General features: G+C 74.6%; 47 protein-coding genes (1 of these 47 only partly in view). 25 read left to right on the top strand and 22 right to left on the bottom strand.

Going from position 1 to position 57,133, the window contains the following annotated elements:
• Positions 1-103: 103 nt before the first annotated feature.
• Positions 104-1,735, bottom strand: a complete 1,632-nt coding sequence (locus ACZ5OX_RS24430; RefSeq protein ID WP_465632925.1) for a BCCT family transporter — start codon at positions 1,733-1,735, stop codon at positions 104-106.
• A 142-nt stretch (positions 1,736-1,877) separates the two neighbouring features.
• The gene (locus tag ACZ5OX_RS24425) at positions 1,878-2,297 is read right to left on the bottom strand and encodes a MerR family transcriptional regulator (protein WP_465632923.1); all 420 of its coding nucleotides are present in this window, start codon (positions 2,295-2,297) and stop codon (positions 1,878-1,880) included.
• A gap of 458 nt (positions 2,298-2,755) precedes the next feature.
• Here ACZ5OX_RS24425 and ACZ5OX_RS24420 point away from each other — a divergent pair, with 458 nt between their 5' ends.
• Entirely contained in the window at positions 2,756-4,006 is a 1,251-nt protein-coding gene (locus ACZ5OX_RS24420) for a sulfite oxidase (RefSeq protein WP_465633126.1), read from the top strand.
• Positions 4,007-4,088: 82 nt separating this feature from the next.
• Here ACZ5OX_RS24420 and ACZ5OX_RS24415 read toward each other — a convergent pair whose 3' ends face one another.
• On the bottom strand, positions 4,089-4,739 hold the full coding sequence (locus ACZ5OX_RS24415; protein ID WP_449788815.1) for a TetR/AcrR family transcriptional regulator: 651 nt from the start codon (positions 4,737-4,739) through the stop codon (positions 4,089-4,091).
• A gap of 90 nt (positions 4,740-4,829) precedes the next feature.
• A complete protein-coding gene (locus ACZ5OX_RS24410; RefSeq protein WP_465632921.1) occupies positions 4,830-5,738 on the bottom strand; it encodes an acyl-CoA thioesterase in 909 nt (302 codons plus the stop codon).
• A 250-nt stretch (positions 5,739-5,988) separates the two neighbouring features.
• On the opposite strand from ACZ5OX_RS24410, the gene ACZ5OX_RS24405 reads away from it, so the two are divergent.
• From ACZ5OX_RS24405 to ACZ5OX_RS24395, 3 genes are all read left to right on the top strand, one after another.
• Positions 5,989-7,437, top strand: coding sequence for an SWIM zinc finger family protein (locus ACZ5OX_RS24405; protein ID WP_465632919.1), 1,449 nt, complete (start codon positions 5,989-5,991; stop codon positions 7,435-7,437).
• A complete protein-coding gene (locus ACZ5OX_RS24400) occupies positions 7,434-10,193 on the top strand; it encodes a DUF7824 domain-containing protein (protein ID WP_465632917.1) in 2,760 nt (919 codons plus the stop codon). Before ACZ5OX_RS24405 ends, ACZ5OX_RS24400 begins: the two co-directional genes overlap by 4 nt.
• A 166-nt stretch (positions 10,194-10,359) precedes the next feature.
• Positions 10,360-11,304, top strand: coding sequence for a DUF389 domain-containing protein (locus ACZ5OX_RS24395; protein WP_465632915.1), 945 nt, complete (start codon positions 10,360-10,362; stop codon positions 11,302-11,304).
• Positions 11,305-11,324: 20 nt separating this feature from the next.
• On the opposite strand, the gene ACZ5OX_RS24390 is transcribed toward ACZ5OX_RS24395, so the two are convergent.
• The 3 genes from ACZ5OX_RS24390 to ACZ5OX_RS24380 all read right to left on the bottom strand — a co-directional run bounded on the left by ACZ5OX_RS24390 (position 11,325) and on the right by ACZ5OX_RS24380 (position 14,042).
• On the bottom strand, positions 11,325-12,533 hold the full coding sequence (locus ACZ5OX_RS24390) for an MBL fold metallo-hydrolase (RefSeq protein ID WP_465633124.1): 1,209 nt from the start codon (positions 12,531-12,533) through the stop codon (positions 11,325-11,327).
• Between the two features lie 390 nt (positions 12,534-12,923).
• On the bottom strand, positions 12,924-13,376 hold the full coding sequence (locus ACZ5OX_RS24385) for a MaoC family dehydratase (protein WP_465632913.1): 453 nt from the start codon (positions 13,374-13,376) through the stop codon (positions 12,924-12,926).
• Between the two features lie 75 nt (positions 13,377-13,451).
• A complete protein-coding gene (locus tag ACZ5OX_RS24380; protein WP_465632912.1) occupies positions 13,452-14,042 on the bottom strand; it encodes a pyridoxamine 5'-phosphate oxidase family protein in 591 nt (196 codons plus the stop codon).
• Positions 14,043-14,162: 120 nt separating this feature from the next.
• Here ACZ5OX_RS24380 and ACZ5OX_RS24375 point away from each other — a divergent pair, with 120 nt between their 5' ends.
• From ACZ5OX_RS24375 to ACZ5OX_RS24315, 13 genes are all read left to right on the top strand, one after another.
• The gene (locus ACZ5OX_RS24375; RefSeq protein WP_449788809.1) at positions 14,163-15,050 is read left to right on the top strand and encodes a hypothetical protein; all 888 of its coding nucleotides are present in this window, start codon (positions 14,163-14,165) and stop codon (positions 15,048-15,050) included.
• 137 nt (positions 15,051-15,187) lie between these two features.
• Positions 15,188-15,811: a hypothetical protein gene (locus ACZ5OX_RS24370; protein ID WP_465632910.1), complete on the top strand. Its 624-nt coding sequence runs from the start codon at positions 15,188-15,190 to the stop codon at positions 15,809-15,811.
• A complete protein-coding gene (locus ACZ5OX_RS24365) occupies positions 15,805-16,746 on the top strand; it encodes a hypothetical protein (protein WP_465632909.1) in 942 nt (313 codons plus the stop codon). The genes ACZ5OX_RS24370 and ACZ5OX_RS24365 overlap by 7 nt, the downstream gene beginning before the upstream one ends.
• A 169-nt stretch (positions 16,747-16,915) precedes the next feature.
• Positions 16,916-17,833 (top strand): SAF domain-containing protein, encoded by a 918-nt coding sequence (locus ACZ5OX_RS24360; protein WP_465632907.1) that lies wholly within the window; start codon positions 16,916-16,918, stop codon positions 17,831-17,833.
• Positions 17,833-19,455 carry a CpaE-like family protein gene (locus tag ACZ5OX_RS24355; protein WP_465632906.1) on the top strand — a complete coding sequence of 541 codons (1,623 nt, stop codon included), beginning with the start codon at positions 17,833-17,835 and terminating at the stop codon, positions 19,453-19,455. Before ACZ5OX_RS24360 ends, ACZ5OX_RS24355 begins: the two co-directional genes overlap by 1 nt.
• Entirely contained in the window at positions 19,445-21,094 is a 1,650-nt protein-coding gene (locus ACZ5OX_RS24350) for a CpaF family protein (protein WP_465632904.1), read from the top strand. The genes ACZ5OX_RS24355 and ACZ5OX_RS24350 overlap by 11 nt, the downstream gene beginning before the upstream one ends.
• A complete protein-coding gene (locus tag ACZ5OX_RS24345) occupies positions 21,094-22,059 on the top strand; it encodes a type II secretion system F family protein (RefSeq protein ID WP_449788803.1) in 966 nt (321 codons plus the stop codon). Before ACZ5OX_RS24350 ends, ACZ5OX_RS24345 begins: the two co-directional genes overlap by 1 nt.
• Positions 22,056-22,934: a type II secretion system F family protein gene (locus ACZ5OX_RS24340; protein ID WP_449788802.1), complete on the top strand. Its 879-nt coding sequence runs from the start codon at positions 22,056-22,058 to the stop codon at positions 22,932-22,934. The genes ACZ5OX_RS24345 and ACZ5OX_RS24340 overlap by 4 nt, the downstream gene beginning before the upstream one ends.
• A gap of 107 nt (positions 22,935-23,041) precedes the next feature.
• Positions 23,042-23,341 carry a hypothetical protein gene (locus ACZ5OX_RS24335; protein WP_402408384.1) on the top strand — a complete coding sequence of 100 codons (300 nt, stop codon included), beginning with the start codon at positions 23,042-23,044 and terminating at the stop codon, positions 23,339-23,341.
• Positions 23,342-23,379: 38 nt separating this feature from the next.
• Entirely contained in the window at positions 23,380-23,754 is a 375-nt protein-coding gene (locus ACZ5OX_RS24330; RefSeq protein ID WP_449788801.1) for a TadE/TadG family type IV pilus assembly protein, read from the top strand.
• Positions 23,755-23,939: 185 nt separating this feature from the next.
• Entirely contained in the window at positions 23,940-24,308 is a 369-nt protein-coding gene (locus ACZ5OX_RS24325; protein WP_392875439.1) for a pilus assembly protein, read from the top strand.
• A 160-nt stretch (positions 24,309-24,468) separates the two neighbouring features.
• Complete coding sequence (locus ACZ5OX_RS24320) at positions 24,469-24,918, top strand: hypothetical protein (protein WP_449788800.1); 450 nt, start codon at positions 24,469-24,471, stop codon at positions 24,916-24,918.
• On the top strand, positions 24,918-29,039 hold the full coding sequence (locus ACZ5OX_RS24315; protein WP_465632901.1) for a BTAD domain-containing putative transcriptional regulator: 4,122 nt from the start codon (positions 24,918-24,920) through the stop codon (positions 29,037-29,039). Before ACZ5OX_RS24320 ends, ACZ5OX_RS24315 begins: the two co-directional genes overlap by 1 nt.
• Before the next feature lie 202 nt (positions 29,040-29,241).
• On the opposite strand, the gene ACZ5OX_RS24310 is transcribed toward ACZ5OX_RS24315, so the two are convergent.
• Positions 29,242-29,772, bottom strand: a complete 531-nt coding sequence (locus tag ACZ5OX_RS24310; protein WP_465632899.1) for an HAD domain-containing protein — start codon at positions 29,770-29,772, stop codon at positions 29,242-29,244.
• A gap of 172 nt (positions 29,773-29,944) precedes the next feature.
• Between ACZ5OX_RS24310 and ACZ5OX_RS24305 the strand changes: the two genes are divergently transcribed.
• A complete protein-coding gene (locus ACZ5OX_RS24305) occupies positions 29,945-32,362 on the top strand; it encodes a hypothetical protein (protein ID WP_465632897.1) in 2,418 nt (805 codons plus the stop codon).
• Between the two features lie 153 nt (positions 32,363-32,515).
• Here ACZ5OX_RS24305 and ACZ5OX_RS24300 read toward each other — a convergent pair whose 3' ends face one another.
• Together ACZ5OX_RS24300 and ACZ5OX_RS24295 are read right to left on the bottom strand one after the other, a co-directional pair.
• Positions 32,516-33,886, bottom strand: a complete 1,371-nt coding sequence (locus ACZ5OX_RS24300) for a S53 family peptidase (RefSeq protein WP_392875451.1) — start codon at positions 33,884-33,886, stop codon at positions 32,516-32,518.
• A gap of 245 nt (positions 33,887-34,131) precedes the next feature.
• Positions 34,132-35,121: a helix-turn-helix transcriptional regulator gene (locus tag ACZ5OX_RS24295; RefSeq protein WP_465632894.1), complete on the bottom strand. Its 990-nt coding sequence runs from the start codon at positions 35,119-35,121 to the stop codon at positions 34,132-34,134.
• A 104-nt stretch (positions 35,122-35,225) separates the two neighbouring features.
• Between ACZ5OX_RS24295 and ACZ5OX_RS24290 the strand changes: the two genes are divergently transcribed.
• Positions 35,226-35,624 (top strand): VOC family protein, encoded by a 399-nt coding sequence (locus ACZ5OX_RS24290; RefSeq protein ID WP_465632892.1) that lies wholly within the window; start codon positions 35,226-35,228, stop codon positions 35,622-35,624.
• Between the two features lie 183 nt (positions 35,625-35,807).
• Here ACZ5OX_RS24290 and fabG read toward each other — a convergent pair whose 3' ends face one another.
• The 3 genes from fabG to ACZ5OX_RS24275 all read right to left on the bottom strand — a co-directional run bounded on the left by fabG (position 35,808) and on the right by ACZ5OX_RS24275 (position 39,169).
• A complete protein-coding gene (gene fabG / locus ACZ5OX_RS24285) occupies positions 35,808-36,566 on the bottom strand; it encodes a 3-oxoacyl-ACP reductase FabG (RefSeq protein ID WP_465632891.1) in 759 nt (252 codons plus the stop codon).
• A gap of 188 nt (positions 36,567-36,754) precedes the next feature.
• Entirely contained in the window at positions 36,755-37,954 is a 1,200-nt protein-coding gene (locus ACZ5OX_RS24280) for a thiolase family protein (RefSeq protein ID WP_465632889.1), read from the bottom strand.
• Between the two features lie 51 nt (positions 37,955-38,005).
• On the bottom strand, positions 38,006-39,169 hold the full coding sequence (locus ACZ5OX_RS24275; protein ID WP_465632887.1) for an acyl-CoA dehydrogenase family protein: 1,164 nt from the start codon (positions 39,167-39,169) through the stop codon (positions 38,006-38,008).
• Positions 39,170-39,341: 172 nt separating this feature from the next.
• Between ACZ5OX_RS24275 and ACZ5OX_RS24270 the strand changes: the two genes are divergently transcribed.
• Positions 39,342-40,103: a TetR/AcrR family transcriptional regulator gene (locus ACZ5OX_RS24270; protein ID WP_465632886.1), complete on the top strand. Its 762-nt coding sequence runs from the start codon at positions 39,342-39,344 to the stop codon at positions 40,101-40,103.
• A gap of 200 nt (positions 40,104-40,303) precedes the next feature.
• Here ACZ5OX_RS24270 and ACZ5OX_RS24265 read toward each other — a convergent pair whose 3' ends face one another.
• From ACZ5OX_RS24265 to ACZ5OX_RS24235, 7 genes are all read right to left on the bottom strand, one after another.
• Positions 40,304-41,731 carry a sugar porter family MFS transporter gene (locus ACZ5OX_RS24265; protein ID WP_465633123.1) on the bottom strand — a complete coding sequence of 476 codons (1,428 nt, stop codon included), beginning with the start codon at positions 41,729-41,731 and terminating at the stop codon, positions 40,304-40,306.
• Between the two features lie 150 nt (positions 41,732-41,881).
• The gene (egtD, locus tag ACZ5OX_RS24260; RefSeq protein ID WP_465632885.1) at positions 41,882-42,853 is read right to left on the bottom strand and encodes an L-histidine N(alpha)-methyltransferase; all 972 of its coding nucleotides are present in this window, start codon (positions 42,851-42,853) and stop codon (positions 41,882-41,884) included.
• A gap of 51 nt (positions 42,854-42,904) precedes the next feature.
• Positions 42,905-43,654 carry an ergothioneine biosynthesis protein EgtC gene (egtC, locus tag ACZ5OX_RS24255; protein WP_465632883.1) on the bottom strand — a complete coding sequence of 250 codons (750 nt, stop codon included), beginning with the start codon at positions 43,652-43,654 and terminating at the stop codon, positions 42,905-42,907.
• Positions 43,654-45,123 carry an ergothioneine biosynthesis protein EgtB gene (gene egtB / locus ACZ5OX_RS24250; protein ID WP_465632881.1) on the bottom strand — a complete coding sequence of 490 codons (1,470 nt, stop codon included), beginning with the start codon at positions 45,121-45,123 and terminating at the stop codon, positions 43,654-43,656. The genes egtC and egtB overlap by 1 nt, the downstream gene beginning before the upstream one ends.
• Complete coding sequence (egtA, locus tag ACZ5OX_RS24245; protein ID WP_465633122.1) at positions 45,120-46,427, bottom strand: ergothioneine biosynthesis glutamate--cysteine ligase EgtA; 1,308 nt, start codon at positions 46,425-46,427, stop codon at positions 45,120-45,122. The genes egtB and egtA overlap by 4 nt, the downstream gene beginning before the upstream one ends.
• A gap of 265 nt (positions 46,428-46,692) precedes the next feature.
• Positions 46,693-47,997, bottom strand: coding sequence for an aminotransferase class I/II-fold pyridoxal phosphate-dependent enzyme (locus tag ACZ5OX_RS24240; RefSeq protein ID WP_465632879.1), 1,305 nt, complete (start codon positions 47,995-47,997; stop codon positions 46,693-46,695).
• 10 nt (positions 47,998-48,007) lie between these two features.
• Positions 48,008-48,526, bottom strand: a complete 519-nt coding sequence (locus ACZ5OX_RS24235; RefSeq protein ID WP_465632877.1) for an SRPBCC family protein — start codon at positions 48,524-48,526, stop codon at positions 48,008-48,010.
• Positions 48,527-48,771: 245 nt separating this feature from the next.
• On the opposite strand from ACZ5OX_RS24235, the gene ACZ5OX_RS24230 reads away from it, so the two are divergent.
• Both ACZ5OX_RS24230 and ACZ5OX_RS24225 read left to right on the top strand, forming a co-directional pair.
• Positions 48,772-49,578, top strand: a complete 807-nt coding sequence (locus ACZ5OX_RS24230) for an SAM-dependent methyltransferase (protein WP_465632875.1) — start codon at positions 48,772-48,774, stop codon at positions 49,576-49,578.
• Between the two features lie 136 nt (positions 49,579-49,714).
• On the top strand, positions 49,715-51,841 hold the full coding sequence (locus ACZ5OX_RS24225; protein WP_465632873.1) for a putative bifunctional diguanylate cyclase/phosphodiesterase: 2,127 nt from the start codon (positions 49,715-49,717) through the stop codon (positions 51,839-51,841).
• Positions 51,842-51,994: 153 nt separating this feature from the next.
• Here the strand turns inward: ACZ5OX_RS24225 and ACZ5OX_RS24220 are convergent, their stop codons facing one another.
• On the bottom strand, positions 51,995-52,633 hold the full coding sequence (locus ACZ5OX_RS24220) for a GTP cyclohydrolase II (protein WP_465632871.1): 639 nt from the start codon (positions 52,631-52,633) through the stop codon (positions 51,995-51,997).
• Between the two features lie 301 nt (positions 52,634-52,934).
• On the opposite strand from ACZ5OX_RS24220, the gene gdhA reads away from it, so the two are divergent.
• The 3 genes from gdhA (at position 52,935) to ACZ5OX_RS24205 (ending at position 56,415) form a co-directional block, all read left to right on the top strand.
• Positions 52,935-54,326: an NADP-specific glutamate dehydrogenase gene (gene gdhA, locus ACZ5OX_RS24215; RefSeq protein ID WP_465632869.1), complete on the top strand. Its 1,392-nt coding sequence runs from the start codon at positions 52,935-52,937 to the stop codon at positions 54,324-54,326.
• A gap of 145 nt (positions 54,327-54,471) precedes the next feature.
• Positions 54,472-55,347: an AraC family transcriptional regulator gene (locus ACZ5OX_RS24210; RefSeq protein ID WP_465632867.1), complete on the top strand. Its 876-nt coding sequence runs from the start codon at positions 54,472-54,474 to the stop codon at positions 55,345-55,347.
• 303 nt (positions 55,348-55,650) lie between these two features.
• The gene (locus ACZ5OX_RS24205) at positions 55,651-56,415 is read left to right on the top strand and encodes a VOC family protein (protein ID WP_465632865.1); all 765 of its coding nucleotides are present in this window, start codon (positions 55,651-55,653) and stop codon (positions 56,413-56,415) included.
• On the opposite strand, the gene lnt is transcribed toward ACZ5OX_RS24205, so the two are convergent.
• Positions 56,391-57,133 carry the 3' end of an apolipoprotein N-acyltransferase gene (gene lnt / locus ACZ5OX_RS24200; protein ID WP_465632864.1) on the bottom strand. It continues 856 nt past the right edge of the window, so the window shows 743 of its 1,599 coding nt (coding positions 857-1,599); its start codon lies off the right edge, out of view; it ends in the stop codon at positions 56,391-56,393. The two genes, ACZ5OX_RS24205 and lnt, sit on opposite strands and share 25 nt — an antisense overlap.

Here is a 57,133-nt window from a genome sequence, read left to right as displayed (position 1 = left end):
GGCGGTGTGAACGGTCGGTACGCGCGGGTGAAGTCCGGACGGGGGTTGGGCGTCGGTTGGTCGCATATGCCCCACCCGTCGCCGGGCGGGGCATATGTACTGGTCAGCGGCGTGTGCTCGACTCGCCGACGACCTCGCGGACGGCGTCCCGCAGGCCGTGCGGCGGGTGGACGCGGGAGGGGGCGGCGGCCGGGTCCTCGCGGAGCTCCTTCACCAGCGAGACGCACAGCAGCAGCATCACCACCACGAACGGCAGCGCGACCAGGATCGTCGCGTTCTGGAGCGCGGTGAGTCCGCCGGCCAGCAGCAGGGCCGCCGCGACGCCGCCCATCAGCACGCCCCAGACCACCACCAGCCAGGTGCGCGGGTGCAGCGAGCCCCGGCTGGAGAGCGAGCCGAGCACCAGCGAGGCGGAGTCGGCGCTGGTGATGAAGAAGGTCATCACCAGCAGCACCGCGACCACGCTGGTCACCGAGCCGAGCGGCAGCGAGCGCAGCATCTCGAACAGCGAGGCCTCCGGGCCCTGCGGGATGGTCGCGACGAGGTCGGCCGCACCGGTGGTGACCAGCCGGATCGCGGTGCCGCCCATCACGCAGAACCAGATGACCGTCGCCCCGCTGGGCACCAGCAGCACGCCGAGCAGGAACTGCCGGACCGTGCGGCCGCGCGAGATCCGCGCGATGAAGGTGCCGACGAAGGGCGCCCAGGAGAGCCACCAGGCCCAGTAGAAGATCGTCCAGGAGCCGAGCCAGCCCTCGTCGGTGAAGGCGCCGGTCTGGGTGGACATCACGAGCAGGTCGGAGAGGTAGCCGCCGACCGAGGAGGGGATCGCGTCGAGGGCGAACACCGTCGGGCCGAACACGAAGACGAAGAGCATGATCAGCGAGGCCAGGACGACGTTCGCGGTGGATAGCCACTTCACACCCTTGTGCACCCCGGAGAACGCGGAGACCACGAACGCGGCGGTCAGTGAGCCGATGATGACCAGCTGGGCGTTCTGGGTGTTGCGGACGGAGGAGATGTAGCCGAGCCCGTCGGCGACCTGGAGCGCGCCGAGGCCGAGGCTGGTCGCGGAGCCGAAGACGGTCGCGAACACGGCCAGCAGGTCGATCGTCCGCCCGGCCCAGCCGTCCGCGCCGCGCTGTCCGATCAGCGGGACGAAGGCGGCGGAGATCCGGTTGCCCCGGCCCTTGCGGAAGGTGGTGTAGGCGAGGGCCAGGCCGCCGACCGCGTAGATCGCCCACGGGTGCAGGGTCCAGTGGAAGAGCGAGAACTCCAGGGCCTGCTGGGCGGCGGCCGCGCTCTGCGGTTCCAGACCGGAGCCGGGCTGCGGGGTGGCGAAGAGCTGGAGCGGCTCGCCGACGCCGTAGAACATCAGGCCGATGCCCATGCCGGCGCTGAACATCATGGCGATCCAGGCGAGGGTGGAGAACTCGGGCCGGTCGTCGTCGCGGCCGAGCCTGATCCGGCCGAACCGGCTGAACGCGAGCAGCACGCTGAGCACCAGGAAGACGTCGGCGGCCACCACGAACAGCCAGCCGAAGTTGTGCAGCACCCAGCCGAGCGCCGTGTCGGAGGTGCGGCCGAGCGACTCCTCGGCGAAGACGCCCCAGGCGACCACCGCCAGGACCAGGACCGCGCCGATGCCGAACACCGCCCGGTCGGCCGGAAGGGTCGCGGCGGGTTCGTCGGGCTCCTTCGCGGGCTGGTCGGGCGGGGGCGGCTGGCTGCTCATCGGATGGACCTCTCGACATACTCGGCGGGCTCGGCGCGCCCGGAGCGCTCGAAATCAAGCTGTATGTCGCACTATGTCCAGTTCACTCCGCCGGTGGCGGGACGACGCGCCGGGGACGCGCCGGGTCCGGATTCACGTCCCGTCAGGCCGCCCGCCCCTCGCCGTAGCCGTGCCCGGACTCGTGCCCGTAGCCGTGCCCGGACTCGTGCCCGGAGTCGTGTGCGGTGGCGATGTAGTGGGAGAGCGCGCGGCGGTTGCGGGCGAGGTCCTCGATCCGGGAGTCCAGGTCGGCGAGTTCGTCGCGCAAGATGGCGAGCAGCTGCGGGCAGGCCTCCAGGACGGGGACGGGGCCGGTGGCGCAGGGCAGCAGCTCGGCGATGACCCGGGTGCTCAGGCCGGCCGCGAGCAGGCTGCGGATCTGCCACACCCGGACGGTGTCCTCCTCGCCGTACTCGCGGTGGCCGGCCGCCGTCCGGCCCGGCCGGAGCAGGCCCTGCTCCTCGTAGTAGCGGAGCAGGCGGGTGGACACCCCGGTCAGGCGGGCGAGTTCTCCGATGCGCATGACCGGGCGAACACCGCCGCCCGTCGGGGTGTTCCCGCGGCCGCGGCTCGCTGCGAACCCCGCTGCCACGCCCGGCGGTTCGGGAGCGGAATCGGCCATCGACGGGTGTTCGCAGGTGAGTTCGGACGCGGGCCGGGGTTTCCCCGGGGGCCGGAACGGTAGGAGTCCAGACGGTGAGAAGGTCGGGCCGGGGAACGGGGGCCCGTCCAGGACGGCCTTCACGCCCCGGGCGTGGTCGCGCGCGCAGCCGAACCTCCAACGCTGACACGGAAGGAACACCGTTCATGGACAACGAGGTCCGCATTCCGAACGAAGCAACCCCGACACAGGACACCCCGGCACGGGACACCTCGGCACGGGACGCCAGGGCACGGGACACCCGGACACCCGACGTCCCGGGGCGTGCGGCCGGGGACGGTACGCCCGCCGACGGCGTGGAGCGCCGGACGCTGCTGCGGATGGCCACCGCCGCCGGGGTGCTCGCCGCGCCGGTCCCGGCCGTCCCGGCGCTCGCCCAGGGCCGGGCGGCGGCCGCCGAGGAGGGGCCCACGCCCGCCCCCGGCCCCGCGCCCGCGCCCGCCGCCACGTCCTCGTCCGTGCCCGGGATCGTCAAACCACTGCCCGCCGAGTGGTTCGTGCCGCACGGCACCAACGCCGAGACGCGCTGGGACGCCTTCCGCGACGCCGACGGCGACGCCGTCGTCGGCCGCCACGTCCCGGTGGAACGGTTCTTCGTCCGCAACCACACCAGCACCCCGCTGATCGACCCCGACACCTGGCGCCTGCGGGTCTTCGGCAGCGGTCTGCGCGGCGCCCCGACGGCCGAGCACCCGGTCGAGTTCGGCCTCGAGGAGCTGCGGGAGCTGCCCTCCACCCGGATCAGCGCGCTGATCGAATGCGCCGGCAACGGCCGCAGCTACTACGCCGGTCAGCAGGGCCAGCCCGTCCCGGGCACGCCGTGGACGCTGGGCGGCGTCGGCTCGGCGAGCTGGCGGGGCGTCCGGCTGGCCGAGGTGCTGCGGGCCGCCGGGCTGACCGGTGCGGCGGTGGACGTGCTTCCCGTCGGCCTGGACCCGGACTACGTCGTCGGCGGCACCAACTACGGCCCGGTGCGCCGCCCGCTGCCGATCGCCAAGGCACTGGACGACGTGCTGCTCGCGTACGAGATGAACGGCGAGCCGCTGACCCCGGACCACGGCGCGCCGGCCCGGCTGGTGGTGCCCGGCTGGGTGGGCATCGCCTCGATCAAGTGGGTGGGCAGCCTGGAGGTCGCCGACCGTCCGCTGTACTCGCCGTGGAACACCGACTTCTACCGGATGTTCGGCCCGGACTACCCGCCCGGCGGTGGCGAGCCGCTCACCACCCAGGTGGTCAAGAGCGCCTTCGAGCTGGCGGCGGGCGCGCGGCTGGCGGCGGGCCGCCGGCACCGACTGCACGGGCGCTCCTGGTCCGGAGCGGCGGCGGTGCGCCGGGTCGAGGTGAGCGCCGACGGCGGCCGGACGTGGCGGCGCGCCGACCTGCGCGACGAGCCGCGGGCCGACGGCTGGACGCGCTGGAGCATCGACTGGCACCCCGAGCGGCCCGGCCGGTACGAGCTGCGCGCCCGCGCGACGGACCGCCGGGGCAACACCCAGCCCGAGCGGGCGGTGTTCAACCGGGAGGGCTACCTGTTCGGAGCGGTGGTGGCCCACCCCGTGACGGTGGTCTGAGCGCTGCCGGTGCCCTGAGCCGTGTGGCCCTGGGTCGCGCCGGCGCCCTGGGCCGTGCCGGTCGTCCGGGGCCGGCGGGCGCTCAGCCGGTGGACTGGACCTCGTACGGGGCCGGGTAGCGCGTCTCGTACGGGTTCAGCACCAGCCGCACCACGTCCTCCAGGCGCCGCCGGGCGTCCCCGAGGGTGGTGCGGCCGGTCACCCAGGCGGTCAGCTCGCCCTGCCAGGCGTGGGCGACGATGTGCCGCACGAGGTCGCTCGCGGCGGCCGGCACCTCGGCCGTCACGGCCTGCAGGGCGGTGCTGTCGGCCCGGGCCATGCCTTGCAGCGCCTCGCTGGCGAACGGGTCGGTGGAGGCGGCCACGGCCACCCGTAGTCGGGCGAGTTCGGGCTGCCGCTGGTAGGCCCGCATCCCGCCCCGGACGAACCGCACCGCCCGGTCGGTGGCCCCCAGTCCGGCCCTCGGCCCGCGCAGCTCCGCCACCAGGTCGGCCAGCAGCAGGCGATGCCACTCGGCGATCGCCGCTGCCAGGAGGTGGTCCTTGGAGGAGAAGTAGCGGTACGCCGTCCCCAGGGCGACTCCGGACCGCTCGCAGACCTGCTTCATCTGCATCCGCTCGACGCCGATCTCGTTCACCAGGGCGAGCGCGGCCGCGATCAGGCTTTCGCGGCGTTCGAGCTGACGCGGAGACATCGCCTCCACCGGCCGTGGTGACAGGTCAACCTTGGTCACCCGCACCATGATACGGGCCGGGGCCGCTCAGGAGTATGACGCCGTCCGGCCCCCTTCCGTTCGTGCGGTGGTCACCGGGCCGCGAGGGCGTCACGAGGGGTCGCGGATCAGCGCTTCCTGGACGGCGGAGGCGACCAGTCGGCCGTCCAGGTCGTAGAACTCGCCGAGCGCCAGGCCCCGGCCGTCCGAGGAGGACGGGCTGCGCTGGGCGAACAGCAGCCACTCGTCGGCCCGGAACGGGCGGTGGAACCACATGGCGTGGTCCAGCGAGGCCATCACCAGGCGGGGCGGTTCGGTGCGCTGGAAGAAGTTCGGCTGCAGGTTCAGCCCGGCGGTGGAGGCCAGGGTGAGGTCGGACAGGTAGGTGAGGGCGCCGGCGTGCAGCAGCGGGTCGCCGTCCGGCAGCGGGGAGGCGGTGCGCATCCAGACGAAGTGCTGGAGCAGACCGGGAACGGCCGGCGGCAGTCCCGGGGCGTCCGCCGGGACGAACCGCACGTCGAGGTCGCGGAAGCCGCCGTCCGCGGCGAGCGCCCGGCGCACCTCCTCGGGGAGCCGGGCGACGGCGTTCGGCAGCGACTCGGGGTGGGGCAGCGGAGGGACCTCGCGCTGGCGGTCGGGGGCCGGCTCGGGGTGCTTGAAGGACGCCGAGAGGGTGAAGATCTCGTTGCGCCCCTGGAGCGCCGTCACCCGGCGGGTGGTGTACGACACGCCGTCGCGGACCCGCTCGACCAGGTAGTCGATCGGGTGCTCCGGGGAGCCCGGCAGCAGGAAGTAGCCGTGCAGCGAGTGCACCGGGCGCTGCTTGCGGGAGGTGCGCCCGGCGGCGACGAGCGCCTGCGCGGCCACATGGCCGCCGAAGGCCCGCATCGGGGCGCCGGCGTGGCAGTGGCCCCGGAACGTGTTCTCGTCCAGCTGCTCGATCTCCAGCAGCTCGGCGAACGGGGCGGCCGGCCGGGCGTGCCGTTCGGCCCGGACGTGGGGTTCGGTCAGGTCGGTCACGAGGCCATAGTGGCAGAAGCCAACCGTGCCGCGGTGTGACCTGGGTAACGTCGTCGCGACGGCCGTCGGATGACATAGAACACGTTCCAGTTCGATTCTCGGGTCGAGGGCGCGGGAGACCCGTCCGAGGCCGAGGCCGGGGCCGAGGCGGGGCCGGTGCCGGCGGCGGTGCCGGCGGTGGTGCCGGGGTCGGTGCCCGGGTCGGTGCCGTCCCGGCGGATTGTCAGTGTCCTCACCTAGCGTGCTCGGCATGACGCAATCCGCACAGGCGTACGCCTATCTGCGCCCGTCGGCCGTCCTGGACGGCGCCGACGGCCGGTGCCTCGACCTGGCCACCTCCGGCGGCGCCACCCCGCTCGGCGCCGCCGCCAACCCGCGCTTCTTCGCGGGCTTCCTGGCCGATCCGGCGCCGGCCGCCGCGGCCCTGCTCGCGGTCGCGGACGTCGCCGCCGCGCGCTACTACCAGCCGCAGCTGCGCGCCTCGCTCGACCCGGTGGTCACCGCCAACGGGGATCGGCTGCGCTTCGAGTCCTTCTCGGGCTGCTGCGGCGTCTACGCCCGGCTCGACGTGCTCCAGGCCGGGCTCGACGGGGACGAGATCGGCCACGGCACCACCAACGTGGACGTCAACAACCCGCTGCGCGAGGCGCTGACCAGGATCGGCCCCGCCGACCCGCTGCACCTCGCGGTCGGGCCGGACGCGCTGGAGGTCACCACCTTCGACGGCCCGCTGGTCGAGAAGAAGGTCCCGCTGCCGGAGCGCTGGCTGCGCGGCTTCGCCGAGACCCAGGTGGTGGCCGCCGGCTTCGAGCTGCGCGCCGAGCTGCCCGCCGCCGAGGCGGTCCGCTTCCTGCGCTCGCTGCCGCGGGCCGGGCGCGGCGGGCGGGCCGGCGTCGGCTGGGTCGTCCCGGCCGGGACGTCACTGCGGCCGACCACCCGTCCGGTCCCCGGCGCGGTCTGCCTGCCCGGGCCCGAGCGGCTGGTCGCGCTCCAGCGGGTGCTGCGCCACGCGCTCGCCCTGCGGGTGTACGGGCCGGTGCCGGCCGGGGAGCCCACCGCCTCCGCCTGGGAGGCGGTGCTGCCCGGCATGCGGCTGACCCTGACGCTGTCGCCGGACGCGTCCCGGGGCTTCTCCGGCGAGGGCGGCGTGCTCGACTCGCTCGCCACCGCGTCGGCCGAGCGGGACGCCGAGCTGATCGCGGTGCTGCTCGCCTGGGAGCCCCGGATCGAGGTCGGGGACCTCGCCGCCCAGTCCGGGCTGAGCCCCGAGCGGGTCCGCGCCGCGCTCACCCGGCTGGGCACCGCCGGGCAGATCGGCTACGACGCCGCCGAGGCCGCGTACTTCCACCGCCAGCTCCCGTACGACGCCGGGCGGGCCGAGGCGGTCAACCCCCGGCTGCGGGCCGCCCGGGCACTGGTCGTGGCGGGCGCGGTGCGGCTCGAGGAGGGCGGGGCGACGGCCGTCGTCACCGTGGACGACCACATCCAGCGGGTGCGCACGGACACGTCGGGACGGTCGAGCTGCACCTGCCTGTGGTGGGGCAAGTACCGGGGCGGGCGCGGGCCGTGCAAACACGCGCTGGCGGTCGGGATGGTGCGGGACGCGGCCGCCGGGGCCGGGTCGGCCGCCGGGGCCGTGGAGACGGTCGGGACCGTGGAGGCCGCCGGGGCTGCGGGGACGAAGGGGGCCGGAGCGTGAGCACGACCTCGGGCACCGACCGGCAGGGGCCGGTCGACGAGCTGCTCGCCGCCGTCCGGTCCGGTCGGTTGGAGCGGATACCGGAGCTGCTGGCCGCCCTGGACCCGGCCCAGCGGCGGGCCTGCCTGCCCGCCCTCAAGGAGCTGCGCAAGGAACTGCGCCAGGACTGGTCACGGGAGTCGGCCGAGGCCAAGGGCAGGCTGCTGGTGGCCGGAGCCGGCTGCCACGCCGGCCCGGCCGGCGCCGCCACCTGGCTGGCCGGCAGCGACTTCGGCGTCCGGGACTGGGCCCGGAACTCCGTGCTGCACCAGGTCATCGAGGCGCAGCCGGTGGAGTGGCAGGTCGAGGTGGTCACCCGGCTCGCCGCCCGGCCGGTGCGGAGCTGGGGCTGGTCGAGGTACCCGGTGATCGAGGCGGTGGTCCGGCGCACCGGCTGCGAGGTGCCGCGCGGCGAGTCCTTCGTCCGGAGCTGGATGGACCACATCGACGAAACGGGCGGCCCGCGCCCGACGCTGGCCGACACGCTGCGCGAGGACGCCTTCACCCCGGTGCTGCTGCCCGAGCTGTTCGAACTCGCCGATGTCGGCTACACGTTGACCTTCCGGCTCAGCCCGCGCCCCGGCGACATCTGGACGGAGGCGATCGGCGAACTGGCCGCGGCCGGAGTGGTGGACCGCGTCCAGCTGCTCGACCGCTGCCTCGCCCGACTGCTGCGCGGCGGCAAGGCGACCGACCAGCGGGCCTTCCTGGAGGTGTTGCGGGCGCTCGCCCCGACGGCCGAGGAGTACGCGGCCAGGGTGCGCGACCTGGTGGCCCTGCTGGACGGCCTGTCAGTGATCGCCGGGCACGCCCAGGACGTCCTCGCCGGGCTGGACGAGGCCGGCCTGATCGAGCCCGAGGTGCTCACCGAGGCCTCGGCGGTGGTGCTGTTCCGGAACGAGAAGAAGCTGGTCCGCGCCCAGCTGGCCTGGCTGGAGAAGGCCGCCCGGCGTGCGCCCGCGCGTTCGGGAGCGGTGGTGCTGGCCGCGGCCGAGGCCTTCGGACATCCGGACACGGCCCTCCAGGAGCGAGCGCTGAACGTGGTGGCCCGTCACCTGAAGGCGGCGGGGGAGGCGGTGCTGGCGGAGCTGCGCTCCGCCGCCGAGACGCTCAACCCGGCCCACCACCGGCGCGCGGGCGAGCTGTTCGGCGCGCCGGTCGGCGGCGACGGGGACGACCCGGACACCGGGTGGAACGAACTCCTGCCGCCTGCCCCCGAGCCGCGTCCGCTCGGCGCGCCGATCGGCTCGGCGGCCGAACTCGCGGAGGAACTGTCCGCCCTGCTCGCGGCGCGCGAGCCCGGCATGGCGGCCTTCGAGCGGGTGCTGGACGGGCTGGTCCGGCTGAGCCACCGGGACCGGGCGGCGCTGGTCGAGGCGCTGGAGCCGGTCCGCCGGGTGCACCCGTGGCGCGGCACCGGCAGCTGGGGGGACTGCACGCCCCGGGAGATCCTCTTCGTGGTGGCCGCGGTGGCCGGTGAGCTCCCGCCGCGCCGGTTCTGGGACTCCCTCCGCGGAAGGGACGACTCGGCGCTGCGCGGCCCGGGCACCACCGTGCCCGGGGCCGTTCTCGCCGCCCGACTGGAGGAGGCGGCCTGGCAGGTGACGGCCACCCGGCCGCCGTACCTGCTCGCGACCCCGACCGATGCCACCGGCGCGCTGGACCCGGCCGTGCTGGTCGAGCGGATCGCCGGGTACGAGGCGGCGGGTGTCACACCGGGGAAGGCCGACCTGTCCCAGGCCCTGCTGCGGGTCGGGTCGGTGGCGGACGGGCCGGTGGCGGTCGGGTCGGTGGCGGACGGGCCGGTGGCAGAGGAGGCGGCGCTGAAGGCCGCCGAGGCGCTCACCTCCCCGGCCGGGCGCCGGCTGGCGCACTGGCTGCGCACCGGCGGACTGCACGGTCAGCCGTCCGAACGGGTGCTGTTCGCGCCCGGCAAGGGGCTGCGGCGCACCAACGTGTACGGGAACCGCTGGTGGGAGGAGATCGAGCGGATCGCCGTCGCCCAGCCGGGCATCGGCGCCGGGCCGGTGGGGCCGGGCGGCGAGCGGCTCCCCAGCGAGTTCCTGGCCCTGCTGGACGGCACCGAGCCCAGCGTGGCCCGCGCCCGCAAGGTGTACGACTGGAGTCGGCGGCCCGTCGCGCACTGGTTCGCGATGCTCCCCTGGCACCGGGAGGAGCTGGCCGCGCGCTGGCTCGACCCCTTCGCCGAGGGCGCCGACCGGGACGAGCGCGGGGCCGCCGGCCACCTCCCGCTGCTCGCCGAGGCCGGCGGCCCGGCCGGGCTCGCGCTGCACCTGGCGCTGGCGTACGGCCTGGGCGCCCGGCATGCCGAGGACCGGACGGCGGCGGTGGACGCACTGCTGGTGCTCGCCGCGCGCGGCGACCTGGACGGCGCGCTGCTCGGCCGCGAACTCGGGGCCCTGGTGGCCTGCGGCACGGTGACGGCCGGCCGGCTGGGAGCGGCGCTCACCCTGGCGGCGGAGAGCGGCGCCCGGGCGACGGTCTGGTCGGTGCTCGGGGCGGCCCTGCCGGCCCTGCTGGGGGAGGCCGACCCGTCGACGCGCGGGCTGGGTGACCTGATCGCGCTGGCCACCGACTGCGCCCGGCGCACCGGCGCCCGCGGGCCGGTCGCCGAGGTGACGGCGGCGGCCGGGCGCGGCGGCGCGGGCCGGGTGGTCAAGGAGGCCCGGGCGCTACGGGACGTCCTGGCGGGCTGAAGGGCTGAGGGGCCGGGCCGTTGACGGGCCGGGCGGTTGACGGGCCGTGGTGCGGGATCGGGGTGGCGCGGGACCGGTGGCGCGGGCGCGGGGTGGTGCGGGGTCCGGTGCGGGGCGGGCCTAGGGTGGGCGGGACCTTCCGCCTGCCCTGCCCACCGGAGCGCCCGTGCTGCACCTTCGCCTGATCGTCCCGCCCGACCTCCGGACCCGCGTGCTGGACTGCCTGGACGAGGTCGTCGGGGTGACACACGTCGTCCTGCTCCCGGACGCGGCCGTCCGGCCCGCCGGTGACGTGGTGCTCTGCGACGTGGCCCGCGAGGCGGCGGACGAGGTCCTGGGCGCGCTGCGCGCCACGGGGCTGGCCGAGCGCGGCGCGATCGACGTCTCGGCGGTCGAGCTGACCCTCTCGGCGGCGGCCGAGGAGGCCGAGCGGCTGGCCCCCGGGGAGGGGGCGGACGCGCTGGTGTGGGAGTCGGTCTCCGAGATCACGCACGAGGAGTCCACCCTCACGTGGGTGTTCCTGGCCTTCCTCACCACAGCCACCATGCTCGCGGCCTGTGGCGCGGTGCTGGACAGCGCGATCCTGATCGTCGGCGCGATGGCCGTCGGACCGGAGTTCGGGCCGCTGGCCGGGCTCTGCGTGGCGGTCGTCCAGCGACGGCTGCGCCCGGCACTGCGATCGTTGAACGCGCTGGTGACGGGTTTCGTGGTGGCGATGGGGCTGACGGTCTGCTTCGGGATGCTGATGGAAGGCCTCGGGCTGTTCAGCGAGGCGAAGTTCGACGCCGTGCGGCCGAACACCTCGTTCATCTGGCAGCCGGACGCGACGTCCTTCGTGGTCGCCTTCCTGGCGGGCGTCGCGGGGCTGCTCTCGCTCACCTCCTCGAAGGCCGGGGCCCTGGTCGGCGTGGCGATCTCGGTCACGACCGTGCCCGCCGCGGCCAATGCGGCCGTCGCCCTCGGCTACGGCGACGTCAAGCAGTTCTGGGGCTCCAGCGTGCAGTTGCTGCTGAACCTGCTGGGGATCGTGCTGGCCGGGGTGCTGACCCTGTTGGTCCAGCAGGCGGCTTGGGCGGTGATCCGGCGTCGAGGGGTGACGGTGAAGGGCTGACGGGATTCAGCTGACAACTTTCAGCGAACAGATTTTGAAATCTGTTCGCTGAAAGTCGTCGCCTGTTCGCGCGCCCCGCTCCCGCCCGCCGCCACCCCTTCGCCCGGCCGCCGCCCGTCGACCAGCGGCGGGACCTCGCGCGGGGCGGCGGCGACGGCGCGCCACCACAGGCGCAGGGCGGGCGGGCGCGCGGGTTCGAAGGGCTTGCCGGGGCGGGGCACCGCGAGCCGGGCACCGAGCGCCTGGGCCGCGGTGACCACCCGCTCCGCGGGCTCCTCCCAGGGGTGCAGCGCGAGGTTGAAGGTGCACCAGTGGATCGGCAGCAGCAGCGCGCCGCCCAGGTCCAGGTGCGCCCGCACGCCCTCCTCGGGGGTCATGTGCACCTCGGGCCAGAAGTCGCTGTACGCGCCGACCTGCATCATCGTCGCGTCGAACGGGCCGAGCCGGCGGCCGATCTCGGCGAAGCCGGGGAAGTAGCCGGTGTCCCCGCTGTGGAAGATCCGCCGTCCGCCGCCGGCCACCACCCAGGACGCCCACAGGAACAGCGAGCTGGTGCGCGGCCCGCGGCTGCAGTAGTGCCGGGCCGGTGTGGCGGTCAGGGTCAGCCCGGCGACCTCGGCCGACTCCCACCAGTCCAGTTCGACGATCCGCTCGGCCGGTACGCCCCAGTGCTCCAGGTGCGCCCCGACCCCGAGCGGCACGGCGAACACCGCGTCCGTCCCGATCAGAGCCCGGACGGTGTCCATGTCGAGGTGGTCGTAGTGGTCGTGGGAGATCACGACCACGTCCACCGGCCCGAGTTCGGACAGCGGCAGTGGCACCGGGTGCAGCCGCTTGGGCCCGGTCCAGGAGAAGGGGGAGCAGCGCTCGCCCCAGACCGGGTCGAGCAACACCCGCCGCCCGCCGATCTCGGCCAGCACGGAGGCGTGCCCCAGCCAGGTCAGCCGTAGTCCGGACTCCGGCGGCGCGGCCAGGTCGACCGGGAGCAGCCGGTGCAGCGGAATGGCGGCGGTCGGCCTCCGGCGGGCCTTGTCCCCGGTCAGCTGGGCGTGGGTGATCTCCAGCGGGCTGCGCTCGTACACCAGGCGGCGGGTGGGCACCGGGTTGCGGAAGGCGCCGTCGGCGAACTGCGGGGAGCGGCGGATGCGGGCCAGTCGCTCACCCCTGGGTTCGGCGCCGAAGGGGTCGGTCCTGACCCGGTGCCAGGCGGCCCGGGGCAGTCCGGCCAGACCGGGGACGGCGCGCTCGGCGGCGGGGCCGGTGACCGGCGGGGCGAGCTGCGAGGACAGACCGGCGAGGCGGGAGAACCACGGGGCTGGGCGGGGCACGGCTCCTCCAGGGACGGTCACGGCTACCGGGCGGGCCGGGGCGCTCAGCGCAGCGCCAGATGGGGCTGCTGCGATACGACAACCATCTCGTCGGAGGTTACTCGTCGTGGGCCGTCCGGACCTGGTGGAGAGCCCGGCGCGGTCCAATCGGGGGACCCGGGAGGAACGGGCCGCACGCCGTCGCCCGGGCCCGCCCGCTCCGCTCCGCCCGGCCCCGCACGCCTGCCGGCACGCGCGCCCTCGGCCCGGGCCCGCGCGCCCTCGGTCCGGGCCCGGGTGGGCGCGCTCCCGTCAGGCGTAGAAGCGGGTGATCGTCTCCGCGACGCAGTGCGGCTTGGTACTCCCCTCGCTGACCACGGTGAACCGCACCACCGCCTGGACGCCGCCCGGCACCTCGGTGGCCGAGAGCAGCTCGGCGGTGGCCCGGATCGCGGTGCCCACCGGCACCGGGGCCGGGAAGCGCACCTTGTCGGAGCCGTAGTTCAACGCCATCCGCACGCCCTCGACGGCGTAGCACTCCTTCGCCAGCACCGGGATCATCGACTGGGTCAGGTAGCCGTGCGCGATGGTCGAGCCGAACTGGCTGTCCTTGGCCCGCTCCGGGTCCACGTGGATCCACTGGTGGTCGCCGGTCGCCTCGGCGAACAGGTCGATCTGCCGCTGCTCGATGGTGTGCCACTGGCTGGTGCCCAGCTCGGTGCCGACGGCGGCGGTCAGCTCGGCGAGGGAGGTGAAGGTCGTCACGGTGAGCTCCTGGTGGGGATGGGCCCGGGGGAGGGGTCAGGACGCCGGAAGCGTATGCCTACCCACCGGTATCTGTCAGGAGCCGAACGGAAAACCGGTGTTCACGGGCCCGGCGTCCGCGCTCCCCAGGCCCACTTGCCCGGCACCCATCCGCCCGGCACCCATCCGTCCGGCGTCCATCCGCCCCGCACTCATCCGTCCGGCGTCCATCCGCCCGGCCTCCGAAGGCCGCCGCGTCTGGCGGGCCAGGGCGCCCGGCCCGGTCGGGAACAGTCGGCGGCCGCTCACCAGCTCCGGCACCAGCGCGACGAACAGCGGCTCCGGATCGCCCACCCAGGGCCGCAGGCCTGAGCGCAGCACCCGCCGGATCTGCTCGGGGTCGGTCATCACGTCGGCCCGCCCGTGCACCAGGACGCTCCACCCGGTGCGGGTGGCCGGGTCCAGCAGATCCGCCTGGAAGGCCACCACCGTGCCGTCAAGCCCGCGCGCGGTGGCACTTCCACGGCGCACGGCGAGCACCAGCCGCCCGTCCAGGACCTCGAAGGAGACCGGCAGGACGGCCGGCAGCGCGTGCTCGGTGTACACCACGCGCCCGACGGGCACGGTGCTGAGCAGCCGCAGGCACTCGGCCTCGCTCAGGGTCTCCACACGGTCCTCACGCTCCATGCGTCCGATCGTCCTCGGTCGGCGCGCGTACCGATAGGGCCCATGGTCCCTGAGCGGACGGGCCGGGAGCCCCGTCGGAGGCCGTCGGGGGCGGTAGCCTGCCCGGCGGGTGGAGAAACGGTGGAGGAGGGGGACGGCCGGATGGCGGGCGGGGTCGATCTGGTGGTGATCGGGGCGGACGGCGGCCCCGACCGGGCCTTCGGGGGTGCGGCGCTCGCACCGGACGGCGCCCGGCTGCTCGCCGAGGTGCTGCCCGGGATGTGCTTCGACACCGGAGCGGCCGGCTGCAGGGTCACCACGGTGCCGCCGGACGCGGACGCCAACGCCATGCTCACCGCCGTCCGGGACGCCGCCCAGCACCCCGGCCGCTGGCTGCTGGTCTGCCTGGTCGGCCAGTTGGTGGCCGACCCGCGCGGGCGCCGGCTCGCCCTGGTCACCGCCGGCAGCACCGCTGACAACGCCTACCGCCGGGGCCTGGCCTGGGACTGGGTGGTCAGCGCGATGGTGCACGGCGACCAGGAGGAGGCCCTGCTGCTGGTCGACGCGGTGGCCGACCGGGACACCTGGGCGGCGGTGGAGAACGGCGAGGACGGCGCCGGTGAACTGCTGAGCTACTCCAGGGTCCCGCTGTGGGGCCGGATCGGCCGCTACGCCCCGGGGAACCGTTACGCCCCGGGCAGACGCGGCCGGGACGCCGTACTGCCGGGCGGGGAGGGCTCGTTCAGCCGGGCTCTGACCACCGTCCTGCGCCAGGGCGTCCCGGGTGCCCCCGCGGCCGTCGCCCCGCTCGATCTCCAGCCGGCCGTGGCCGCACTGACGGGCGGTGGAGAACCGGTCGGTAGTTCGGGTGCGCCTGGCGCGCGCCTGCTCGTTCCGCCGCACGCCGGGCGGCTTCTGATGCGCAATCGGGCCGCAGTTCGGGGCGCATTGGCCGGATTGTCGCTTTCCGAGGAACTGTTGGCCGTTCTGTGGCGGGAAAGTGCCCCGACGGAACCGCCTTCCGCGTAAGGTCAGGGGGCCTGAGGTGTTGCCGTGATGGGGTGGGTTGGCGAAGAATCGATCCCCAGCGGAAACACCGGTGGGACGGCGGAATTCTCCTGGCGGCCGTGGATCACGGATCAGGTCGGTCGCAATGAGGTGGGGCCATGCGGCAGCGCGGAAATGTGTTGCGCCCTGGGGCGGTTGGGGTCGGTGGGGCGGTACTGGTGTTGCTGCTCGGCGCCTGTGCGAGCGGTGGCGCGGGTGGTTCCGTCGATCGCCTCGGGTCGGCTGCGCCCACCGTCGCGGGAGTGGATCCGCTAACTCCTTCGAGTGGTTCGGTAAACGGCTCGATCGCGCCGACCAGCGGCCCGGAAGGGGCCATGGGGCGGCTTGCCCTGAAGGCGTATCAGGATTGGTGGCAGGCCCAGGCGGACGTCTTCGGGCGTGCGGATTCGGACGGCTACGGACTGGAGCAGTACTCCTCCGGCCGGGCGCTGTCCGACAGTCTGGTAAGCCTCCGTCAACTGCGCGAATCCAAAGCGGTGATGACCGGAACACCGCGCAATTCCGCGGTGGTCAAGGCCATCGACCTGAAAGCCGATCCGCAGACCGCCGTGATCGAGGACTGTGTCGACCTGTCGGACTGGCACCGCGTCGATGCCGTGACCGGGGCCGCCAAGGATCCCGGATCCCGCCTGAACCGGTACGTCGCCACCGCGTCCCTGCGCTGGTTCCAAGCACATTGGTTGATCAACGACTTCAAGCGGGAGGTGGACCGGACATGCTGAACGCGCGGAAACCGGCCCGGCGGATCGCGATCGCCGTGTCGATGTCGGCCGGACTGCTGCTGTCCTCGGCGGTGAACGCGTCCGCGGACGAACCACCGGGCGGCGGGGCCGAACAGTGCTACCCGACCGTGATCTGCGTGGACGTCCACTCCGGTGGAACGACCCCCGGGCCCGGCGGATCCCAGCCCGGCGGCGGCGGTTCGGACACCGGGCCGCAGCTGTGCGACTACCACCAGGTCACGTGGGCCTGCCACGACCCCGAGCTGGGCTGGTTCAGCAGCAGCAAGGGCTGCTACTTCCGCCCGCTGGACAACCCGCCGGCCGCGGGCGACCCGGCGTGGGGCGGCCACGACCCGAAGGACGGCGCGCTCTACACGAAGGTCTGCCCGCAGACCGACGGGGGCATGGGCGGCGCCGAGATCGTCTTCGAGGCCACCACGCCGGGGCAGGACGTCACCACGGAGGCCAGGGTCATCGAGCGGGCCACCGACCAGGTCCACTTCACGCCGCCGGTGGGCCGGGCCGCACCCCAGAACACCGCGGTGGTCAACGCCCCGGTCTGGCTCTGGGCGGACGGCGCCGCGCTGCCGGGCGTCGGCCACGCGGAGCTCGCGGGCATCGCGGTCACCGTCACGCCCCGGCTGGTGAAGGCGGACTGGAGCTTCGGCGGCAACCTCCAGACCTCCTGCGCCACGACCGGCACGCCGTACGACCCCAAGTACGGCGACGCGAAGTCCCCGGACTGCGGCTACGAGTTCAGGACCAGCTCGGCCGGCGAGAAGAACGGCGTCTTCAACGCCACGGTGACGATGCAGTGGGAGGCCACCGTGGTGGTCACCGGAGGGCCGAACCCGCGGACGTTCAAGCTCCGGGGCATCAGGCGGAGCAGCACTCCCTTCCAGCTCAAGGTCGCCGAGATGCAGGTGCTCAACTGAGCGCGCCCGAACGGGAGCGGCCGGTCGGCCGCTCCCGGGTGGTGGCGCCGGTACGGCGATTCACACACTGACCAGCCAGATCAGCCAGATCAGCGAGACCAGCGAGACCAGCCACACCAGCCTGACCGGCCAGACGAGCCGGAGACGAACGAGGGAAGGGCGGAACCCGGTGGAGAACCGTACGTTCGCGACGCCGGGATCCGGCACCTCCGCGGGCGCGGCGGCGTCCGTGCCGCTCCCGGAGCAGCCGGAGCAGGGCGGCCGGGGCAAGGGCCGGGGGCGGGCCGTGCCGCACGCGCCCGGGCGGACCATGCGGGCGCGGCGGCGGCGCCCGGCGGTGCTGGCGATGGCGGTCGCGCTGATCGCGGCCGGCGGGCTGGGCGGGGCCGTCCTCTACAACAGCACCGGCCAGCGGGTCGCGGTGCTGGCACTGGCCCGGGATGTGCCGTGGGGACAGGTGATCACCGAGGACGACCTGGTGGTCGCCCGGATCGCGGGGGACCCGGCGCTGCACCCGGTGTCGGCCCAGGACCGGACGAAGGCGGTCGGCATGCGGGCTGCCACCGACCTCAAGCGCGGCGCGATGCTCACCGGCTCCGACCTCGCCCAGGGCCTGTCGCTGCAGCCCGGGCAGATCGTCGTCGGCGTGTCGGCCAAGCGCAGTCAGCTGCCCGCCAGCCGGCTGCAGCCCGGCGTCCAGCTGGTCATCGTCTTCACCCCCGACAACGGCCGGGCCGACTCGCTGCCCGCCACGGTGATCACCGTCGGCCGGGTGGACACCGACGGCAGCCAGGTGATCGACGTGGCGGTCGGCACCGCGGACGGGCCCCGGCTGGCGCAGTGGGTGGCGAGCGGGCGGATCCAGGTACTGCTCGCGCCCCGCGGCGCGGCGGCCGGAGCCCCCGCGGCCGGTGCCCCCGCCGGCGGTGCCGCGCCGGCCCCGGCGGCGAGCGGCGCGCCCTCGGCCGCCGCCGGCACCCAGGGCGCCCCCGCACCGGGCGCCCCCGCACCCGGGGCCGGCACCCCGGGCGCCGCCACCTCCGGCGGTGCCTCGCCCGGAGCGCCGGCCGCGACGGGCGGTGCCTGATGGCCGTGATCGCGGTGGTCGGCGGCCCGGGCGCACCGGGAGCGACCACCACCGCCCTGGCGCTGCTGCTGTCCTGGCCGCTGCAGCCCGGCCGGCGGATCCTGCTGGTCGAGGCCGACCCGGACGGCGGCGCGGTGCTCGCCGGCGCCCTGGAGGGCCGGGTCGAGGCGGTGTACGGGCTGCGCAACCTGGCCGTCGCCGACCGCCGCGGGCTGCTCGCGCAGACCATCTGGGAACAGCTGATCGACCTCTCGCCCGAGGGCGGCGCCGAGCGGCTGCTGCTGCCCGGGCTGACCGACCCCACCCAGGCGCCCGGCCTCGCCTACACCTGGGAGCCGCTCGCCGAACTGCTGCGCGGCGTGGAACAGCAGGGCTACGACGTCATCGTGGACCTCGGCCGCTCCGGCGCCACCGGCCACAGCGCGGTGCTGGCCCGCCGCGCCGACGTGGTGGTGGCGACCGTGCGCACCACGCTGCGCGGGCTGAGTTCGGTCCGGCCCCGGCTCGCCGCCCTGGCCGAGGACCTGGCCTCGGCCGGCACCGGGGCGGACGCGCTCGGGCTGCTGCTGGTCGCCGAGGGGCCGTACACGCGGGCGGAGGTGTCCCGAGAGCTCGGGCTGCCGGTGCTCGGGGTGCTGCCGCACGCCCTCCGGACGGCGAAGGTGCTCTCCGACGGCGGGGACACCACCGACCGGCGGTTCATCCGCTCGGAGCTGATGCGGACGGCGCGGTCGGCGGCGGACGAGGTGCAGCTGCTGATCCGCCGTCGGCGCCAGCGGCTCGCGCCGGGCGTCGCGCAGGACGCGGCGCCGGCCCAGCTGACGGCGGGCGGTGCGGCGGGTGGTCCGGCGGCCCCGGTCGTGGCGGCGGTGCCGACGCCCCCCGCCCCGACCACCTCCGTCCCGGCGTCCCCCGCCCCGACGGCTCCGATGCCGGCCCCGCCGATACCGACCCCGCCCGTGCCGATGGCGCCGCAGCAGCCGATGCCGTCGCAGCCCTCGCAGCCCTCGCAGCCCTCGCAGCCGTCGATGCCCGTGCCCTCGGCCGGGCCCGCGCCCTCGCCCGCGCCGGGCCCGTACGGGCAGTCGGCGTACGGGCAGTCGGCGTACGGGCAGTCGGCGTACGGGCAGGGCGGCCGGCCGGGGTACGCGCAGCCGGGGTACGACCAAGCCGGGTACGTCTCGGGTGGTGGGTACGGGCAGGGCGGCCACGGCCAGACCCCGTACGCCTCGGGTGGATACGGCGCGGCGGCCCACGGCCACTCCGCGCAGGGGCAGTCTGCGCAGGGCCAGTCCAGTCAGGGCCAGTACGCACAAGGGCAGTTCACACAGGGCCAGTTCACGCACGGCCGGTCCGGCTACGGGACGGCCGAGGGCGAGCAGCCCTCGTACAGCCCGCCGCAGCCCGTCCCGCCGGTGATCACCACAGGACCGGTGGCGCCGCTGGCCGGGCTCGCCCCGCAGCCGGCCGCGCCGGCGCCGTTCCCGGCCCACGTCCAGTCCGCCCCGTACGGCGAGCCGGACGACCGGTACCCGCTCCAGCAGCCGAGTGTGACGGACCGTAGGGACGATCCCGACGGCCCGTACCCGCCGAACCCCGGGGAGGTGCTCCGTGCGCGGTAGCCCCCTGCACCAGCGTCCCGCCTCCGATCCGGCCGCGCTGCCCTGGAGCACGCCGGTGCCCACACCGGTGCCCACACCGGCGCCGGCGCCCGGCCCGGTCGCCCCGCCGCACGGGTACCAGCCCGGCCCGGTCGCGCCCCAGCCGGCCGCCGCCCAGCCCGTCGCGCCGCAGCCCGTCCCGCCCGGCACGGCCGGGCCCACCGCCGTGCCCTCCCAGCTGCCCTCGCTGGACCTGCGCGGCGCCGCCACCCGGCCCGCCGTCGACCCGCAGGTCGCCCGTGAACTCAAGCGCCAGGTCGCGGCCGAACTGCACCAGCAGATCACCCGGTTGACCGCTGCCTCCGGCTCCGATCCGGACCGCGCCACCCGCCGCCAGCGCGGCCGGGCGCTGATCGAGGAGGCTGTCGCCCGGTGGTCAGACGCGTACGCCCAGACCCACGGCATCCCGCCCACCCGGGAGCAGGACCGCGCCCTCGCCGAGGCCGTCTTCGACCTGCTGTTCCGGGCCGGCCGGCTCCAGCCCTACCTGGACGACCCGGAGATCGAGAACATCCTGATCAACGGCTGTGACGACGTCTGGGTCTCCAAGGTGCACCAACCCCTGCGCCAGGTACCGCCGGTGGCCGACAGCGACGCCGAACTCGTCGAGCTGCTCCAGGACCTGGCCCGCCAGCACGGCGGCGGCGAGCGCAGCCTGTCCACCGCCAGCCCGACCCTCGCCCTGCGCCTGGAGGGCGGCATGCGCCTCCAGGCGCTCACCGAGGTGACGCCCCGCCCGTACGTGGCGATCCGACGCCACCGGGTGGCCTCCGCGACCCTGCCCGAGATGGTCGAACTCGGCACCCTGGACGCCACCTTGGCGGCCTTCCTGGCCGCCGCGATCCGGGCCAGGAAGAACGTCATGATCACCGGCACCCAGGGCGTCGGCAAGACCAGTCTGCTGCGCGCGATGGCCGCCGAGATCCCGCCGGACGAGCGGATCGGCACCCTGGAGTCGGAGTTCGAACTCTGGCTGCACACCCTCGGCCACCTGCGCCAGGTCGTCCCGATGGAGGCCAGGGAGGGCAACGGCGAACGCGTCGAAGGGCGCCTGGCCGGGGAGTTGAGCATCGGCGACCTCATCCCGGCCGCGCTGCGCATGACGCTCTCCCGGATCATCGTCGGGGAGGTCCGCTCCGGCGAGGTCGTCCCGATGCTGCGGGTGATGACCAACGGCGAGGGCGGCTCGATGTGCACCCTGCACGCCCGCGGCCCGCACATGGTCGTCGACCGCATCGCCGAACTCTGCCTGGAATACGGCTCGCACATGACCGACTCACTCGCCTACCGGCTCACCGCCAACGCCCTGGACCTCATCGTGCACGTCACCATGGTCGACGAGACCGCCGTCGGCGGCCGCCGGCACCGCTTCGTGTCCCACGTCCTGGAGGTCACCGGCCTCGGGGAGAGCGGCCGGCCCGCGCTGAACACCGTCTTCGGCCCCCGGCCGGACCTCGGCGAGCCGCGGGCCGTCCCGCACACCCCGCCGCAGTGCCTGGACGACCTGCGCCGGGCCGGCTTCGACGCCTCGCTGCTCGGCTCCCGGTACGGGAGTTGGTCCACCCCGCTGCAGCTGCGGATCGGCGGTGGCGCGCGGTGATGCTGCTCTTCGCCCTGTGCGGGCTGGCGCTCGCGGGCGGCCTGGTCGCCCTGGTGGTCTGGGCCCGCGGCAGCGAGCCCGGCGACGAGGACGGGGCCGAACCGGCGGTCAACCCGCTGGCCGGCCGCCTCCACGTGTTCTGGTACGGCGCCCCCGGGACGGCCGCGAACCGGATGGTGCGGCTGCGCCGCGTCCAACTGCCGCTCGCGCTCGCCGGGGCGCCGCTGGCCTGGCTGTTCACCGGCATCCCGCTGACCGCGCTGCTGGTGCCGCTGGCCGTCTTCGGCCTGCCCTGGCTGTTCGACACCACCCGCCCGGACACCCACCGGATCGAGCGGCTGGAGGCGCTCTCCGAGTGGACCCAGCGGATCGCCGACGTGCTGCTGCTCGGCGTCGGCCTCAACCAGGCCATCGTCACCAGCCGCCGCACCGCCCCGGCCGCCCTGGAGGACGAGATCGGCGAACTGGCCGCCCGGCTGCAGGCCCGCTGGCGGCCCGAGGAGGCGCTGCGCGCCTTCGCCGACAGCCTCGCCGACGCCACCGCCGACAAGGTCCTCGCCGCGCTCGTGCTGCGGGCCGGGGACAGCGGCCCCGGACTCGCCCGCACCCTCTCCGACATGGCCGACTCGGTGCGCGAGGAGGTCCGCCAGCGCCGCGCCATCGAGGCCGACCGGGCCAAGCACCGGACCACCATCCGCTGGCTGGTCGGCATCATCGTGCTGGTCGTCACGGTCGGCTCCTTCAACACCGAGTACACCCGGCCGTACGGGACCTTCCTCGGCCAGGTGGTGCTCGCCGTCGTCGCCGCCCTGTTCGTGGCGATCATCGCCTGGATGCGGGCGCTGGCCTCCCACCCGCCGGTGCCCCGGCTGCTGACACCGGACCGGCGCAGCAGGAGCGGGCGGCGCTCCGCCGCACCGGCGACCGAGCCGCAGCCGGCCGAACTGCTCGGGGAGGTCCGGTGATCTCCCCCTGGTCCGTGCTGGCCGGCGCCGCCGCGGCCGGCGGCCTCGCCCTCCTGGTCGCCGAACTGCGCCCTGCGCCCCCGGACCTGCGCCAGGCGCTGGACCGGCTGCACGCCACCCCCGCCGACCGCGAGCAGCACCCGGACGAGCGGCCCCGCTGGTACGACCGGATCGGCGAACGGTCCGTCCACCTGCGCGGGGTCTCCGTCCCGCGCCGCGAACTCGCCCTGATCGGCCGCACCCCGGCCCGGTTCATGGTGCACAAGCTGCTGTTCGCCGCGCTCGGCCTGATGCTCCCCGCCTACCTGGGCGCGATGGCCGTGCTGATGGACGTCGGCCTGCCGTTCGCGCTGCCGCTGGTCATCGGCCCGCTGCTGGCCGGACTGCTCTGGTTCGTCCCGGACGCCATCGTGCGCGGCGAGGCCAAGGAGGCGCGCACCGAGTACCTGCACGGCATCGCCGCCTACCTGGAACTCGTCGCGATGGAGCGGGCCGCCGACTGCGGCCCCGCCGAGGCGCTGCGCCGGGCCGCCTCGGTCGGGCAGGGCGCGGTGTTCCGGCGGATCCGCGACGCCCTGGAACGCGCGGCCACCGACCGGCTCCCGCCGTGGGCCGGACTCGACGCGCTCGCCGAGGAGTTGGGGCTGAGCCCGCTCCAGGACGTGGCCGACATCATGCGGCTGTCCGGCAACGACGGCGCCGCCGTGTACGACACCCTGCGGGCCCGCGCCAAGGGCCTGCGCGGGGAACTGCTCGCCGAGGACCTCGCCCGCGCGAACGCCGACAGCGAACGGATGGTCGCGCCCGGGGCCGCGCTGACCCTGCTGATGACCGTCCTGATCGTCTTCCCCGCCCTGCACCAGATGCTCAACTGACCGCGCCCATTGCCTCGTTCACGTCCTTCCGGGCCCCATCGGCCCGGTCGGAGCAGCCGGCACCACCCGCCACACCACACCACACGGCCACACTCCCGGAGATCCCGATGACCGTACGACTCGTCCAGCTGGCAGATCGGGTGCTGCGCCCCGTCCTGCTACCGGTCCAGTTCGCGCTGCTGCTGTTCACCTTCCGGCTCGGCCGGCTGCGGGCCGCCCGCGCGCGCGGCGACCGCGGTGCGATCAGCATCGAACTCGCCCTGGCCATCATCGCGTTGGTGTTCGTCGCGGGCGCCGTGGCGACCGCGCTCTACCTGCTGAAGGACAAGGTCGTCAAGAAGGTCGAGCAGGACCCGAACATGCCGGGCGGCGGCGCGGGCGCGGGTGCGGGCGGCGCCACCCAGTGACGCGTCCTGCTCTCCGCCGCAGGGGCGACCGGGGGGCGATGAGCCTGAGCCTGGCCATCGTCTTCCCGGTCGTCCTGCTGCTCCTGCTGCTCGTCGTCCAGGCCGCGCTGATCTGGTACGACCGGCAGGTCGCGCTCACCGCCGCCCGCGAGGGCGTGGACGCCGGCCGGGTGCAGGGCAGTGCGACGGACGGCGAGAAGAACGAGGCGGCCCAGCGGCAGGCCCGCGACTTCCTCGACCGGCAGGGCGTGCACGGGTACACGGTGCGCACCGACGGCAGCACGGCGCAGACCATCAGGGTCACCGTGCGGTTGAACCCGCCGCTGCTGATTCCGGGGCTCAGGGCGCCCGCCGTCACCCAGTTCGCCGAGGCGCCGCGAGAGCGCTTCGTGGCGCCGGTGGTGACGCCGTGACGGGCATGACGGGCGTGACGGGCATGGCGGGGGCACCGGGCGTACCGGCGGCACAGGGGGCGTCGGGCGGCGGTCGCCGGCCGCGGTCCCGTCTGCGTTCCCGTCTGCGGCTCCGGTCACGTCCGCGTCCGCGCAGGCGGGACCGGGGCGGGATCGCGATCGAGGCGGCGATCGTCGTGCCGGGCGTGGTCGGACTCGTCCTGGTGGCCATCGCCGCCGGGCGGGTGCAGTCCACGGCCGGCACCGTGGAGGCCGCCGCCCGGGCCGCGGCCAGGACCGCCTCCCTGCAGCGCAGCGTGGACGGCATGGACCAGCCGGCCAGGGACTCCGCCCTCGCGACGCTGCGCCAGCAGGGCGTGTCCTGCCGCAACGGTGACGTGCGGGTCGGCAGGGGGGAACTGAACCTGCCGGGCGGACCGGTCACCACCGTCACCGTCACGGTGGTCTGCGACGTGGAACTGGCCGACCTGCTCGGCGGACCGTCGGGGGTACCCGTGACGAAGCACCTCGTCGGCGAGTTCACCTCGGTGGTGGACCGTTACCGGGGCACATGACGGCGCGCGGCGCCGTCACCCGGAAGACGGGGGATTGGAGACGGCCCGTGCGGGGGAGACGCAAGCGGAGAGCGCCCGGGGGATGACACAACGGTACCGAGCGGCGCCCGGTGGGGGCCGGTGGGGAGAGCATCGTGCGGAGTGGGGGGAGGGGACGGGAGTGGTGAGCCGTCTGCGGCGACGGCTGTCGGCGCGCCGGTCCGACCGGGGCGCGGTGGCCCTCTTCGTGGCGATCTGCGCGGCGTACGTCGTGCTCGTCATCGCCCTGGTGATCGACGCCGGCGGCCGGCTGCGGGTCGCCGAGCGGACCGACGCCTACGCCCTGGAGGCCGCGCGGGTCGGCGGCCAGCAGCTCGACCGGGCGGCCGTCCTGCAGGGCAAGGGCTTCAAGGTCCAGGAGAAGTACGTCCGGGACGCCGCCGATGCCTACCTCGCCCTGTACGGCCTGCGGGCGGGCGAGGTCGAGTTCTCCGGCGACGGCAAGGTCGTCACCGTCACCGTGCGGGCCGACTACCGCCCCGTCCTGCTGGGCGCCCTCGGGGAACGGAAGGTAACGGGCAAGGGCAGTGCGACCCTCGTCCACGGAGTCGAGAAAGCGGAGACCGACTGATGGCCGCGCCACGTGCCAAGGACCAGGCCCGTACCGCCCAGGCCCGTACCGGCCGGGCCGGGACGTCCCATCGCGCCGGCGGCGCCCGAGGGCCCGCCGCCCCCGCCGCCCCGGTGCCCCGACCATCCCGCGGGCGCGGCCGTGCCGTGATCACCGCGCTCGGCGCGCTGGTCACCCTGCTCGCCCTGCTGTTCGGCGTCCCCGCGCTGCTGCTGTACGGCACGGAGGCGGTCGCCGGGATGGGCGAGGTCGCCTCGGGCGGGGTGGGCGAGGCGCTCACCAGTCCGGACGACGGAAGCCTGTTCCTGTGGGCGCTGGTGGTCGTCGGCTGGATCGCCTGGGCCTGCTTCGCGCTCTCCGTCCTGCTGGAGATCCCCGCCCAGCTGCGCGGCCGGATCGCCCACCGCATCCCCGCCTTCGGCTGGAGCCAGCGGCTCGCGGCCGGGCTGGTCGGCTCGGTGCTCGCGCTGGTGCCGGTGGCCGGTTCGGCCTTCGCGGCCGTTCCCGAGCCGGCCCACGGGTCCGTCGCCCAGGCCCAGTTGGCGCCGGGCGGCGCGCAGCGTGCCGCACTGCCCGCCGCGCAGGCCGCGCCGGCCCTGACGCCGGCCGCCGAGCAGCAGGCCACCTACACGGTGCGGGACGCCCGCCCGGCCGACAGTCTCTGGTCCATCGCCGAGCGCCAACTGGGCTCGGGGGAACGGTGGGTGGAGATCGCCAAGCTCAACGACGGCCGGGTGATGGGCGATTCGGGCATCCGCTTCGACGCCGAGCGGCCGATCCAGCCCGGCTGGGAGCTGCTGATGCCGGCGGACGCCAAGCCTGACGAGGCGAGGACACCGGCGCCGGCTCCCGCCCCGGCTCCCTCGGGGGACGCCGCGCAGGGCACGCCGCAGAGCGCGCCGCAGGGGGCCCCGCAGGCCGGGACGGAGGCGGGGACGGAGGCCGGCGGCCCCGGTGGTGCGGGCGGTTCCGGTGGGCAGCACACCATCACCGTCCAGGTCGGGGAGAGCCTGTCGACCATCGCCCAGCGGGAGCTGGGGGACGGGGAGCAGTGGCCGAAGCTGTTCGAGGCGAACAAGGGGGCGCAGGCCCCGGACGGCGAGCAGCTGACGGATCCGGACGTGGTGGTGCCGGGGATGGTGCTCACGGTGCCGGGGGCGGGGGCCGCCACTCCGGCGCCTGCTCCCGCTCCCGCTCCCGTGGACCAGGCGCCCGCTCCCGCTCCCGCTCCGGCGCCCGCTCCGGCTGCCGGGGACCAGGCCGCGGCGCAGACCCCGGCGCCGGGCGCTCCCGCGCAGGGCGCGCCGCAGTCGGCCCCGGTGCCCGCGCCCACGCACACGCCGGCGCACGCGCCCGCCGCGCACGCCGACCCGGCCGCCGACGACGACTACGGCGTCGCCCTCTCGGCCTCCACCGTCGGCGTCCTGCTCGCCGCCATCATGGTCGGCACCGTCGCCCACAAGCGCGGCACCCAGCAGCGCGCCCGCCGCCCCCGGCACCGCATCGCGATGCCCGAGGCCGAGGCCGCCGCCTTCGAGAACGAACTGATGGCCCGCCAGGACCAGGCCGGACTGGAACTGCTGGACCGCGCCCTGCGCACCCTGGCCCGCAACACCGTGCGCGGCGGCAAGCGGCTGCCCGCCATCGTCGCCGCCCGGATCACCCAGGGCCAGACCGTCGAACTGCACCTGTCCGGCCCGGCCACCCCGATCGCGCCGTTCCGCGCCGCCCACGCCGCCAACGTGTGGTGGTGCAGCGCCGACTCGGGCGACCTGCTCAGCCCCGGCCAGGCCCGGAAGACCCCCGCGCCGTACCCCGCGCTCGTCACCCTCGGCACCTCGCCGGACGGCTCGGTCGTCCTCGCCGACCTGGAGGCCGTCCGGCTGCTCCACCTGTCCGGCCACCCGGACGACGCCCGGGACGTGCTGCGCACCCTCGCCATCGAACTGGCCCACAGCCCGCTCGCCGACCGGCTCCACCTGCACCTGGTGGACCTCGCCGAGGAGGTGCCGATCAGCGGCCCGGCCGCCGAACGCGTGCACCGCCACCCCACCCTGGAGGCCGCGCTCGCCGCCCTCGGCCCGCGCACCGCCAAGGCCCGCGCCACCCTGGTCGCCGCCGAGGCCACCAGCCCGCGCGAGGCCCGCAGCCGCGGCCAGGCCGACGAGTCCTGGACGCCCGAGATCGTGCTCTGCGCCCACCAGCCCGGCGGGGACGTCCCCGCCGAGCTCGGGCGCCTGCTCGACGCCCGCCCGCGCACCTGCGTCGCCGTCATCACCCGCGCCCCCGAGCGCGGCACCGGCCCGGTCGCCCGCTGGACCCTGCCGACCTCCGGCCAGGCCGCGATCCCCGGCCTGCACCTCACGGTCGAGCTGCAGCGTCTCGACGTACGGCAGTACGACCAGGTCGCCGAGCTGCTCCGGGTCGCCGACGACACCACCCAGCACCCGGCCCCGGCCTGGACCCTGGACGGACCGGAGGACGACACCGACACCACCGAACTGCCCGCCGCCGTACCGGTGCTGGCCGCCGTCGGGGCCTCGGTCGCCTCGGCGGTCTCGGCGGTCGGTGGGGCGTCGGCTGGTGGCGGCCCGGGCGGAGGTGCTTCGGGCGGGGGCGCCCCGGGCGGAGGTGCCGCTCGTGGCGGGGCCGTGGCGGGCGGGACGGACGAGGGCGCGGACGCGGCTGCCGGTCCCCGGCTGCTCGCCCGGGTCATCGGCACCGGGGCCAGCCCGTTCGCGGGCACCGATCCGGTGGCGCCGGCTCCGGCGACTGCCGCCCTGCCGCCCGCGGCTCCGGCCGCGACTCCGGCTCCGGTTCCCGGGCCGGCTCCGGTGCCGGCCGGCCCGGCGCGCTTCGTCGTCAACGGGCAGGGACGGCAGGCGGCCACCGACGAGACCACCCGCGACCTGCGGCGGCCTGACCCGACGGAGGGCGACGGGGCGGACGAGCCGGGGGACTCCGCTTCGGAGTCCACGGCGACGGTCGTGCTCGCCGTCCAGCCCGTCGTGCCGCAGCCGGTCGCGCCGCGGCCGGTGGCGGGGGATCCGGTGGCGGCGGAGCCGACCGGCTCGACGACCGTCGAGGAGTCGGCGCCGCGGGCCGACCACGCTCCGGAGTCCACTTCGGAGGCGGCTTCGGAGGCGACTGAGGAGTCCGCCGCCGAGTCCGCCGCCGGGACCGGGCCCGCCGGGTTCGCGGATGCCGTCGAAACCGCGGACACGGTCGGTACGGAGGAACCGGCGCCCGCCGTCGAGCCCGGCCCCGCCGCCGTCGCCCAGGTCGCCCGGACGACGCCCGGTCGCAGCGACAGCGACGACCTGCTCGCCATCCTCCGCTCCCCGGAGGCGCACGCCCCGCGCAACGCCCCCCGGATCCGGTTGCTCGGCCCGGTGGACGTCGCGGGAGCCCTCGGCGCCGCCGCACCCGGCGCGCTGCCCCGGCTCACCGAGCTCGCCGTCTACCTGGCGCTGCGGCCGGGTTCCGAACTCCACGTACTCGACCACGACCTGCACCCCGGGGCGGCGCACCTCGACCCGCACCCCACCGCGGGCGACGCCAGGAGCCCGCTGCCGGCCAAACTCTCCGACCTGGCCGACTGGTTCGGCACCTCGCCGGAGGGCCGCGCCTTCCTGCCCACCGAGGGCACCGAGGGCTACGCCTTCGCCCCGGCGGTCACCTGCGACTGGGACGAGTTCCGCGGCCTCTACCGGCGCGGCATGCGCAGCACCAGTGCCACCGCCGACGCGGCCCTCGCCCACGCCCTGGCCCTGGTCCGCGGCGCACCGTTCGCCGAGGCCCCGCCGGCCTCGTACGGCTGGGCGGAGGCCGAGCGGCAGGACATGATCGCGGCGATCGTCGACACGGCCCACGAACTGGCCGCCCGCCGCCTGCAGTACGGCGACCACCGCAGCGCCGAGGCCGCCGTCTTCCGCGGCCTCGCCGTCGCCCCGGACGTCGAACTGCTGCACCGGGACCTCTTCTACGCCTACGCCTCGGCCGGCGCCCGGGACCAACTCCTGCGCGCCGTCAACCGGTTGGACGCGCTCAGTCGCCGCACTGGCCGGGACCTGGACGCCGACACCGTCGCCCTGCTGCGGGACCTGCTCGCGGGGTCCTGAAGCGGACCGCCGACTGCCCGGTCACTCCCCACGGGGGTGGCCGGGCAGTCGAGTTGACGGGCCGGTGGCCGATGTGGCGGCCCTGTGGACGTCTCGCACGGATGTGGCCGGCGGATCGGGCGGCCGACTGCCCGGCGGCCGGCGGCCCGTGGGCTGGGAGGGTGCGCCGGCGGCCCGTGGGCGGGGAGGCTGCGCCGGCCGGTCAGACCGTCCGCAGCCAGGTATCCAGGGCCGTGAAGTCCGCTTCGGTGAGCCCTCGTCGGGGGTCCACCCGGTGCAGCATGGCGCGGGCGGGGGAGTGCGCGGCGACCCAGCGGCCGTCGGCCTCGGTGATCTCGTCGTCCACCCAGGCGAACGGCCGTCCGCCCGCCCATTCGACCAGCGCACGGGTCTTCCAGTGCAGGCCGTCCGGTCCGTCGGGCCAGTCCGGGGTGTCCGTGTCGTCCACCGGCCAGTCCACGACGGGCAGTCGGGGCAGACCGAGCCAGGGCGCGAGGCACTCGTTGGCGTCCTCCAGCCAGGTCGTGGCCCAGACCGGCTCGGCCGGCAGGCGCAGCAGCCGCGGCCCCAACTCCGGGTCCACGCGGGCGATCAGCAGGTTCCCGGCCGGGGCCGTGCCGGACGGGACGTACGGGCTGCGGTAGGTGGGGTAGCCGCCCGGGGGCGGGTCACCGAAGGGGATCAGCGGGCCGTCCACGTCGAGGAACAGCAGGGGGCGATCGGGATCGATCATGACGGCACCATAGCGGGACGGGGCGGGGGGTGGGCGCGCCGATCGGCCACCCGGCCTGGAACGGGTGAGCCGGGATCTCGTAGGGTGGCGCGCACGGAGTGTGGTGGCAGGCACCACGCAGGCGAGGGCATCAGACGCCGCGGGAGCGGCGGGGCGGGGCGGTGACCAGGAGATGGCGGAGACGACAGCGGTTTCCGGAGGTCCCGACCCTGCACCGGAATCGGGTCCCTGGGACGCCGTACCGCCGCCCCCGCGCCTCCCGGCCGAGGACCACCCGCCCGGTCCCGCCGCGCTGTACGAGCCGCCGCCGGCGCCTCCGGCCGCCCCCGCTCCCGTCCCGGCGCCCGCTCCGGTCACCGCCTCCGCGCCGGGTGCCGCGCAACCGGTCGGGCAGGCGCCCGCGCCGCCGCCCGCGCCCCCGACGGCACCGCCCGTTCCGCCCACCGGATGGACCCTCACCGGGCTGCCCGCCGCCGGGGCCCTGTCCTCGGCGACCCCGCCGCCGTTCCCGGTCCAGAGCGCGGCGCCGGTCGCCGCCGTCGGTACGGGTGGTGCCGGCAGCGCCGGTGCTACCGGCGGGCTCGGTGCCGCGCCGCGCGGGCGGATCCTGGTGATCGAGGGCGGGTACGGCACCTCCGGCCGCCGCACCTGGGGCCGTGGCGGGCCGACCCAGGCGCCGGTGCTCTCGGCGATGCTCGCCGCCGTCTCGCCGCAGGTGCTCCTCGCAGCGGACGCGGTGGACGCCGTCCACCTCCCCGGTGCCGGCGACCCGCACACCGTCCTCGCCCACCTGCGCGCCGCCTCCCGCCACCCCGGACCGCTGCTGATCCACCTGGGCGGCCACGTCGTCGCCGACAAGCGCGGCGGACAGCTCCAACTGACCCTGCGCGACGCCAAGCAGGACGGCCTCCCCTGGCCAGCCATCGCCGCCGAGCTGAGCCACCGTCCGGCCGAGTGGCAGACCCTCGTCATCGCCGATCTGAGCGCCGACCAGAACGCCTGGCCGTACCTCCAGGGCACCGTCTCGCCGCTCAGCGAGGGCATCCCGCTGTGGGCGGTGGTCAGTCCGGACCCGGAGCAGATCGGCACCTTCACCCGCGCACTGATCGAGGCGCTGCACGGCGGTCGGCCGGGTGCGGGCGAGGTGCTCGCGCCGGAGCAGCTGCGGCAGCAGGTGTACTCGGTGCTGCGTCCGGACGTGGTCATCCTGGCCACGCACGCCCCGGACCGGCCGTTCTTCCGCAATACGGCTCGTCGCGGCGAGGGCCTGCCGGCCGAGGTTCCGCCGATGCCGGCGGCGTCGGCGGTGTCGATGTCGGCGGTGTCGGCGGTTCAGGCGGCCGGTGTGGTGCCCTCCGACATGTCGTCGCCCCCGGCGCCGCCGCTACCGCGTCCGGGGGAGCCGCGGGACGCGGTCCCCGAGTGGCCGGTGCCGGCTCCGGCCGCGGTGCCCGCGCCGCCGACCGGGGCCCCGGCGGCCGCGGGCGGTCCGGTCAGCCTGGTCAAGCCGGGTGTTCCGCCCACTGCGCCGCGACCGGCCCGTCCGGTCAGCCTGCTGAAGGCGGGCGAGACAGCGGCGGCCCCGGGCGTGAGCCTGCTCAAGCCCGCCCCGGCCGACGCCGTGCCCGAGGACAGCACGCCTCCGGCGGGTGTCACGCTCCTCAAGTCCCGGCCGGAACCGACGGGCGAGGCCGTCGCCGAGCCCGAACTCCCGCAGGAGGAGGCCGTGGCGGCCTCCGAGATCGCGGTCGGGGAGGCCGTCGCGGAGGCCGTCGCGGAGGCGCGCGAGGCTGTCGAGGAGCCCGAGGTCGAGGTCGAGGCGGCGTCTGAGGTCGACGTCGAGGTCGAGGCGGCGTCCGAGTCTGAGGCCGTCCCGGTGGAGCCCGCGCCGACGGACGAGGTGCCCGTCGAGGGGGAGCCCGTCGACGTCGTTCCGGCCGAGGACGCGACTGCTGACGAGCTGTCGGCCGACGCCGCGCCGCAGGACGAGGTGCCGCAGGACGAGGTGCCGGTCGACGAGGTGCCGCGGGACGAGGTGCCGGTCGGCGAGGCCACCGCCGACGCGCCGTCGGCCGACGAGGCTCCGGCTCCTGCTCCGGCTCCGGGCGACGCCACTGCCGAAGCCCCGGCCGACGAGGACGGCGCGGCCGGTCCGCCCCGCGCGGACTACCGCGAGGTGATCGGACGGATCGTCCGGAGCGCCGACGCCGGGGACCACGCCGCCGCCACCGATCTGGCCTTCGCCCTCGAACTGGAGGCGATCGCCGAGCACGGCGCCGTCTCCGAGCCGGTGCTGCAGGTCCGGCAGGTCCGGGCGCACGTCTGCCGGCTCGCGGGCCGGACGGCCGAGGCCGCGGACATCTACCGCGAGGTGGCCCTGACGCTGCTCCGCTCGCAGGGCCCGGACCACCCGGAGACCCAGCGGGCGGCCACCAACGCCGAGGCCTGCTGGCGGGCCATCACCGACCGTGCGGAGGCCATCCGGATCGCCCCGGAGATCATCGAACTGCGCGCCTACCTCCCGGGTGCCGACGGTCGCAAGCTCCGCGCCGCCGAGCGCTACCTCGCCCAGCTCGCCGCCACCGGCTGACCGACCGCCGACGGGTAACAGCGGACGGACAACAGCGGACGGAAAACAGCGAACAGCTGACAGATTTCAAAATCTGTCAGCTGTTCGCTGTCGTCTGTTATCTGTTACCTGTCACCCATCGCCCGCGTCACCTGCCACGGGCGACCCGCCCGCTCACCGACCGGCGATCGCGTGCACGAACTGCGTTCCGTCGATGGTGCCCAGGCCGCTGGCGAGGTCGTAGCCCTCGGTGGCGTTGTAGCCGGTGACGCCGTCCCAGCCGTTGTCGCCCTGCTTCACGTCCACGATGCCGCTCCACTTGCTCGGCAGCAGGTTCATGCCGTACAGGCGCCAGTTGAGCTGCCCGAGGCGGTGCCCGGCGAGCTGGTCGGCGAGTGCGACGACGCCCGAGAACAGCGGGGTGGCCTCGCTGGTGCCGCCGGTGAGGTGCCAGCCGACGGAGGTCGGGTCGTAGGACTCGTAGGTCCAGGCGGCGCCGTCCACGGCCGCGCTCATGCTGATGTCCGGGGTGCCGCGGTGGTTGCCGGTGACGCCGGCGACACCCGCCTGGTACCACGGGCGCTCGAAGATGCCCGAGACGCCACCGCCACCGGCGCCGGACTTGTCGTGCCACACCTTGTCGGGCGCGGTGCGGTTGCCGGAGTCGTCCAGGGTGAGCTGGGTGCCGCCGATGGAGGTGACCAGCGGGTCCGAGGACGGCCAGGAGTTGACCTTGTACGGGTACAGGTCGGTGCCGTTCTCCTTGGCGTCGGTGGCACCGTTGTCGCCGGAGGCGGCCAGCACGGTCACGTTGTGGTCGGCGGCGGCCTGGAAGGCGTAGCGCAGGTCGGTGAGCGACTTGAAGTCGCCCTTGTCGTACCCCGGGAAGGTGTTCTCGGTGGCGCCGAAGCTCTGCGAGATGACGTCGGCGCGGCCGGCCTTGATGAGGGCCTTCTCGGCGTCCATCATCTCGGGCAGGCCGGTGGTGCCCTCGGTCTCGGCGACGCCGGTCTCGACCAGGATGATGTGCGCGTCGGGGGCGATCGCGTGGGCGTACTCGACGTCCAGGGTGGTCTCGCCCGCCCAGCCGGTGTGGTCGGGGTTCTTCGGGTCCCAGGTGGGGACGTTGCCCCACTTGACCACCTCGACGTTGGTGTCCGGGATGCCCCACTGCTTGTCGAAGACCTCCAGGTCGTGCTGGATGGTCGGCGAGCCGAAGGAGTCGACGATGACGATCGTGCGGCCCTTGCCGGTGATGCCCTCCTGGTACAGCGGGTTCAGGTTGTAGGCGGCCCGGTACTGCAGCGGCGAGTAGCAGTGGATGCCGACCTGGCTGACGCACTGGGTGGTGCTCAGCGGGGCGGGGCGGCCCTGGGCGCTGTGCTGCCCGAAGGAGGCGGGGCGCACGTGGACGCCCGTGAGGTCGTGGGCGGGGGCGGCGATCGCGGTGCCGGCGGCCGGAACGGCGACGGTGCCGGCCGTGAGGGCGGTGGCCCCCACGGCGAGCAGGGCCAGGGCGCGGCGGAGGGTGGCGGGGCTGCCCATGGGGCTCCTTGGGGCGCAGGGCCCGACCTGGTTCGGTCGGGTCGGTCCGGCCATCCCATCGAGAGCTGCATGATCATGCCATAGTCATTTGGTGGGGTCGCACGATCGAGGCCATGGTCACGCTCGGCCACGCGAAAAGGTAAAGGTCATCCCAGGGGAAAGTAACCTCCCACCTGGGGCCGTCAGGTGATGACGCGTCAGAAATCCGCCCGACCGTGCCGTCTTCTGGCATCGGTGCCTCGCCGTCAGACTTGGCGGGCGCAGGACGTGAGGCGATCGGCGAGCGCGATGACGAGGTCGCGCAGCGCGTCGGGGCGCTCGATGACAAACGGCCGGTCGAGCGAGGCGAGGACCCGGGGCAGCCAGTCGAGCTCCTGCGCCCGCAGCTCGACGCGCAGCCAGTGCCCGGCCGCCGGGTCCTGGCCGGCCGCGGGCTCGTGCTCCTCCAGAATCGCGACGCTCGCGGGCAGGTGCGCGCGGATCTGCTCGACCGTCCCGTGGATCCGCAAGGTCACCTCGTGCCGGTACTCGGCCGTGGCGAACCCCGACAACACGCGCTCGGCCGGAGCGGGACCCGCGGGCGCTTCGAACGAGCCGGGCAGGGCCCTCGCGGCCGCGATGCGATCGAGCCGGAAGGTCCGGTCCTCGCCGACCCGGGCGTCCTCGCCCGTCACGTACCACCGGCCCGCATGGGCGACGATCCCGTACGCGTGCAGTGTGCGTTCGCTGCGCCGTCCGTCGCGGTCGGTGTAGCGGATCGAGACCGGCCGGCGGTGGCGCACCGCATCGGCGATGGTGAGCAGGAGCCCGGCGTCCGGCTGGTCCAACTCGCCGGGCTGATCCGTGAAGGCGAGGGCTTCCAGGAGGGCGTCGAGCCGGTGGGCGATGTGCTTGGGCAGCACCCGCCGGATCTTCGCCGAGGCCGTCTCGTTCGCCGTGCGCTCCGCCGTCGTCAGCCCTGCCCGGCGGCCGGCGACCAGGCCGAGCAGCACGGCCAGCGCCTCGTCGTCGCTGAGCATGAGCGGAGGCAGGCGGTACCCGGGGGACAGCCGGTACCCGCCGTAGCGGCCGCGCACCGACTCCACGGGCACGTCCAGGTCGATCAGCTGGTCCACGTACCGCCGCACGGTGCGCCCTTCGACGCCGAGACGGTCGGCGAGTTCGGCCACGGTCCGGGTGCCGCCCGACTGCAGCAGCTCCAGGAGCGTCAGCACGCGGCCGGTGGGTCGGGACATGTCCGCAGCCTAATGCGAATAGAGGACCGATTCTGTCCACTAATCCTCCTAGCCTGCGACGTGCACGCCTCGTGCACGCCTCCAGCACGGCCAAGGAGATTCCCATGGACTTCGTCTCGATCCGCATCATCACCGGCGACGTCGCACGCCTCGTCGAGTTCTACGAGCGGGCGACGGGGATCCGGGCGGTACGGGTCACCGAGGACTTCGCCGAACTCAGGACCGCGGGCGCGACCCTCGCGATCGCCAGTACCCGCACCGTCCCGCTGTTCGCCCCGGGTTCCGCCCGCCCGGCGGACAACCACAGCGTGATCACCGAGTTCCTCGTCGACGACGTGGACCGCGTTCACCGGAACCTGACCGGCTTCGTCGCCGACTTCGTCAACGAACCCACCACGATGCCCTGGGGCAACCGGTCGCTGTTGTTCCGCGACCCCGACGGCAACCTCGTCAACTTCTTCACCCCCGTCACCCCGGAGGCCATCGAGAAGTTCGCACGCTGACGCCACGCACGGCCGCTCACCGGGAGCCCCGAGATCCTGGGGCCCCGGTGAGCGGCCGCCGAGTCCAGGAGCCGCCACCGGCGGGGGCGGCGGACCGCGCCGCCGGCCCCCGGAAGACGTCCGCGCTCCCGCGGCGGCTCGCCGTCGAGGGCGCCACGGAACCGGCGTCCCGAGACAACACGCCTAGCGCGCACCGCCGTTGACGTACAGCGTCTGTCCGCTGACGTAGGAGGCCTCCTCGCTGGCCAGGAAGGCGACGACCGAGGCGATCTCCTCCGGCTGCCCGACCCGGCGCAGCGGCGTCCGGGCGGCGACCTCGGCCTGGTGGTCCTCGGCGCTGCTGCCGACCCGCTCGGCGGTGGCGGCGGTCATCGCGGTGGCGATGTACCCGGGCGCGACGGCGTTGACGTTGACGTTGAACGGCCCGAGCTCGATCGCCAGGGTCGCGGTGAGGCCCTGGATGCCGGCCTTGGCGGCCGCGTAGTTGGCCTGGCCCCGGTTGCCGAGGGCGGAGCGCGAACTGAGCGAGACGATCTTCCCGTACTTCTGCGCCACCATGTACTTCTGCGCGACGTGGCTGCAGTTGTACGCGCTGGTCAGGTTGACCGTCAGCACCGCGTCCCAGTCGGACTTCGGCATCTTGAAGAACAGGTTGTCCCGGGTGATCCCGGCGTTGTTGACGAGGATGTGCACCCCGCCGAGGTCCGCCGCGACCTGGGCGAACACCGCCTCCACGGCGTCGTAGTCGGCCACGTCGCAGCCGTACGCCCGGGCGGTGCCGCCCTTGGCGGTGATCTCGGCGACCGTCCCGGCCGCCCGCTCGGCGGTGAGGTCGACGACGGCGACCGCCGCGCCCTCCTCCGCCAGCCGGCGGGCGGTGGCCGCCCCGATGCCCTGCGCCGCTCCGGTCACCACGGCGACCTTCCCCGCGAACCGCGTCATGTGAACTCCTTGGAAGTTGGATCAACAGGCGACGAGCGACGAGTGGCAGGTGACGGCTGACATCGGACGGCGAACAGATGACAGATGACAGATGACAGATGACAGAAAACAGATTTCGTCATCTGTCACCCGCCACCCGTCATCTGTTCGCCGCCACCCGTCAGCCGCCTCCCCGCCGCCGCCGGTCGTCAGACGTTCTCGACCAGCACGGCCGTACCCTGCCCGACACCCACGCACATGGTGGCCAGGCCGCGCCTGGCGCCGGTGCGGCGCATCCGGTGCAGCAGGGTGGTGAGGATGCGGGCGCCGGAGCCGCCCAGGGGGTGGCCGAGCGCGATCGCGCCGCCGCTGGGGTTGACCACCTCCTCGGCCCGCTCCGGGCTGAACCCGATGCCGTCGGCCGAGGCGAGCGCCTGGGCGGCGAAGGCCTCGTTCAGTTCGGCGGTGTCCAGGTCGGCGAGCGACCAGCCGGCCCGCGCGAGCACCTTCGCCGTGGCCGGCACCGGCCCGATGCCCATGACGTCCGGCTGCACCCCGGCCGAGGCCCCGGCCACGTACCGGCCGAGCGGCTGGAGCCCGAGGTCGCGCAGCGCCTCCTCACCGACCAGGAGCAGCCCGGCCGCCCCGTCGTTCATCGGCGAGGCGTTCCCGGCGGTGACGGTGCCCCCCGGCCGGAACACCGGCTTGAGCCCGGAGAGCTTCGCCAGGCTGGTGTCCTCGCGGATGCTCTCGTCCCGGCTCACCGTCACCCCGTCCGGCCGCTCGACCGGGACGAGTTCGGCGTCGAAGTGCCCGTCCTTGCGAGCGGCTCCGGCCCGCTGGTGGCTGCGCAGCGCGAAGGCGTCCTGGCGTTCCCGGCCGATGCCGTACCGGGTGGCCACCTCCTCGGCGGTCTCGCCCATGCTGAGCACGCCGTGCAGTTCGGCCATCCGTGGGTTGGTGAGCCGCCAGCCGAGCCGGGTGTCGAAGGTCTCCATCCGGTGCGGCAGCGCCTCGTCCGGGCGGGGGAGGACGAAGGGGGCGCGGGTCATCGACTCGCAGCCGCCGGCCAGCACCACGTCCGCCTCGCCGGAGCCGATGGCCCGGGCGGCGAGGGTGACGGCCTCCAGCCCGGAGGCGCAGAGCCGGTTGACGGTGGCACCGGGGACGGTCTCCGGCAGGCCGGCCAGCAGGACGGCCATCCGGGCGGCGTTGCGGTTGTCCTCGCCGGCCTGGTTGGCGGCGCCCCAGTAGACGTCGTCGATCCGGGCCGGGTCGAGCGCGGGCGCGTCGGCGAGCAGGGCGCGCAGCACGGTGGCCGAGAGGTCGTCCGGGCGGACCGTGGCGAGCGCACCGCGCAGCCGGCCGATGGGTGTGCGGCGGGCGGCGGCGAAGTAGACGGGACGCACGTCGTCGGGCTCCTTGTCGGGTGGCGGGGGCGGGTGGCGGGGCGGAACGGGTCAGAAGGCGTTGACGCCGGTGAGGGCGCGTCCGATGAGCAGCTGGTGGATCTGGCTGGTGCCCTCGTAGAGGGTCATCACCCGCGCGTCGCGCAGGTACTTGCCGACCGGGTACTCGTCGATGAACCCGTACCCGCCGAAGACCTGGAGCGCGTTGTTGGCGGCCCGGACGGCGGCCTCGCTGGCGTACAGCTTGGCGACGGAGGACTCGGTGGCGAACGGCAGGCCGCGCTCGATGTGGTCGGCGACCTTCCAGGTGAGCAGCCGGGCGGCCTCGACGTCCACGGCGATGCCGGCCAGCAGCTCCTGGACGAGCTGGTGGGAGGCGATCGGCCTGCCGAACTGCTCGCGCTCGCCCGCGTAGCGGACGGCGGCCTCCAGGCAGGCCCGGGCGATGCCGACGCAGCCGGCCGCCACCGACATCCGGCCCTTGGCCAGTGCCGCCATGGCCACCGAGAACCCCTTGGCGACCTCGCCGAGCCGGGCGCTGTCCGGCACCCGGACGTCCTCGAAGGTGAGCCCGGCGGTGGCCTGGCCGCGCAGGCCGAGCTTGCCGTGGATCTCGGTGCGGGTGAAGCCGGGCAGGTCGGTGGGGACCAGGAAGGCCGTGATGCCCCGGTGGCCCCGCTGTTCGGGCGCGTCGCCGCCGGTGCGGGCGAAGACCAGGGCGACGTCGGCCCAGGTGCCGTTGGTGATGAACGTCTTGGCGCCGCTGATCAGCCAGTCCTCGCCGTCCCGGACGGCCCGGGTGGTGAGGTTGGCGGCGTCCGACCCGGTGCCCGGCTCGGTGAGCGCGAAGCAGGCGAGCGCCTCGCCCGAGGTGAGCCGGGGCAGCCAGTGCCGCTTCTGCTCCTCGGTTCCGAAGGCGTTGACGGACTTGCCGACGAGGCCGAGCGAGACCGAGACGATCCCGCGCACGGCGGAGTCGCCGCGCCCGAGCTCCTCCAGCACGAGGCAGTACGCGAGGTGGTCGCCGCCGCTGCCGCCGTACTCCTCCGGGATGGTCAGCCCCAGGAAGCCCACCTTCGCCAGCTTGCCGACGATCGCGCGGTCGACGGACTCGGCGCGGTCCCACTCGGCGGCGTACGGCACGATCTCGCGGTCGGTGAAGGAGGCGGCGAGGTCCCGGACGGCGGCCTGCTCCTCGGACAACTCCAGGTTCACGGAGGCTCCCGAATGCGGTGTCCAGGGCCCGGCGCGGGGCCCTGGCCCATTAAACTAGCGCTGCAAGTTTTATGGGGGCGACTGTAGCCCCGCCCGGCCCGCGCTGGGAAGAGGCACCTGCCAGAATCGGTCCCCACGCACCCGACCGGACGAACCGGAGGAACCCGTCGCGATGGCCCGTCCACGCACCCCGCTGCTCAGCCGAGAGCGCATCGTCGCCGCCGCGCTGCGGCTGATCGACGACGAGGGGCTGGACGCCCTCTCCACCCGCCGACTCGCCACCGAGCTGTCGGTCAGCGGGCCGTCGCTCTACAACCACTTCGCCACCAAGGACGACCTGCTGGACGCGGTGGTGGACAGCGTCATCGGCGAGGTCGACCTGTCGATGTTCGGGACCGCGGAAACCACCGGGACCGCCGCAGCCGACGAAGCCGCAGGGGCGGCCGGAGCCGACGGAACCGCAGGGACGGCCGGAACCGCCGGCGCCCCCGCCACTGCCGGTGCCCCCGCCACCCCCGCCACCCCCTGGGCCGAGGCGCTGCGCGACTGGGCCCGCTCCTACCGCGCCGCGCTGGCCGCCCACCCCAACATCGTCCCGGTGCTCGCCCAGGGCCCCCGGCGGCGGCCGAACGCGCTGCGGCTGGCCGACGCGGTCTTCGGCCACCTGGTCGAGTCCGGATGGCCGCGCGGCCAGGCCACCAGGATCGGCGCGCTGATGCGCTACTTCGTCACCGGCTCGGCCCTCGCCTCCTTCGCGGCCGGCTTCCCGGCGGACGCCGACGTCTACGACGCGGCCGACTACCCGCACCTCGGCGAGGCGCACCGGCTGGCCGGGCACCGCGGGACGGTGGACGAGGGCGCCTTCGAGACCGGGCTGGAGGCGCTGCTCGACGGCCTCACCCTGCGCTACGCCCGGCTCGCCGAGCGGACCTGAGCCGTCGGACCCCCGCCTCGCCCGAGCCTCGCGCCCGCGCCCCGCCGCCTCCGCCCGCACCCCCGCCTCGCGCCCCGGGGTCCCCGTCCCGCGCCCCGCGACCCTCCGCAGGGCGATCCCGGCCCCGCGGAAACGATTCGGCCCCCGCACCCCCGCGCTGATCGCGCCGGGGTGCGGGGGCCGAGAGTCCGACGGGCGGATCAGCCCATGTCCTCCAGTCGGACGCCCTTGGTCTCCTTCATGAACTTCGCCACGAAGAGGATGGACAGCGCCGCGAAGGCGGCGTAGATCAGGTAGGTCGACGACAGGTTCCAGCGCGACATGGACGGGAACGAGAGGGTGATCGCCCAGTTCGCGATCCACTGCGCGGAGGCGGCGACGGAGAGCGCGGCGGCGCGGATCCGGTTCGGGAACATCTCGCCGAGCATCACCCAGACGACCACGCCCCAGGACATCGCGAAGAACAGCACGAAGGCGTTGGCGGCGACCAGCGCCACGGTGCCCTGGAGGTCCGGCAGGGTGAGGTTGTCCCCGCTGCCGGTGGCCGAGGAGAAGGCCCAGCCGGCCGTGCCGAGCGCGACCGCCATGCCGGCCGAGCCGATCAGGGCGAGCGGCTTGCGGCCGATCCGGTCGACCAGCACGATCGCGATCACGGTGCCGAGGATGTTGATCACCGAGCCGACGAAGCTGATCAGCAGCGAGTTGCTCTGGTCGATGCCGACCGACTGCCACAGGATCGACGAGTAGTAGAAGATCACGTTGATGCCGACCAGCTGCTGGAAGACCGACAGGCCGATGCCGACCCAGACGATCGGGAGCAGGCCGAACCGGCCGCCGAGCAGGTCGCGGAAGCGCGGGCGGTGGTCGGAGGCGATCAGCGTCCGGATCTCGGTGATCCGGGCGTCGGGGTCGACGCCCTCGCCCTCGACGTCGGCGAGCACCTTGCGGGCCTCGTCCAGACGCTCGGCCTGGATCAGGTAGCGCGGGGACTCGGGGATGACCGAGGCGAGCACGAAGTAGACCGCGGCCGGGACGACGCAGATGCCGAGCATCCACTGCCAGGCCTCCAGGCCGAGCAGGTGGCCGCGGGTGTCGCCGCCGGCGGCCTGCGCGAGCACCCAGTTGACCAGCTGGGATATCGCGATGCCGAGCACGATCGCGGCCTGCTGGAAGGAGGCCAGCCGGCCGCGGTACCTGGTCGGAGCGACCTCGGCGATGTACGTCGGGGCGATCACCGAGGCGATGCCGATGGCCGCGCCGCCGAGGACGCGCCACAGGGCGAGGTCCCACGCGGAGAACGGCAGCATCGAACCGACCGCGCTGACCGCGAACAGCAGCGCGCCCGCCTTCATGACCTTGATGCGGCCGTACCGGTCGGCGAACCGTCCGGCGAGCGCCGCGCCGATCGCCGAGCCCAGCAGCGCCGAGGAGACGATCAGTCCGGTCACGCCGCTGCCGACGCCGAACTTCTCCTGGATGCCGGAGACGGCGCCGTTGATCACGGAGCTGTCGTAGCCGAACAGGAAGCCGCCGAGGGCCGCTGCCGCGGTGATGAAGACGACGAAGCCGAGGCGGCCGGGCACGGGGGCCTCGACCGCCCCGGAGGGCTTCTGGGTGACGCTCACGATCTGACTCCTGGTACTCAACGCTGAGCTCGGTAGCCGAGATCGTAACCCCTATTCGTTTAAGTCTTGTACACCAGGACCCTCAAGTTTTGCTCTGAGAATTCGTAAGGTGAACAAGCAAATTGGCCGCCACGGGAGCCCGGGCCGCGCCGGTCAGACCGGCGAGGAGAGCGAGAGCCCGAACCGGCCCTGCGGGTCGGTCCACCAGTGGGTCAGCCGCAGCCCCGCCGCCGCCAGCTCCCCGGCCACCCGCTCCCGGCGGAACTTGGCCGACACCTCCGTGCGCAGCTCCTCGCCCCGGGCGAAGTGCACCGGCAGGTCCAGGGTCGGGATCTTCACGGTCTGCGCGCGCAGCGAGCGCAGCCGCATCTCGATCCACTCCTGCTCCGCGTCCCAGAGCGCGACGTGCTCGAAGGCGTCCGGGTCGAAGTCGGCGCCCAGCTCGCGGTTGAGCACGTTGAGCACGTTCCGGTTGAACTCGGCCGTCACCCCGGCGGAGTCGTCGTAGGCGGCGACCAGCACCGCCGGGTCCTTGACCAGGTCGGTGCCGAGCAGCAGGAAGTCGCCCGGCTCCAGGGCTGCGCGCAGGCGGTGCAGGAAGGCCGCGCGCTCCAGGGGCAGCAGGTTGCCGAGGGTGCCGCCGAGGAAGGCGACCAGGCGCGGGCCGCCCTCCGGGGGCAGGCCGAGCCGGGCGGTGAAGTCGGCGAGCACGCCGTGCACCGCGAGCCCGGGGTACTCGGCGGCGAGCGCGGCGCCGGCCGCGGTCAGCGCGCTCTCGCTGACGTCCACCGGGACGTACGTCTCCAGGGTGTCGAGCGCGCGCAGGGCGTCCAGCAGCAGCCGGGTCTTCTCGGAGGAGCCGGAGCCCAGTTCGACCAGGGTGCGGGCCCCGGTGGCGGCGGCGATCTCGCCGGCCCGGGCGGCCAGGATGGCCCGCTCCGCGCGGGTCGGGTAGTACTCGGGCAGTCGGGTGATCTCCTCGAACAGCTCGCTGCCCCGGGCGTCGTAGAACCACTTCGGCGGCAGCCACTTGGGCTGGGAGGTCAGCCCGTGCTGCACGTCGTGGCGCAGCGCGGTGCTGAAGTGGTCGGCGGGCAGCAGTCGGGTGAGATCGAAGGTGTCCATGACAGGGTGGTTCCTCTGTTCAGAAAGTGAAGGGAGAGTGTGGAGTGGGGGTCAGTTGCGGCCGGGGAGGCGGCTCACGGTGACGTCGCGCGGGTCGGCCAGCAGCAGCGAGCCGTCCGGGACGGGCGTCCAGCCCGGCGCGTCGTCGTACGGTTCGGAGGCCACCACCGTGCCGAGGCCCGGCAGCGCGCGGTGGTACAGGGAGTCGCCCCAGGTGGTCGCGGCGATCACGGTGCCGTCGGTGAGCAGCAGGTTGAGTCGCCCGGTGGTGTGCGCGGCGACGTCGGCGACGGTGCCCGCCAGCGCCTCGCCAGGCCCGGCGCCGGCCCGCAGCCGGTGCAAGGTCAGTGCCCACAGCAGCGCCGAGTCGGTGCGCGCCTCGAGGTCCAGCAGCTCGGCCGGGGGCAGCAGGGCGGCCAGCGCGTCCAGCTTGCCCGGCCAGCCGGCCACCGCGCCGTTGTGGCTGAACAGCCAGCGCTCGGCGGCGAACGGCGCGGCCGCGCCCTCGCCCGGCGCGCAGCCCTCGGTGGCGGAGCGGACGGCGGCCAGCAGTGCCCGGGTGCGGACCACCCGGGCGAGGTCGGCGAAGGTCTCGTCCGCCCAGATCGGCCCGGTCCGGCGGTAGCGCGCGGGCACCTCGTCCCCGTCCGCGTACCAGCCGAGGCCGAAGCCGTCCGCGTTGACCGTGCCGTACTGCTGGACCCGGGGTGCCCAGGACTGGCGGTACAGCCCGAACGGCGGGTGCACCAACAGCTCCCGGGGCGCCACCGGCTCGCCCACATAGGCGATGTGACGACACATCAGGCCGCCTCCAGGTCGCGCGCGGTGCGGAACCCGGCGAAGATCTGCCGACGGATCGGGTAGTCCCAGTTGCGGAACGTGCCCCGGCAGGCGACCGGCGCCACCGCGAAGCAGCCGCCGCGCAGCACCTTGTACTCGGGGCCGAAGAAGACCTCCGAGTACTCCCTGTACGGCCAGGCCCGGAAGCCGGGGTAGGGGCGGAAGTCGCTGGCCGTCCACTCCCACACGTCACCGATCAACTGCCGGACGCCGTACGGGGACTGGCCCTGCGGGTAGCTGCCCGCCGCGGCCGGGCGCAGGTGGCGCTGGCCGAGGTTGGCGTGCTCGGGGCCGGGCGGGCCGTCGCCCCAGGGGTAGCGGCGGGAGCGGCCGGTGGCCGGGTCGTGGCGGGCCGCCTTCTCCCACTCCGCCTCGGTCGGCAGCCGCCGTCCTGCCCACCGGGCGTACGCATCCGCCTCGTACCAACTGACGTGCAGCACCGGCTCGTTCGGTTCGACCGGCGCCACCGTGCCGAAGCGCCGGCGGAGCCACTGGCCGTCCTGGTGGCGCCAGAAGAGCGGGGCGGTCAGGTCGGCGTGCCGACGGTGCTCCCAGCCCTCCGGCGTCCACCAGCGCGGGTCGTCGTAGCCGCCGTCCGCGATGAAGCGCTGGTAGGCGGCGTTGGTGACCGGGGTGGTGTCCAGCAGGAAGGCCGGCAGGTCGACGGTGTGCGCCGGGCGCTCGTTGTCCAGGGCCCACGGTTCGGTGTCCGTGCCCATGGTGAACGGGCCCGCGGGGATGAGGACTTCGGCGGGCAGGGTGGCCGCGTCGGCGGGTGCGGGCGGCGGCGGGGGAGCGGCCAGGGCCGGCTCGCCCCGGCGGAGCTGGTGGGTGATCAGCATCGTCTCGTCGTGCTGCTGCTCGTGCTGGGCGATCATCCCGAACGCGAACCCGGCCTCCAGCAGCGGCGCGCCCTCCAGCGGGCTGGCGGCCAGCAGGTCCAGCACCCGGCCGCGTACGTCGTGGGCGTAGGCGCGGGCCTCGGCGGGCGGCAGCAGCGGCAGGCCGGGGCGCTCGGCGCGGGGGTGCTGGAAGGCGTCGTACAGCGGATCGATCTCGGGGTGCATCGGGTCGCGGCCGCCGACGTTGCGCAGCAGCCAGAGCTCCTCCTGGTTGCCGATGTGCGCGAGGTCCCAGACCAGCGGCGACATCAGCGGGGAGTGCTGGGCGGTGAGATCGCCGTCCTCGACGCAGTCGGTCAGCGCGGCGGTGCGGGCGCGGGCGGCCAGCAGCTCGGTGGCGATGCTCTCGCGCAGCGCCTCGGTGCCGATGGTGCCGATGCTGCCGGTGGTGTCGATACCACCGGTGGCGCCGGTGGTGGTGGCATCGGTGGCGGGGGCATCGGTGGCGGGGGCGCCGGCAGGGGTGGTGGCGTCGGTGCGGTCCGTGCGGCCTGCCCCGGTGCCCCCGTGGGGTCGGACGTCGGTCATGGTGCGGCCTCCTCCGGGGGAGTGCGTAGGGCGCCGGAGCGCAGGGCGTCCAGCTGGTCGTCGGCCGGGCAGCGGCCGCGCGCGGGGTAGCGCTCGGCGAACTCGGCGACGGTGGCGCGCAGCCGTCCGGCACCGGGCAGGCGGCCCAGCGCGGCGTCGGCGGCGGCGAAGCAGGCGAGGGCGGCCCGGCGGAGTTCGGGGTCGGCCATGGCCAGGGTGGCGGCGCGGCGCCAGACCTCGTTGCGCGGCGCGCGCGGACCGTCCGCCCCCGTCGGCGGCTCCAGCGGCTCCAGCGGCTCCACCGCGGCCAGCGCGGCGTCGGCGGCCACCGGGTCGTCCAGCAGCGCGGTGACCAGTGCGGTGACCACCACCCAGCCGTCCCCGGGCTGGGCGTCTACCATCCGCAGCTCGAGGTGGCCGCGCGGGCGTACCGGCGGGAAGAGGGTGGTGCGGTGGTATTCCAAGTCGTCGAGCGTGGGCGGGCGTTCGCCCGCACCGCGGATCCAGTCGCGGAAGGTCAGTCCGGCCGGGGCCGTCCACGGCAGACCCTCGGGCCTTCGCACGCACAGCACCCGGGCATCCAGCACGTACTGCGCCCAGGCCTCGCGAGGGTCCCCGTGGTCCGGCTCAGGGGCGAGCGTGCGGGTCGGGTCCATCCGCGACCAGACGATCTGTCGGGTGGACCGGTGGCCCGTCGGACTGCCGTCCAGGACAGGGGAGTTGGCGAAGGCGGCGACCAGTACCGGGCCCAGCCGGTGGGCCAGGCTCCAGCGGCGCTCGACCGCGTGCGGGCCGTCCGCCTCGCCGGCGTCCAGGCACACCTGCACCGACGCGGTACCCGTCATCATGATCCGGCCCCAGGGCCCGGCGGAGTTGAAGAAACGCTCCATCGCGAGGTAGCGGGGGTGGTCCAGCACCATCCGTCGGGGGCGGGCCAGGGAGTCCGTCCCGGTGCCGGTGAGTCGCAGGCCCTGCGTCGCGAAGGCGGCCCGCAGGGCGGTCAGATCGCGTCGGGTGTCCTCGACGCAGGCCAGGAGGCCGGTGGCGGGCGGGGAGCTGAGCTCGACCTGTCCGCCGGGTTCGAGCGTGACGCGCGAACCGGAGGGGAGCGAGGTGCCGTCCGAGCCGCCGAGGGGCAGCGACTCCAGTGCGGCGTGGAGCAGTTCGGGCCGTACGGGCCGGGAGGGACATCGTTCGTCATGGACGAACCACTCGACCTCCACCCCCACCAGCCGGGGCGGTCCGATCTTGAAGCAGACGCCCGACACGTGGCTGCGCGCCCCCGATTCGGTCAACGGGGTCACCCCGGGCGGGGGCGGTGGCGTGCTCTGCCGGTCGGGCGGAGTGGTGCGGGATACCGGTATCACCGGACTCACCATCCTCGGGATCACGATTGCGGCCCGGTCTACCCTGCCCAGTCTGCTACGGAGCATGCGGGGGCGCCCTGCAAAATTCGCATGAACATACGTTTCCGCAGGTCAGAATTGTGGCAAACGGGTGATGCCGGGGCTTTTCCGGCGGGTCGGCGGGCCGCGTTCCGAAGGCGGGCGAGCGAGGCATGTGCCGGGGTCACAGGCGCTCCAACCGCTCCAGGACGGTCGCCAGCACCGGGCCTGGCAGGGCGTAGTTCAGACGCAGCGAACCCCGGCCGCCGGGGCCGAACTCGGCGCCGTCGGAGGCCTCCAGGCCGCAGCGCTCCAACAGTGCCCGGCGGGCGCTCGCGGGCGGCAGACCGAGTGCGGCCGCGTCCAGCCAGAGCAGGTAGGAGGCCCGCGGGGTGGAGCGGACGGCGGGCCCGAGGCGGTCGGTCAGCAGGGTGCGGGCGGCGGCCAGGTGGGCGAGCAGCGCGTCCAGCCAAGGGCCGCCCTCGCGCAGTGCCGCCTGCTGCACCGTCTGCTCCAGCAGGCCGCCCTCCCAGAGGCCGTAGCCGGCCAGCGCCTCGGCGAACCGGGTGCGCAGGGCGGAGTCGGGAACGAGGGCGAAACTGCTGGGGATCCCGGAGCAGTTGAAGGTCTTGCCCACGGAGTTGAGGGTGACGACGAGGTGCCGGTGCGCCGGGTCGGCGACGGTGACGGCGACGGGGTGGGCGGGGCCGGTACGGGTGGCGTCGGGGCGGGTTGCGCCGGGCTGGGCGGCGTCGGGGTGGGTGGCGTCCGGCGGGGCGGCGTCGGGGTGGGTGAGGTCGCCGTGCACCTCGTCCGAGACCAGCAGCGCGCCGCCTTCGGCCGCCGAGGCGGCGAGACCGCGAACCGCCTCGGCCGGCCAGACCGTGCCGGAGGGGTTGTGCGGGTTGCTCAGCAGCACCGCTGCGGCGGGGCGGGGGAGTGGGCCGGGAGGCAGCCGGTAGCCGCCCGGGCCCCGGAGGAGCGGCAACTCGCGGTACGGGAGGCCGGCGGCGCGGCAGAGCTGGGCGAAGCCGCCCCACTCGGGGGTGGGGAAGAGCACCGGGGCCTGCGGCCGTACGGTCTCCAGCAGGACACGCAGGGCGGTGCGCGGGCCGCAGGGCAGCAGCAGCACCCAGTCCGGGTCGACCTCGGCGCCGTGCCGGGCGCGGTACCAGTCGGCCACCAGCGTGCGGCCGGCCGGGTCGCACACCGTGTAGCCGTACGCGCGGTGGCGGGCGCGCCGCTCCAGCGCCGCGGCGACGGCGGGCGGGCCGGGCAGGTCCATGTCCGCGAGGCCCATCGGGATCACCCCGGGGGCGTCGGCGCGGGCCCACTTGCTGCTGCCGGTCCCGGCGCGGTCGAAGGGGGTTTCGAATCCGAAGTCGGGGCCGGGGTCGGGGCCGAAGTCCGGGCCGGGGTCGGAGGTGCCGCGGACAGATGACAGATTTCGAAATCTGTCATCTGTCCGCTGAAATCCGTCGTCTGTCATCTGTTCGCCGTCACCCACCCTCCGTCACCGTCCTCCGGCACTCGCGTCCCGCCGCGACCGCCGTCCGACGCCCGTCATCGGCCACCCGCCCCGCCAGGTGCGCCGCCAGCCCGCGGCGCCCCCGGCGCATCATCACCGCATGGTTGGCCCGGAACAGCGGGTGCAGCGGCAGGGCGAGCCGTCGCAGCAGGGCCTTGCCGGGCCGGGCGTCCTCCTCGAACAGCACCCGGCTGCCCGAGCCGTCGGCCGTCACCGTGAACCGGGACCACCCGGTCAGGTCGCCGCTCATGGCCACCTCCAGCACGCCTGCGACCGGGTCGCGCCGGCTCGCCGCCAGGCCGATCACCAGCCGGTACGGCAGCAGCGCCCGCACCACCACGTCCCCGGAGTCCTCTCCGGTCGGCCGGACCTCGCGGATCTCCGGCCACCACAGCGGGTAGCCGCGCACGTCCTCCAGTGCCGCGTACACAAGGGGTGCCGGGGCCGCGAGCCGCCAGACGCCCCGGAATCGGTAGTGGTTGGGGTCCACGGCCCCACCCTAGATCCGGCCCGGCCGGCCCGGAGGGCGAATGCGGTCGGAGCGTTGCCGAGCCGGTCCGCGGTGGGTCGGACCGGAGGTGAACGCGCCACAAGCGCCCGCCCGTAGGGAAGGGTGCACTCCGCTTGCACCCGTTCGAGGTGCGGGGGAGGATCTTCCGTGCTTGTAGTCTCATCAGTCACGGCAGCATCCCCAGGGCGCTGCATCCCCAGAACCGGAGTGAAGGAGTCACAGGCATGCGGCGACCGAGCTGGGTCCCGGAGGGCACGGACCTGGACAAACCGAACGCCGCGCGGGTCTACGACTACTACCTGGGGGGCTCGCACAACTTCGAGGTCGACCGGGAGATGGCCCGCAAGGCGATCGCCCTGTGGCCGGAGCTGCCGCAGATCATGCGCTCCAACCGCGCCTTCCTGCGCCGCGCCGTGACCTTCCTCGCCGAGCAGGGCATCAGCCGCTTCCTGGACATCGGCTCCGGCATCCCGACCTTCGGCGCGGTGCACGACATCGCCCGGGCGGTCCGCCCCGAGGCCGAGGTCGTCTACGTCGACCGCGACCCGGTCGCCGTCGCACACAGCCGCCTGCTGCTCGAGGACGACCACGGCAGCGACGCCGTCCAGGCCGACCTGCGCGACGTCGCCGACCTGCTGGCCCGCCCCGAGGTCACCGGACTGCTCGCGGCCGGCGAGCCGGTGGCCGTGCTGCTGGTCGCCGTCGCCCACTTCGTCACCGACGAAGAGGACCCGTGGAAGCTGATCGGCGTGATCCGCGACGCCCTCCCGCCCGGCAGCGCGCTGGTGCTCTCGCACGCCTCCCTCGAAGGCCGCCCCGACCAGGCCGAGGACCACCAGAAGCTCTACCAGCGGACGCCGACCCCGCTGACCATGCGCACCCACGAGCAGATCACCGCGATGTTCTCCGGCTTCGAGCTGGTCGAGCCGGGCGTGGTCCACCTGCCGCTGTGGCGCCCGGACCAGCCCGGCACGGTCGGCGAGCACCCCGAGCGGATAGCCGGGGTGGCGGGCGTGGGATTCCGCCCTTGATCGGACGCGACGGACGACGCACCGGCGGCCGCACGCCCCGCGCGGCGGCTGCCGGGAGCGCTGCGCCGGGTACGGGCGGCAGCGGGACACGCACCGCCCGAACCGGCGTGCACCACAGAGGAACCAGGTTCAGCAGATGAGTACCACCCCGGTGCGCGGCAACGCGGAGCGGTTCCACGAGGACTGGGCCCGACTGCTCTCCGCCGACCACGGCATCGCCGTCCACCCCGGCCTGCTCGGCCGGCTGGTCGCGCGCACCGCCGCGCTGCTGCACCGCGCCCAGGAGGACGACCCGTTCGAGCCGCGACTGGCCGCGCTGGCCGGCGCCGAACTGGTCGACGCGCACTTCACCGACCCGGTGCTGCTGGCCAGGGCGGTCGAACTGCTCCAGGCCCAGCCCGTCCCCGACGACCGCGGCCCGGCCCTGACCGGCGCCTTCGCGGCCGGCTGGGCGGGGGCCCTGCGCGAGCGCACGCTGACCGAGCAGGAGGCGATCCGCACCGCCGCCGACTCCGCCCGCAAGGAGGCCGAGCGGGCGCTGCGCGCCTCCGAGGCGCGGTTCCGGGCGCTGTTCGAGAGCGCCGCGATCGGCATCGGCATCGGCGACACGGACGGCAACATCCTGGCGGTCAACAAGGCGCTCCAGGAGCTGTTCGGCGCCGGCCCGGAGGACATGATCGGCCGCCGGGTCGGCGACCTCGTCCACCCCGAGGACACCCCGGGCGTGTGGGAGGCGTACGAGGAGCTGATCAGCGGCAAGCGGGACTACTTCCAGTTCGACAAGCCGTACTACCGCCAGGACGGCGAGATCATCTGGACCCACCTGACCGTCTCGCTGATCCGCGACGACGACGGCACGCCGCAGTACCAGGTCGCGATGCTGGAGGACGTCACCGACCGCTACCGACTCCAGGAACGGCTGCGCCACCAGGCCACCCACGACCCGCTCACCGGCCTGCCCAACCGCGCGGCCTTCTTCGAGCGACTGGAGAAGCTGTTCGAGGAGCCCGAGCCCGGCGCCCGCTTCGGCCTCTGCTACGTCGACCTCGACGGCTTCAAGGTGGTCAACGACAGCCTCGGCCACGACATGGGCGACCAACTGCTGGCCGCCGTCGCCGCCCGGCTGAAGGCCGCCCTCAGCCCGCTCGGCCACCTGGTGGCCCGGCTCGGCGGCGACGAGTTCGTCGTCCTGCTGGAGAAGTGCCGGGGCGAGCAGGAGGCGGTGGCCGCCGCGAAGACCGTGCTCAGGGCGCTGGCCGGGCCGGTGCTGATCGGTGACCACAAGCTCGCCGTCGGCGCCAGCGTCGGCGTGCTGGAGCGGCGGGTGTCCACCACCACCCCCGGCGCCGCCGTCCGGGCCGCCGACCTCACGCTCTACCGCGCCAAGGAGGCCGGCCGCGGCCGCTGGACGCTGTTCGACCCCAAGGAGAACGCCCGGGCGGTCAGCCGCTACGCGGTCTCGGTGCGGATGCCCGCGGCCCTCGACCGCGGCGAGTTCTTCATCGACTACCAGCCGCTCTACCGCCTCGCGGACGGCCGGCTGGCCGCCGTGGAGGCACTGGTGCGCTGGCGTCACCCCCAGCTCGGCGTGCTCGGCCCGGACGAGTTCGTCACCACCGCCGAGGAGACCGGGCTGATCATGCCGCTCGGCCGCTGGGTGCTGGAGCAGGCCTGCGGCCAGGCCGCGGACTGGATCAAGCGGTACGGCGACGCCGCCCCGCAGCTCAACGTCAACCTGGCGGTCCGGCAGGCCCGCAGCGCCGCCCTGGTCACCGACCTCGGCCGGATCCTCGACAGCACCGGACTGGACCCGGCCCGGCTGCAGCTGGAGATCACTGAGTCGACCGTGGTCGGCCCCGAGGACGAGGCGCTGCGCACCCTGCACGGGCTGGTCGACCTCGGGGTGTCGCTGGCCGTGGACGACTTCGGCACCGGCTGGTCCAACCTCGCCTACCTGCGCGACCTGCCGGTCTCCGGGCTGAAGATCGCCGGCTCCTTCGTCGGCGACCTGCACGAACCGGGGAAGGACGAGTCCACCGGGTGGCGGATCGTCAGCGGACTGGTCTCGATGGCGCACGCGCTCGGGCTGAACGTCACCGCCGAGGGCGTGGAGACCCACCGGGACGCCGAGCGGCTGCGGACCCTGGGCTGCGACTGGGCGCAGGGCTGGCACTTCGGGCGCCCGGTGCGGCCGGACGAGATCGCCCGTCGAATCGTGGAGGAGCCGTTGGGGCGCCCGGTTGAGGAGCTGAGGCAGGCCTGACGCTCGGGCCCCGATCGGGGCCGGCTCGGGTTCCGCGGCGAACGGCGAACAACTGACCGCCAACTGATGACGGATGACAGCTGACAGATTTTGAAATCTGTCAGCTGTCAGCTGTCGTCCGTCGGCCGTCGTTCCGTCCCCGCGCGCGGCTCCTCAGCCGACCAGTCGGGAGAGCTCGATCGAGTGGCCCGTCCGCTCCGCCTTCGCCCGCAGGTAGCGGACGTTGCTCGCCGACAGGTGCACCCCGGTCGGTACCCGGCGCCGTACGGCGATCCCCAGCCCGGCCAGCTGCGCCGCTTTGTCCGGGTTGTTGCTCAACAGGTCGATGCCGGTCGCGCCGGTGGTGCCGAGCGCGCCGAGCATCTGGGCGGCCGCGGTGTAGTCCCGGCCGTCCTCGGGCAGGCCGAGCGCGGTGTTGGCGTCGTACGTGTCCAGGCCGGAGTCCTGGAGGGCGTAGGCGTCCAGTTTGTTGTAGAGCCCGATGCCCCGGCCCTCCTGCCGCAGGTAGAGCAGGTACCCGCCGGCCTCGCTGATCAGCTCCACCGACTCGCGCAGCTGCGGACCGCAGTCGCAGCGGTCCGAGCCGAAGACGTCGCCGGTCAGGCACTCGGAGTGCAGGCGAACCAGCGGCGTCCCGCCCTCGGGGACCGTGCCGAGCGCGAGCGCCAGGTGCTCGGCGCCGTCGGCGAGGCCGTGGAAGGTGAAGGCCTCCGCCTCGGTGCGGTAGCCGTCGGGGAAGGTCAGCGGGATGCGCACGCGCGAGCGCACCGTGGCGGAGCCGGGCTGCGGCATGGGCGGGTCTCCGTGGATCAGGGGTGGATCGGAGGGTGGAACGAGGGTGGATCGGAGGTCGACCGTACTAGGTAGTTCCAATTTGAACAACTAGCGGCCGGATGATGCCGGGCCCGACCACGGAGGCGCCCGGTGCCCCGGGCGGCCCCGACCGCCGCCCCACCACGGCTTCCAGCATGTGGATGGTGCGGGACCCGCGGTGTGGACACTGCGAGACTGGCCGCGTTTCCTGGGCACGTCCCTCAGGCCCGCCGGGACAACCGCGCCATGCCCATCGACGACACGGAAGGGTCCTGACCAGATGCCGACGACCCCCGCCACCCGCAACTCCTCCCCCTCCTCGTTCGACGCGGAGCAGCGCGCGATCGAGGCGCTCTACGCGGACGTGGTCCGCCGCAACCGGGGTGAGGACGAGTTCCACCAGGCCGTCCACGAGGTGCTGGAGACCCTGGCGCCGGTGCTTGCCCACCGCCCCGAACTCCTGGACGCTCGGATCATCGAGCGGATCTGCGAGCCCGAGCGGCAGCTCATGTTCCGGGTGCCGTGGACGGACGACTCCGGCGACATCCACGTCAACCGCGGCTTCCGGGTGGAGTTCAGCAGCGCCCTCGGCCCGTACAAGGGCGGACTGCGCTTCCACCCCTCGGTGAACCTCGGCATCGTCAAGTTCCTCGGCTTCGAGCAGATCTTCAAGAACGCGCTCACCGGCCTGCCCATCGGCGGCGGCAAGGGCGGCTCCGACTTCGACCCCAAGGGCCGCTCGAACGCCGAGATCATGCGGTTCTGCCAGTCCTTCATGACCGAGCTGTACCGTCACCTCGGCGAGTACACCGACGTGCCGGCCGGGGACATCGGCGTCGGCGGCAGGGAGATCGGCTACCTCTTCGGTCAGTACAAGCGGATCACCAACCGGTACGAGAGCGGCGTGCTCACCGGGAAGGGCCTCGGCTGGGGCGGCGCGCAGGTCCGTACCGAGGCCACCGGCTACGGCTGCGTCATGTTCACCTCCGAGATGCTGCACAGCCGCGGCGAGAGCCTGGACGGGCGCCGGGTGGTCGTCTCCGGATCCGGCAACGTCGCGGTCTACGCGATCGAGAAGGCGCAGCAGCTCGGCGCGACCGTGCTCACCTGCTCCGACTCCTCCGGCTACGTGGTGGACGAGAAGGGCATCGACCTCGACCTGCTCAAGGAGGTCAAGGAGGTCCGGCGGGGCCGGGTGTCCGACTACGCCCGACTGCGCGGCGGTCACGTCCGGTTCGTCGACGGCCCGAGCGTGTGGAGCGTGCCCTGCGACGTCGCGCTGCCCTGCGCCACCCAGAACGAGCTGTCCGAGGCCGACGCGCTGGCCCTGGTGCGCAACGGGGTGCTCGCCGTCGCCGAGGGCGCGAACATGCCCACCACCCCGGCGGCGGTGCGGGTGTTCCAGGAGGCCGGGGTGGCCTTCGGCCCGGGCAAGGCGGCGAACGCGGGCGGCGTCGCGACCAGCGCGCTGGAGATGCAGCAGAACGCCTCGCGGGACTCCTGGACCTTCGAGCACACCGAGGAGCGGCTGGCCGGGATCATGAAGCACATTCACGACTCCTGCTTCACCACCGCCGAGCGCTACGGTCACCCGGGCAACTACGTGGTCGGCGCGAACATCGCCGGCTTCGAGCTGGTCGCGGACGCGATGCTGGCCCAGGGCCTGATCTGACCCGTCGTGTCACGGCCGCCGGCCCCGAGCCGCCGACGGCCGTCGCCCGGCGATCGGTACCCGACCCGAGCGGGCACCGATTGTCGGGTGCGGCAGGGTGGGTCCTTCCTACGGTGGACGCAGTAAGGGAAGGACGGGGGTCGGCGTGCTGGAGCACCTGAACCAGGCGATGGACCGGATCGAACGGGACCTGGACCGCGAGGTCGACGTGGCCGAGCTGGCGCGGATCGCGATGACGTCGGAGTACCACTTCCGGCGGCTGTTCTCGATGCTCGCCGGAATGCCGCTGTCGGAGTACGTCAGGCGTCGACGGCTCACCGTCGCCGGGGCCGAAGTGCTGGACGGCGAACGGACGTTGCTCGACGTCGCGGTCCGGTACGGGTACTCCTCGGGGGAGGCGTTCGCCCGGGCGTTCCGGGCCATGCACGGAGTCGGGCCGGGCGAGGCCCGGCGCGGTGGTGCGGTGCTCGTCTCCCAGCCCCGGATGTCCTTCCGACTCGTCGTGGAAGGAAGCAGCAGCATGGAATACCGGATCGTCGAGAGGCCGGACTTCCGGATCGTCGGCCGGAAGGCCCGGGTCACCCTGATCTACGTGGGGATCAACCCGGGGATCGCCGAGTTCATCAAGGGGCTCGGCAAGGAGACGGTCGAACGGATCGCCGCCCTGTCCGGGGACGACCCGGCCGGGATCGTCTCGGTGAGCGACGGCTTCTCGCCGAACCGCGAGGAGGGGTCCGAACTCGACTACTGGCACGCGGTGGTGGCGCGCGAGGGGGTCGCCGTCCCGGCGGACCTGGACGTGCTGGACGTACCGGCGGGCACCTGGGCGGTGTTCACCAACACCGGGCCGTTCCCGCAGGCCTTGCAGGAGATGTGGGGGGACGTGGCCGCCCAGTGGTTCCCGTCCAACCCGTACGAGGCGCGGCCGGGCCCGGAGATCCTCCGGACCCGCCCCGTCCCGGGGACGGCCGACGCCGAGGCGGAGCTGTGGATCCCGGTGGCGCGGGCCGTGCGCGGCTGACAGGTGGCAGCCGACGGATAGCCGAAAACGGATAACCGAAAACGGATGACAGATGACAGCTGACAGATTTTGAAATCTGTCAGCTGTCATCTGTTCGTCCGCCCCCTGGCCACGCCCCACCCGCTCCGACGGCCACGCCCCACCCGCCCCGCCCGCCCCGTCCGCGCCCCGCCCACCCCGTTCGGCCCACCACCGCCCGCCAAGCTCCGCCCCCGCCCCGCATGCTGGGGCAGGAGGTGCGGGGGCCGAGGCGCCGAAGACCCGGGGGGCCCGAGCAACGACCAAGCTGCGAGGACAGACGTCATGAAGCAGACCTCCGTGACCACCAACGCCCCCTGCTGGACGGAGCTGGGCACCTCAGACCCGCCCGCCGCCCGGGCCTTCTACACCGAGCTCTTCGGCTGGCAGGAGGACCACAGCGCCCGCCCAGGGGACGGCGACTACACCCAGATGCTGGTCGGGGGCGCCCCGGCCGCCGCCATCACCCCGCGCTACGCCCCGCAGCAGCCGATCGCCTGGACGGTCTGCATCGCGGTCGCCGACGCCGACGCGACCGCCGCGAGGATCAAGGAGTCCGGCGGCCGGATCCTGAAGGACCCCGCCGACGCGTTCGACTTCGGCCGCTTCTCGGTGGCCGCCGACCCGTCCGGCGCGGTGTTCATCCTCTGGCAGGGCCGCTCCTTCAAGGGCGCCGGCGTGTTCAACGAGCCCGGTTCGCTCGGCTGGGCGGAACTGCGCACCCGCGACCCGGCCGGCTCGCTCGCCTTCTACCCCGCGGTCTTCGGCTGGGACGTCGCCCCGTCCGAGAGCTACCCCCAGTGGCGGCTGGACGGCCGGGACTTCGGCGGCGTGCTGACGATGGACGACCGCTTCCCACCGCAGGTGGCCCCGCACTGGCTGCCGTACTTCGCGGCCGCCGACGTCGACAACACCGTCAGCCGGGCGGCGGCGCTCGGCGGGGACGTGCTGATGCCCGCCACCGGCACGCCGGGCGGCCGGCGGATCGCCGTGCTGCGCGACCCCCAGGGCGCGGCGTTCGGCGTCTACACCGCCGGCGCCGAGGGCTGACCGGCACGCCGCAGGGCGCGCGAGCGACGCCACCCGGCCACCGCCACCCCGGCCGCCCCCGCCGTGACGGCCAGCGCGCCCAGCGGCACCACGTCGCCGACCCGGTCGTACCAGGTCAGCGTCCCGGGCGCGGTGAGCGGCAGCCGGACGGTCAGCGCCCCGGTGCCGTCGGTGCCGAGCCGGGCGAGCTCCCGGCCCTGGGCGTCGAAGGCGGCCGAGACCCCGGTCAGCGAGGCCTGCACGGCCGGCCGGCCGGTCTCGGCGGCCCTGATCGCCGCCAGCGAGACGTGCTGCTCGGGCGCCCAGGTGTGCTGGAAGGTCGAGGTCGAGGACTGGTAGACCAGCACCCGGGCGCCGTCCCGGGCGGCGGTGCGGCCCATGTCGGGGAAGGCCGACTCGAAGCAGATCAGCGCCCCGACGGGCAGTGGCGCACCCGCCCGGTCGGTGGCGGCCAGGAGGTGGAAGGACGTGCCGGGTGCCCGGTTCTCGCCCGCGGCCCGGCTGACCCCGGCGATCCAGCCGAGCATCGGCCGCAGCGGGATGTACTCGCCGAACGGCACCAGCCGGATCTTGCGGTAGCGGTCCACCACGCCGGTGGGGGAGACCAGCACCGCGTCCTTGGAGATCGGCCCGTCGGCCTTGCGGGCGTCCTCCCCGGCGACGACCTCGGCGCCGGTGGCCGCGGCGAGCCGGCGCAGCGCGTCCAGCGCGGCCGGGT

The organism is Kitasatospora sp. NPDC032121, from assembly GCF_055580145.1.
The sequence above is the reverse complement of the archived record's forward strand: the minus strand, read 5'-3'. Positions and strand labels throughout refer to the sequence as shown.

Bases quoted from the DNA above. Each gene is read 5' to 3' on its own strand.
- ACZ5OX_RS24430 (WP_465632925.1), bottom strand. From the start codon at position 1,735: ATGAGCAGCCAGCCGCCCCCGCCCGACCAGCCCGCGAAGGAGCCCGAC.
- ACZ5OX_RS24425 (WP_465632923.1), bottom strand. From the start codon at position 2,297: ATGCGCATCGGAGAACTCGCCCGCCTGACCGGGGTGTCCACCCGCCTG.
- ACZ5OX_RS24420 (WP_465633126.1), top strand. From the start codon at position 2,756: ATGGCCACCGCCGCCGGGGTGCTCGCCGCGCCGGTCCCGGCCGTCCCG.
- ACZ5OX_RS24405 (WP_465632919.1), top strand. From the start codon at position 5,989: ATGACGCAATCCGCACAGGCGTACGCCTATCTGCGCCCGTCGGCCGTC.
- ACZ5OX_RS24380 (WP_465632912.1), bottom strand. From the start codon at position 14,042: ATGGAGCGTGAGGACCGTGTGGAGACCCTGAGCGAGGCCGAGTGCCTG.
- ACZ5OX_RS24370 (WP_465632910.1), top strand. From the start codon at position 15,188: ATGCGGCAGCGCGGAAATGTGTTGCGCCCTGGGGCGGTTGGGGTCGGT.
- ACZ5OX_RS24365 (WP_465632909.1), top strand. From the start codon at position 15,805: ATGCTGAACGCGCGGAAACCGGCCCGGCGGATCGCGATCGCCGTGTCG.
- ACZ5OX_RS24355 (WP_465632906.1), top strand. From the start codon at position 17,833: ATGGCCGTGATCGCGGTGGTCGGCGGCCCGGGCGCACCGGGAGCGACC.
- ACZ5OX_RS24345 (WP_449788803.1), top strand. From the start codon at position 21,094: ATGCTGCTCTTCGCCCTGTGCGGGCTGGCGCTCGCGGGCGGCCTGGTC.
- ACZ5OX_RS24335 (WP_402408384.1), top strand. From the start codon at position 23,042: ATGACCGTACGACTCGTCCAGCTGGCAGATCGGGTGCTGCGCCCCGTC.
- ACZ5OX_RS24330 (WP_449788801.1), top strand. From the start codon at position 23,380: ATGAGCCTGAGCCTGGCCATCGTCTTCCCGGTCGTCCTGCTGCTCCTG.
- ACZ5OX_RS24315 (WP_465632901.1), top strand. From the start codon at position 24,918: ATGGCCGCGCCACGTGCCAAGGACCAGGCCCGTACCGCCCAGGCCCGT.
- ACZ5OX_RS24310 (WP_465632899.1), bottom strand. From the start codon at position 29,772: ATGATCGATCCCGATCGCCCCCTGCTGTTCCTCGACGTGGACGGCCCG.
- ACZ5OX_RS24305 (WP_465632897.1), top strand. From the start codon at position 29,945: ATGGCGGAGACGACAGCGGTTTCCGGAGGTCCCGACCCTGCACCGGAA.
- ACZ5OX_RS24300 (WP_392875451.1), bottom strand. From the start codon at position 33,886: ATGGGCAGCCCCGCCACCCTCCGCCGCGCCCTGGCCCTGCTCGCCGTG.
- ACZ5OX_RS24295 (WP_465632894.1), bottom strand. From the start codon at position 35,121: ATGTCCCGACCCACCGGCCGCGTGCTGACGCTCCTGGAGCTGCTGCAG.
- ACZ5OX_RS24290 (WP_465632892.1), top strand. From the start codon at position 35,226: ATGGACTTCGTCTCGATCCGCATCATCACCGGCGACGTCGCACGCCTC.
- fabG (WP_465632891.1), bottom strand. From the start codon at position 36,566: ATGACGCGGTTCGCGGGGAAGGTCGCCGTGGTGACCGGAGCGGCGCAG.
- ACZ5OX_RS24270 (WP_465632886.1), top strand. From the start codon at position 39,342: ATGGCCCGTCCACGCACCCCGCTGCTCAGCCGAGAGCGCATCGTCGCC.
- egtD (WP_465632885.1), bottom strand. From the start codon at position 42,853: ATGGACACCTTCGATCTCACCCGACTGCTGCCCGCCGACCACTTCAGC.
- egtC (WP_465632883.1), bottom strand. From the start codon at position 43,654: ATGTGTCGTCACATCGCCTATGTGGGCGAGCCGGTGGCGCCCCGGGAG.
- egtB (WP_465632881.1), bottom strand. From the start codon at position 45,123: ATGACCGACGTCCGACCCCACGGGGGCACCGGGGCAGGCCGCACGGAC.
- ACZ5OX_RS24240 (WP_465632879.1), bottom strand. From the start codon at position 47,997: ATGACAGACGACGGATTTCAGCGGACAGATGACAGATTTCGAAATCTG.
- ACZ5OX_RS24230 (WP_465632875.1), top strand. From the start codon at position 48,772: ATGCGGCGACCGAGCTGGGTCCCGGAGGGCACGGACCTGGACAAACCG.
- ACZ5OX_RS24225 (WP_465632873.1), top strand. From the start codon at position 49,715: ATGAGTACCACCCCGGTGCGCGGCAACGCGGAGCGGTTCCACGAGGAC.
- ACZ5OX_RS24220 (WP_465632871.1), bottom strand. From the start codon at position 52,633: ATGCCGCAGCCCGGCTCCGCCACGGTGCGCTCGCGCGTGCGCATCCCG.
- gdhA (WP_465632869.1), top strand. From the start codon at position 52,935: ATGCCGACGACCCCCGCCACCCGCAACTCCTCCCCCTCCTCGTTCGAC.
- ACZ5OX_RS24205 (WP_465632865.1), top strand. From the start codon at position 55,651: ATGAAGCAGACCTCCGTGACCACCAACGCCCCCTGCTGGACGGAGCTG.